This is a genomic window from Renibacterium salmoninarum ATCC 33209, from assembly GCF_000018885.1.
GTDB lineage: Bacteria > Actinomycetota > Actinomycetes > Actinomycetales > Micrococcaceae > Renibacterium > Renibacterium salmoninarum.
Window position 1 is genome coordinate 2,109,435 of record NC_010168.1, and the last position, 57,671, is coordinate 2,167,105.

Annotated in this window: 44 protein-coding genes and 3 pseudogenes (2 of these 47 cut by a window edge); 14 read left to right on the forward strand and 33 right to left on the reverse strand. The window is 56.2% G+C overall.

Features of this window, described 5'->3' with window-relative positions:
* The 3 genes from RSAL33209_RS10540 to RSAL33209_RS10550 form a co-directional block, all read left to right on the forward strand.
* Positions 1–320 carry the end of an HRDC domain-containing protein gene (locus RSAL33209_RS10540; RefSeq protein ID WP_012245772.1) on the forward strand. It extends 1,123 nt beyond the left edge of the window, so the window shows 320 of its 1,443 coding nt (coding positions 1,124–1,443); the start codon falls outside the window, past its left edge; the stop codon is at positions 318–320.
* A 63-nt stretch (positions 321–383) separates the two neighbouring features.
* Positions 384–1,676, forward strand: a complete 1,293-nt coding sequence (locus RSAL33209_RS10545; RefSeq protein ID WP_012245773.1) for a thiolase family protein — start codon at positions 384–386, stop codon at positions 1,674–1,676.
* Positions 1,673–3,835 carry a 3-hydroxyacyl-CoA dehydrogenase NAD-binding domain-containing protein gene (locus RSAL33209_RS10550; RefSeq protein WP_012245774.1) on the forward strand — a complete coding sequence of 721 codons (2,163 nt, stop codon included), beginning with the start codon at positions 1,673–1,675 and terminating at the stop codon, positions 3,833–3,835. The genes RSAL33209_RS10545 and RSAL33209_RS10550 overlap by 4 nt, the downstream gene beginning before the upstream one ends.
* A 48-nt stretch (positions 3,836–3,883) precedes the next feature.
* Here the strand turns inward: RSAL33209_RS10550 and RSAL33209_RS10555 are convergent.
* From RSAL33209_RS10555 to RSAL33209_RS17810, 9 genes and pseudogenes are all read right to left on the reverse strand, one after another.
* Positions 3,884–4,285, reverse strand: a pseudogene (locus RSAL33209_RS10555) (response regulator); the annotation flags it as partial.
* Positions 4,278–5,579 (reverse strand): sensor histidine kinase, encoded by a 1,302-nt coding sequence (locus RSAL33209_RS10560; protein WP_012245776.1) that lies wholly within the window; start codon positions 5,577–5,579, stop codon positions 4,278–4,280. The pseudogene RSAL33209_RS10555 and the gene RSAL33209_RS10560, both read right to left, overlap by 8 nt.
* Before the next feature lie 20 nt (positions 5,580–5,599).
* Positions 5,600–5,944, reverse strand: coding sequence for a hypothetical protein (locus RSAL33209_RS16345; protein WP_049758966.1), 345 nt, complete (start codon positions 5,942–5,944; stop codon positions 5,600–5,602).
* A gap of 42 nt (positions 5,945–5,986) precedes the next feature.
* Positions 5,987–6,966: pseudogene (locus RSAL33209_RS10565) on the reverse strand (aldo/keto reductase).
* A 39-nt stretch (positions 6,967–7,005) separates the two neighbouring features.
* Positions 7,006–7,557 (reverse strand): DUF402 domain-containing protein, encoded by a 552-nt coding sequence (locus tag RSAL33209_RS10570; RefSeq protein ID WP_012245780.1) that lies wholly within the window; start codon positions 7,555–7,557, stop codon positions 7,006–7,008.
* On the reverse strand, positions 7,554–9,527 hold the full coding sequence (dxs, locus tag RSAL33209_RS10575; RefSeq protein ID WP_012245781.1) for a 1-deoxy-D-xylulose-5-phosphate synthase: 1,974 nt from the start codon (positions 9,525–9,527) through the stop codon (positions 7,554–7,556). Before dxs ends, RSAL33209_RS10570 begins: the two co-directional genes overlap by 4 nt.
* Positions 9,528–9,653: 126 nt before the next feature.
* Entirely contained in the window at positions 9,654–12,503 is a 2,850-nt protein-coding gene (locus RSAL33209_RS10580; protein WP_012245782.1) for an aconitate hydratase, read from the reverse strand.
* A gap of 95 nt (positions 12,504–12,598) precedes the next feature.
* Positions 12,599–15,130 (reverse strand): cation-translocating P-type ATPase, encoded by a 2,532-nt coding sequence (locus RSAL33209_RS10585; RefSeq protein ID WP_080503808.1) that lies wholly within the window; start codon positions 15,128–15,130, stop codon positions 12,599–12,601.
* A 197-nt stretch (positions 15,131–15,327) separates the two neighbouring features.
* On the reverse strand, positions 15,328–15,498 hold the full coding sequence (locus tag RSAL33209_RS17810; protein WP_169305781.1) for a KOW domain-containing RNA-binding protein: 171 nt from the start codon (positions 15,496–15,498) through the stop codon (positions 15,328–15,330).
* Positions 15,499–15,664: 166 nt separating this feature from the next.
* On the opposite strand from RSAL33209_RS17810, the gene RSAL33209_RS10590 reads away from it, so the two are divergent.
* Positions 15,665–17,023 (forward strand): HNH endonuclease signature motif containing protein, encoded by a 1,359-nt coding sequence (locus RSAL33209_RS10590; protein WP_012245785.1) that lies wholly within the window; start codon positions 15,665–15,667, stop codon positions 17,021–17,023.
* A gap of 29 nt (positions 17,024–17,052) precedes the next feature.
* Here RSAL33209_RS10590 and RSAL33209_RS10595 read toward each other — a convergent pair whose 3' ends face one another.
* From RSAL33209_RS10595 to RSAL33209_RS10605, 3 genes are all read right to left on the reverse strand, one after another.
* Positions 17,053–18,369, reverse strand: coding sequence for a class I SAM-dependent RNA methyltransferase (locus tag RSAL33209_RS10595; protein ID WP_012245786.1), 1,317 nt, complete (start codon positions 18,367–18,369; stop codon positions 17,053–17,055).
* 2 nt (positions 18,370–18,371) lie between these two features.
* Positions 18,372–20,348 (reverse strand): APC family permease, encoded by a 1,977-nt coding sequence (locus RSAL33209_RS10600; RefSeq protein WP_174258564.1) that lies wholly within the window; start codon positions 20,346–20,348, stop codon positions 18,372–18,374.
* Positions 20,349–20,489: 141 nt separating this feature from the next.
* Positions 20,490–21,563 carry an IS3 family transposase gene (locus tag RSAL33209_RS10605; RefSeq protein ID WP_012245788.1) on the reverse strand — a complete coding sequence of 358 codons (1,074 nt, stop codon included), beginning with the start codon at positions 21,561–21,563 and terminating at the stop codon, positions 20,490–20,492.
* Positions 21,564–21,940: 377 nt separating this feature from the next.
* On the opposite strand from RSAL33209_RS10605, the gene RSAL33209_RS10615 reads away from it, so the two are divergent.
* Entirely contained in the window at positions 21,941–22,615 is a 675-nt protein-coding gene (locus RSAL33209_RS10615; RefSeq protein WP_041685617.1) for a potassium channel family protein, read from the forward strand.
* On the forward strand, positions 22,612–23,301 hold the full coding sequence (locus tag RSAL33209_RS10620; protein WP_041684692.1) for a potassium channel family protein: 690 nt from the start codon (positions 22,612–22,614) through the stop codon (positions 23,299–23,301). Before RSAL33209_RS10615 ends, RSAL33209_RS10620 begins: the two co-directional genes overlap by 4 nt.
* On the opposite strand, the gene RSAL33209_RS10625 is transcribed toward RSAL33209_RS10620, so the two are convergent.
* From RSAL33209_RS10625 to dut, 4 genes are read right to left on the reverse strand one after another with little or no spacing between them, the layout of a single operon-like run.
* On the reverse strand, positions 23,246–24,016 hold the full coding sequence (locus RSAL33209_RS10625; protein ID WP_012245791.1) for a DUF3159 domain-containing protein: 771 nt from the start codon (positions 24,014–24,016) through the stop codon (positions 23,246–23,248). The genes RSAL33209_RS10620 and RSAL33209_RS10625 overlap by 56 nt on opposite strands.
* Positions 24,013–24,384, reverse strand: coding sequence for a single stranded DNA-binding domain-containing protein (locus RSAL33209_RS10630; RefSeq protein ID WP_012245792.1), 372 nt, complete (start codon positions 24,382–24,384; stop codon positions 24,013–24,015). The genes RSAL33209_RS10625 and RSAL33209_RS10630 overlap by 4 nt, the downstream gene beginning before the upstream one ends.
* On the reverse strand, positions 24,377–25,165 hold the full coding sequence (locus tag RSAL33209_RS10635) for a DUF3710 domain-containing protein (protein ID WP_012245793.1): 789 nt from the start codon (positions 25,163–25,165) through the stop codon (positions 24,377–24,379). Before RSAL33209_RS10635 ends, RSAL33209_RS10630 begins: the two co-directional genes overlap by 8 nt.
* A gap of 12 nt (positions 25,166–25,177) precedes the next feature.
* The gene (gene dut, locus RSAL33209_RS10640) at positions 25,178–25,789 is read right to left on the reverse strand and encodes a dUTP diphosphatase (RefSeq protein ID WP_012245794.1); all 612 of its coding nucleotides are present in this window, start codon (positions 25,787–25,789) and stop codon (positions 25,178–25,180) included.
* A gap of 93 nt (positions 25,790–25,882) precedes the next feature.
* Here dut and RSAL33209_RS10645 point away from each other — a divergent pair, with 93 nt between their 5' ends.
* Positions 25,883–26,362: a DUF3093 domain-containing protein gene (locus RSAL33209_RS10645; protein ID WP_012245795.1), complete on the forward strand. Its 480-nt coding sequence runs from the start codon at positions 25,883–25,885 to the stop codon at positions 26,360–26,362.
* 1 nt (position 26,363) lies between these two features.
* Here the strand turns inward: RSAL33209_RS10645 and RSAL33209_RS10650 are convergent, their stop codons facing one another.
* Positions 26,364–26,663: a DUF4193 domain-containing protein gene (locus RSAL33209_RS10650; RefSeq protein ID WP_012245796.1), complete on the reverse strand. Its 300-nt coding sequence runs from the start codon at positions 26,661–26,663 to the stop codon at positions 26,364–26,366.
* Between the two features lie 392 nt (positions 26,664–27,055).
* On the opposite strand from RSAL33209_RS10650, the gene sepH reads away from it, so the two are divergent.
* Positions 27,056–28,330: a septation protein SepH gene (sepH, locus tag RSAL33209_RS10655; protein ID WP_041684694.1), complete on the forward strand. Its 1,275-nt coding sequence runs from the start codon at positions 27,056–27,058 to the stop codon at positions 28,328–28,330.
* A 3-nt stretch (positions 28,331–28,333) separates the two neighbouring features.
* Here sepH and RSAL33209_RS10660 read toward each other — a convergent pair whose 3' ends face one another.
* The 4 genes and pseudogenes from RSAL33209_RS10660 to RSAL33209_RS10675 form a co-directional block, all read right to left on the reverse strand.
* A complete protein-coding gene (locus tag RSAL33209_RS10660) occupies positions 28,334–28,999 on the reverse strand; it encodes a thymidine kinase (protein WP_012245798.1) in 666 nt (221 codons plus the stop codon).
* Positions 28,992–30,170, reverse strand: a complete 1,179-nt coding sequence (locus tag RSAL33209_RS10665) for an alkaline phosphatase family protein (RefSeq protein ID WP_012245799.1) — start codon at positions 30,168–30,170, stop codon at positions 28,992–28,994. Before RSAL33209_RS10665 ends, RSAL33209_RS10660 begins: the two co-directional genes overlap by 8 nt.
* A gap of 28 nt (positions 30,171–30,198) precedes the next feature.
* The gene (locus RSAL33209_RS10670) at positions 30,199–30,915 is read right to left on the reverse strand and encodes a DUF5998 family protein (RefSeq protein ID WP_012245800.1); all 717 of its coding nucleotides are present in this window, start codon (positions 30,913–30,915) and stop codon (positions 30,199–30,201) included.
* Between the two features lie 51 nt (positions 30,916–30,966).
* A pseudogene (locus RSAL33209_RS10675) lies at positions 30,967–33,678 on the reverse strand (bifunctional acetate--CoA ligase family protein/GNAT family N-acetyltransferase).
* A 207-nt stretch (positions 33,679–33,885) separates the two neighbouring features.
* Here RSAL33209_RS10675 and RSAL33209_RS10680 point away from each other — a divergent pair.
* Complete coding sequence (locus tag RSAL33209_RS10680) at positions 33,886–36,441, forward strand: DNA gyrase/topoisomerase IV subunit A (RefSeq protein ID WP_012245803.1); 2,556 nt, start codon at positions 33,886–33,888, stop codon at positions 36,439–36,441.
* Here the strand turns inward: RSAL33209_RS10680 and RSAL33209_RS10685 are convergent.
* The 6 genes from RSAL33209_RS10685 to RSAL33209_RS10710 form a co-directional block, all read right to left on the reverse strand.
* Positions 36,430–37,047, reverse strand: a complete 618-nt coding sequence (locus RSAL33209_RS10685) for a VanW family protein (RefSeq protein ID WP_233494176.1) — start codon at positions 37,045–37,047, stop codon at positions 36,430–36,432. The two genes, RSAL33209_RS10680 and RSAL33209_RS10685, sit on opposite strands and share 12 nt — an antisense overlap.
* A gap of 347 nt (positions 37,048–37,394) precedes the next feature.
* Positions 37,395–37,673 carry a DMT family transporter gene (locus RSAL33209_RS10690; RefSeq protein WP_012245805.1) on the reverse strand — a complete coding sequence of 93 codons (279 nt, stop codon included), beginning with the start codon at positions 37,671–37,673 and terminating at the stop codon, positions 37,395–37,397.
* A gap of 45 nt (positions 37,674–37,718) precedes the next feature.
* Positions 37,719–38,702 (reverse strand): GNAT family N-acetyltransferase, encoded by a 984-nt coding sequence (locus tag RSAL33209_RS10695; protein WP_012245806.1) that lies wholly within the window; start codon positions 38,700–38,702, stop codon positions 37,719–37,721.
* Entirely contained in the window at positions 38,699–42,058 is a 3,360-nt protein-coding gene (gene cydD, locus RSAL33209_RS10700; protein WP_012245807.1) for a thiol reductant ABC exporter subunit CydD, read from the reverse strand. The genes RSAL33209_RS10695 and cydD overlap by 4 nt, the downstream gene beginning before the upstream one ends.
* A gap of 9 nt (positions 42,059–42,067) precedes the next feature.
* Entirely contained in the window at positions 42,068–43,069 is a 1,002-nt protein-coding gene (gene cydB / locus RSAL33209_RS10705) for a cytochrome d ubiquinol oxidase subunit II (protein WP_012245808.1), read from the reverse strand.
* Between the two features lie 78 nt (positions 43,070–43,147).
* Positions 43,148–44,758 carry a cytochrome ubiquinol oxidase subunit I gene (locus tag RSAL33209_RS10710; protein ID WP_012245809.1) on the reverse strand — a complete coding sequence of 537 codons (1,611 nt, stop codon included), beginning with the start codon at positions 44,756–44,758 and terminating at the stop codon, positions 43,148–43,150.
* Between the two features lie 144 nt (positions 44,759–44,902).
* Here RSAL33209_RS10710 and RSAL33209_RS10715 point away from each other — a divergent pair, with 144 nt between their 5' ends.
* Together RSAL33209_RS10715 and RSAL33209_RS10720 are read left to right on the forward strand one after the other, a co-directional pair.
* Entirely contained in the window at positions 44,903–45,274 is a 372-nt protein-coding gene (locus tag RSAL33209_RS10715; RefSeq protein WP_041684697.1) for a BlaI/MecI/CopY family transcriptional regulator, read from the forward strand.
* A gap of 30 nt (positions 45,275–45,304) precedes the next feature.
* On the forward strand, positions 45,305–46,261 hold the full coding sequence (locus RSAL33209_RS10720; RefSeq protein WP_012245811.1) for a M56 family metallopeptidase: 957 nt from the start codon (positions 45,305–45,307) through the stop codon (positions 46,259–46,261).
* A gap of 89 nt (positions 46,262–46,350) precedes the next feature.
* Here RSAL33209_RS10720 and RSAL33209_RS10725 read toward each other — a convergent pair whose 3' ends face one another.
* Positions 46,351–48,462: a DNA gyrase/topoisomerase IV subunit B gene (locus RSAL33209_RS10725; protein ID WP_012245812.1), complete on the reverse strand. Its 2,112-nt coding sequence runs from the start codon at positions 48,460–48,462 to the stop codon at positions 46,351–46,353.
* A 306-nt stretch (positions 48,463–48,768) separates the two neighbouring features.
* On the opposite strand from RSAL33209_RS10725, the gene RSAL33209_RS18790 reads away from it, so the two are divergent.
* Entirely contained in the window at positions 48,769–48,993 is a 225-nt protein-coding gene (locus tag RSAL33209_RS18790; protein ID WP_012245813.1) for a DUF7455 domain-containing protein, read from the forward strand.
* A gap of 313 nt (positions 48,994–49,306) precedes the next feature.
* On the opposite strand, the gene RSAL33209_RS10735 is transcribed toward RSAL33209_RS18790, so the two are convergent.
* The 5 genes from RSAL33209_RS10735 to RSAL33209_RS10755 all read right to left on the reverse strand — a co-directional run bounded on the left by RSAL33209_RS10735 (position 49,307) and on the right by RSAL33209_RS10755 (position 54,713).
* Positions 49,307–50,695, reverse strand: coding sequence for an RNA polymerase sigma factor (locus tag RSAL33209_RS10735; RefSeq protein ID WP_012245814.1), 1,389 nt, complete (start codon positions 50,693–50,695; stop codon positions 49,307–49,309).
* A gap of 344 nt (positions 50,696–51,039) precedes the next feature.
* A complete protein-coding gene (locus RSAL33209_RS10740) occupies positions 51,040–51,966 on the reverse strand; it encodes a DUF4192 family protein (RefSeq protein ID WP_012245815.1) in 927 nt (308 codons plus the stop codon).
* Between the two features lie 7 nt (positions 51,967–51,973).
* Positions 51,974–52,237 carry a DUF4192 family protein gene (locus RSAL33209_RS19290; RefSeq protein ID WP_012245816.1) on the reverse strand — a complete coding sequence of 88 codons (264 nt, stop codon included), beginning with the start codon at positions 52,235–52,237 and terminating at the stop codon, positions 51,974–51,976.
* 133 nt (positions 52,238–52,370) lie between these two features.
* A complete protein-coding gene (locus tag RSAL33209_RS10750; protein ID WP_012245817.1) occupies positions 52,371–53,726 on the reverse strand; it encodes an MFS transporter in 1,356 nt (451 codons plus the stop codon).
* Positions 53,727–53,753: 27 nt separating this feature from the next.
* Positions 53,754–54,713, reverse strand: a complete 960-nt coding sequence (locus RSAL33209_RS10755) for a proteasome assembly chaperone family protein (protein WP_041684699.1) — start codon at positions 54,711–54,713, stop codon at positions 53,754–53,756.
* Positions 54,714–54,889: 176 nt separating this feature from the next.
* On the opposite strand from RSAL33209_RS10755, the gene RSAL33209_RS10760 reads away from it, so the two are divergent.
* Positions 54,890–56,407: a leucyl aminopeptidase gene (locus RSAL33209_RS10760; RefSeq protein ID WP_012245819.1), complete on the forward strand. Its 1,518-nt coding sequence runs from the start codon at positions 54,890–54,892 to the stop codon at positions 56,405–56,407.
* A gap of 258 nt (positions 56,408–56,665) precedes the next feature.
* On the forward strand, positions 56,666–57,671 hold the 5' portion of the coding sequence (gene lpdA, locus RSAL33209_RS10765) for a dihydrolipoyl dehydrogenase (protein ID WP_012245820.1). Its footprint extends 404 nt past the window's final position; 1,006 of the gene's 1,410 nt are visible here — the first part of the coding sequence; its start codon is at positions 56,666–56,668; its stop codon lies beyond the right edge, outside the window.

Below are 57,671 nucleotides of genomic sequence, written 5' to 3' on the forward strand. Positions count from 1 at the left end.
CGCCACCACGCGCTTGGGCGGATAAAGACCCTGCGGCAGCGGCTCGATTCGCCACGGTTCGTCCCCGCCTATTTGAGTTGGCTGAGCAGTTGAACCTGCCGGTGGAGAATTTACTGACGCCTGATTTTGTTCGACGCATTTCATGGCGACCGCCCGCGGAGATTTCCGCAGAATCGCTTGGTTCAGCGCTTGCTGATCTGGGTGCTCGCCCGTGGCAAATTGAGCTGAACACTCCGGGACTTCTCGAGGCGTTCATCCATCCGGATCCGCTGCCGACTAAAGAGACAGCGGCAAAAGAGGCCACAGCGCACAACGACTAGCCGTCCCTGCTTGAAAGGCGATGTTACTAACGAGTAACATCGCCTTAGTGGTGCGGTGTACCAATGGAGCCCCGCCGATCTCCTGAGAGTTTCCGGAAAGAGGAGCAACAGGTGAGCCCAAATACACGGCAAGTCCGTGAGGTAGTTTTTGTTGACGGAGTTCGAACCCCCTTTGGAAAAACTGGCGAAAAGGGCATTTATTCAGATGTCCGTACCGATGACCTGGTGGTCAAATGTATCCGAGAGCTCATGCGACGCAACCCTTCGCTGCCTCCCGAGCGGATCGACGAAGTTACGATCGCGGCAACCACCCAGACTGGTGACCAGGGTTTGACCATCGGGCGCACCGCCGCTCTCTTATCTGGCCTGCCGAAATCCGTACCCGGCTTCGCTATTGACCGGATGTGCGCTGGCGCAATGACCGCTGTTACCACCACCGCATCGGGCATTGGATTTGGCGCCTACGACGTCGTCATTGCTGGCGGCGTCGAGCATATGGGCCACCACCCCATGGGATCTGGCGCAGACCCCAACCCGCGTTTCATGTCCGAGAGCTTAGTTGACCCGGCCGCGTTGAACATGGGAAATACTGCAGAGAATTTGCACGACCGGTTCCCAGCAATTACTAAAGAACGCACCGACCGATACGCCGTCAATTCACAGAACAAGCTGGCTGCGGCCTACGAAAAAGGCCAAATTCAACCCGATCTAGTCCCGGTGGCCGCATCAAAGGTGCAGCCGCACAGCGCTGAGGAGAAAAATCCAGGCCACGTTTGGAACCTCAACACCGTTGACGAGCCACCGCACCCGGGTACCACGATGGAGGATTTGGCGTCGTTGCGGACACCGTTCCGCCCGCATGGGCGGGTTACCGCTGGAAACGCCGCAGGCCTTAACGACGGCGCGACGGCAGCCATCTTGGCCTCAGCAGAAGCCGCTGAAGAATTGGGCCTGACGGTCAAAATTACGATGGTCAGCTATGGTTTTGCCGGCGTTGAGCCCGAAGTCATGGGCATCGAACCGGTCCCAGCAACCGAAAAAGCACTCAAGAATGCTGGCCTGAGCATCGACGATATTGGTCTGTTTGAAATCAACGAAGCGTTCGCGGTTCAGGTACTTTCCTTCCTCGATTACTTCGGTATTGCCGATGAGGACCCGCGCGTGAACCGTTACGGCGGTGCGATTGCGGTAGGTCACCCGTTAGCATCCTCGGGCGTGCGTCTGATGAATCAATTGGCCCGGCAGTTCGAAGAAGATCATTCGGTCCAGTACGGCATCACCACCATGTGCATCGGCCTGGGCATGGGCGCCAAGGTCATCTGGGCCAACCCGCATTTTGAAGGAGCCGCAGCATGAGCAGCATCAAGGACCAGTTCGGTAAACTCACCGACCTCTTCCCTACCGAAGTCGTCACACATTCTTATGCTCAAGATGTGACGTTGCCGGGACTACCGGGCGAAAAGCCAAAGACCTTCATACTGATCACCTTGGACAACGGACTGGACCACAAGCGGCCCACCACACTGGGGCCGAATACTCTGGTTGAGCTTGGCACGGTACTTGAAACCCAGCGCGAGCGGACCGCCCGCGGCGAGATCGCCGGCGTCGGCATCACTGGTAAGCCGTACTTTCTGGTCGCTGGTGCGGATCTGTCCGCCGTCGGCTCGATCGGTGAAAGCGAACAGGGCAAATGGATGGCCCAGTTGGGCCACGAGGTCTACAGCCTCCTCAATAACCTCGGCGTACCCAGCTTTGTCTTCATCAACGGTCTAGCTCTGGGTGGCGGCCTAGAAATCGCCCTGAATGCGAACTACCGCACCGTTTCCACTGGCGCCGGTGCTCTCGCGTTACCCGAAGCGTTCCTCGGCCTAGTGCCGGGCTGGGGCGGTGTTTATCTACTCCCCCGATTGATCGGGCCGGAAAATGCCGTCAAGGTCATGATTGAAAACTCGCTCAACAACAATCGCACCACGTCGGGCGCGCAGGCGTTCCAGCTGGGCATTGCCGATGAACTCTTTGAGCCGGCCGATTTCTTGGAGCAATCCTTGCTCTGGGCGGCCAAGGTCATCGCTGGCGAGACCACTGTGGAGCGAGCCAATGCGGTTTCCGAGCCGCTGATCGCCGACCAGTCTGCGGCTTGGGATGCTGCGGTGGCTAAGGCAAAAGCTGTGGTCAAGGCGAAAACCTCCGATGCGGCACCAGCACCGCTTCGTTTGATCGAGCTGCTCGAAAAGGGCAAAAATTGGTCGAAAGAAGAAGCATTTGCGGCAGAAGACGATGCGCTTGCTGATTTGATGCAGACGGATGAATTCCGCGCCACGGTTTACGCTTTCTTGGACTTGGTGCAAAAACGCGCGAAACGCCCTGCTGGCGCCCCGGACAAATCGTTGGCTAAGCCAGTAACTAAGGTCGGCGTCGTCGGCGCGGGACTGATGGCGGGGCAATTCTCCCTGTTGTTTGCCCGGCAGCTCAAGGTACCCGTTGTCATGACTGATATTGATCAAGAACGGTTCGATAAGGGTGTGGCCTATGTGCACGGTCAAGTCGACAAATTACTGGCTAAAAAGCGAATCTCACCGGACGCGGCAAACCGGACCAAAGCACTTGTGGCCGGCCCTGTCTCGAAGCAAGCCTTTGCCGACGCCGACTTTGTTATCGAGGCGGTTTTCGAAGAACTTCAGGTCAAGAAGAACGTCTTCGCGGAGCTGGAAGAGATCATTTCAGCAGACTGCGTGCTGGCCACTAATACCTCATCGCTTTCGGTAACCGAAATGGCGGCCGATCTGAAGCACCCAGAACGCGTAGTAGGTTTCCACTTCTTCAACCCCGTCGCGGTGATGCCACTGCTGGAGATTGTTCGTGCGCCGAAGACATCCGATGCGGTGCTAGCAACTGCATTTGAGACCGCAAAAGCGCTAAAGAAGAATGCCGTCCTGGTCAAAGACGCAGCTGCGTTTGTGGCCAACCGCATTTTGCTCCGTTTGATGGGCGAGGTCGCTAGGGCCTTCAACCAAGGCACCGACGCCAAAACTGCAGACACCGCTTTGAAGCCAATGGGCTTGCCGATGTCTCCGTTTACGTTGCTTTCCATGGTTGGCGTTCCCGTGGCGTTACACGTTTCCGAATCGCTACACAGCGCCTTCGGCGATCGGTTCTGGGTTTCGCAAAATCAGCAACGACTCATTGACGCCGGTAAAAAGGGTATCTGGGAAATCGGCGAAGACCGCAACCCGTTCGTGCCGCAAGATACCTTAGACCTGCTTGAATTCGGGGACACTCCGATCAGCGGCGAAGCACTTCTAGTCCAAACGCAAGATGCGCTGGCCGAGGAAATCGGGCTCATGCTCGACGAAGGTGTGGTGGCCGCGGCTGAGGACATCGACCTGTGCATGATCTTGGGTGCGGGCTGGCCAATGTATCTGGGTGGCATCACACCGTATCTGGATCGCGTCGGCGCTTCAGAGCGCGTCAACGGCAAGCGATTCCACGCACCGGGCGTAGCTTCACGCGCCTAACCCACTCCGCCCCAACCCCGTCGCACCGTAGCGCTGCGAGACGTCGACGACGGCGTCCTGGTCGAGACTGCGCCCAGCAGCCAGAAGTCGTCGATACCTGGCATAACCTCGTAGTTTGGCGCTCAATGCCTCAGCACCAAAAGGTTTGATCAGATATCCGAGCGCACCGCGACGCATTGCCTTGTGAACGGAATCAACATCGCTCGCAGCACTGAGAACCATCGCGTCAACGTCAAGATTTCGCAGCAAGTCAAGCCCGTTCCAATCGGGTAAGTAAATATCGATAAGAACCAAATCGGGTCGCAAAGAGGATACCGCGCGCAACGCAGCTTCGCCGCTGCCCACCGGATCTAGCGCGGAAAATCCTGCCGTAGCCTCGACGTAGGCTACGTGCAAGCGCGCCACATGAAAGTCGTCATCGACTATCAACACTCGCAAGTCATCAGTCATTTTTTACCGTCTCCGTCAATACCTGTTCCAACCTGGCAAGAAAAACTGCTCCTGGGCCACCCACCCGGCCCGGAGACAATAAACTAACTTCGCCGCCGTCCAGCCGGGCCAATTGCCTCGATAAAGCTAACCCTAGGCCTTCGCCTAGGCCGCTCGGCGCACCGTGCAGAGCCGAGGTGCTGAAGCCCTCATCGAATAACTGATCTACCAAAGCTGCTGGCACGCCATCTCCCGAGTCCGCAACGGTGAGATGCACGCTGCTGCCATCGCTCAGTAGTTCAACTTCCACCCAGCGCTCGGTTGATTCACCATGCACGGCCGCAGTGATGGCATTGTCACCCAAATTTCCAAGCACCGTCGTCGTGTTCTGGGCGTCCTGCAACTGTGAGTGCAAAGACGTTTCCGTGCCTAGCCTTAGCCGCACGCCACGTTCGGCGGCTTGAGTACTTTTCGCGCCCAGGAAGGCCAATAGATAGGTGTCAGAAAGCAACTGCCCATTTTCCAGCGGGAACCGAAGCGGTCCGGTTTCGAGAGTGCTTCGCACATAATCAGCCGCCTCAGCACTGCGTCCAATGTCGATTAGTCCGACGACGGCGTGCAGCCGGTTAGCAAATTCATGCCGCTGGGCGCGCAGAGCTGATGTCAAGGTACTGACTGCATCGAGCTGGCGGCTAAGCGCTTGGACGGAGGTTCGATCCCGCACCATGACGACCCAGCCCAAATCATGTTTTCCGCGGACTACCTTGAGTGCGTTCGCCAGGAGAACAGAGCGACCCAGCACAATCTGAACACTTTCAGCGGGGTCTTGCTGCTCGCCGTCCAGCGTATCCAGATGGGCGTGGTCCAAGAGTGCCACTAGCCCTTCAGGCAGCCCTAGTTGGTCGAATACGGTACCTTCCGGCGCTGTTAGACCCAATAGTTCCGCTGCTTTGTCATTGCAGATCGTCACACGTTTATCCGCGTCTAGTCCGATGACCCCTTCGGCCAAGCCGTGCAAAACCACTTCCTGGTTCTGCACCAGCGCACCAATTTCTTCCAGTTCTAGGCCCAAAGTGTGCCGACGTAAACTACGCATCAAGAAACTTGTGCCGCTGGCACCGAGGGCTAACGCAATCACGCTGACGGCCAAAATTGGTCCCACCGCACCCCAGAGGTCATCCAGAACTTCTGAGGTGGCAAACCCCACGCTTACTTCACCAATGATTGCGCCGCCGCTCCCCCGGATGGGGGCCTTGGCCCGCACCGAGGATCCGAGCGAGCCTAAATCAGTCTCGACTACCTCTTTGCCCGCCAATGCTTCGTCCGGGCTGGTGCTTACTCAGCGGGATTCGGGTGCGCCCAGCGCAAACCGTGCACATCTGCCACAACCACAAAAAGCGCACCGGTTCGCAGCCTAATTTCTTCGGCAAGGTCTTGCACCGGGCCGGCGGCGAGCTCGGTGGAACCAGGCAATACGCCGTCGGTACGCTGCAAAACATCTTGGACCGTGTCGTTTTCAGCGACGGTTTGCGAAACGGCCAACGCCTTAGCGCCAATTTCCGCCACCAGTCGCTGATAACTGAGCCAACCAAAAACTCCCGCGGCCAAGAGCACAACAAAGAGAATGACCAGGATCTGCTGGATCAACAGTCGGGAGGAAAACGTCAAGGGCCGCGGCATCAAGCCAAGTTTAGAGCAGCGCCAGCGGAGAACAGGAACAGCCTAGAACAACGCAACCTTGGGCGTCCACGGAAAAATCTCCTCGAGGGCGAGCAAATCTTCCGCGCTGGGCTGCCAGGAAGCCGCTTCGGCGTTGATACGCACCTGCTCTGGCTTAGTGGCTCCAGCAATCACACTCGCAGCTGAAGGCTGTGCGGCTAACCACGAGAAGGCAACCTGAAGCTCAGTCAGATTCCGCTCCCGCGCGAACTCGCCAAAGGCTTCCAACTGCGACCAATCGGCCTTTTCCAACAGGTTAGTGCGCGAGTGCGTCAATCGACTGCCAGCAGGCGCTTCACCTCGGCTGTATTTCCCGGTCAGCAAGCCATTGGCAAGCGGGAAGTACGGCAGCACGCCAAGACCAAATTCTCTGCCGCTGGTACTACCTCAAGCTCTGTTCGACGGTCTAAGAGATTGTAATGATTTTGTGCGGACACGAACGAAGCGTAACCGCCAATTCTGGCTTCATACGCGGCTTCAGCTACTTGCCAACCGGTGAAATTGGAATGGCCAAAGTAGCGAATCTTTCCCGCAGTCGCAAGCTCGTCCAAGGTCGCCAGCGTTTCTTCGATCGGCGTGATGCCGTCTGGGCTGTGGTACTGATAAAGATCAATCCACTCGGTGTTTAGTCGGCGCAACGAGGTTTCAACGGCCTTGACGATATAGCGGCGCGAACCGCGAGCACCCCAATCAACGCCGTTAGCGCCCTTGAGGTCTAGGCCAAATTTTGTCGCCACCACAGCGTCGTCCCGTTTGCCGCCAGCCAGTGCTCTGCCCAGCATTTCTTCACTCAACCCAGGCGTGCGACCATAAGCGTCAGCAACATCGAATAGCGTGATTCCGGCATCAATAGCGGCATGTACGACGGCGTCAGTGCCCTCTTGACTTTCGGTCACGGTGCCGGGGCGGCCCAAGTTATTGCAGCCTAATCCAACGGTGGAAACCATGAGTCCAGAATTGCCCAGCGGGCGGAAGTCAGTCATGAGATAAGCCTAGTGCGCCAGGCCTTAAAGCTCAGAATGCTAGCTATTCGGCCTTGCTTGCCACTGCAAATTTCGGCCATCGAACGGCCCTCCATGTGCTAGCACCATTCGGTGCACCTCGTCACAGGCGCTTTGCATGCTACGGATTACTTCAGCCGGATAACCGTAACGGATTTGATGCTCCGCAAACTCGTCTTCGTCATCTACCCAAGTGCGGCCGTTATTCACAATGACGTCAAGATCCATATCGATCAACGTCATCTCCCAGCGATTACCGCATTCTAGCCTGGCCCACTTGATATCGGTAACAATATCTACGTACAGCGACGTGCCGTCAGGTTGATCTTTGTCATAAAAGGTAGCAACCCAGTGCGCATCAAAGGGTATGAGAAGCACCGCCGCAGACTCTGCCAAAAATGCGGCACCTGGTTTAGCCACAAAAGCTCCGGCAGTTTGATACACCCAATGCCCATACTCATCAGCGCCAAGGTAAAAACCGGGGACGGTCCAATGCGCAGCACCGTCCCATTTGCGATTTCGCGCAACGACAAATTCACCCGCAGAAATCTCGGGCCGATCCACCCCCGTCACAGCGTGGGAAATTGGCCGGTATGGGTGATTTGCTCATTGGGTAACGGCCGGGCAAACGGGACCTTGGTGCCCAAAACCTGCGCGACGACGTCGTGCGCTACTTTTTGGGCGGTCAAGCCGACTCGATCCAAGACTTGGCCACGGCTGCCATGAGCCAGGAACTCCACCGGTAACCCAACTTCATTCAGTGCCGTGTCCACGCCAGCCGCGCGCATCTCCTGCCTAATCCTGGAGCCAACCCCGCCAGCGCGCACGCCATCTTCAATCACAATGACGATTCGATGCTGGGCCGCAAGCTCAATAATCGATTGTGGCACCGGCAACACCCAACGAGGGTCTACAACTGTTGAGGAAATCCCCTGCGCGCCCAGTAAATTCGCCACCTGAAGCGACATTTCGCTCATTGCTCCGACCGAGACGAGGAGCACGTCATTTTCGGTTGAGCCGGCTGGTCGGCGTGCCAGGATATCAACGCCGTCATCGAGCCGTTCGATGGCTTCCACTTCGGCACCGACATTTCCTTTCGAATATCGGAGCACCGTTGGGGCATCAGATATCGCAACGGCTTCGCGTAGTTCTTCGCGCAGCCGAGTGGCATCGCGCGGTGCAGCCAAGTGCAAGCCGGGAATGATCTGCAACATGGAAAGATCCCACATACCGTGGTGGCTTGGACCGTCGGGACCAGTTACGCCAGCACGGTCCAACACCACGGTCACCCCGGCCTTGTGCAAAGCAACATCCATCAGCAATTGGTCAAAGCCACGATTGAGGAAGGTCGCATACATGGCCACCACTGGGTGCAGGCCACCAAAGGCCATACCAGCAGCCGTGGTCAGCGCATGCTGTTCGGCAATACCCACATCAATCACGCGTTGTGGATGCCGTTCAGCCATCCGGTGCAGACCCACCGGAATCAACATCGCAGCCGTAATGCCCACGATGTCATCGCGCTCGTCGGCAATTTCGGCAATCTCTTCGGCGAAAACAGAGGTCCAAGACTGCGCTGTGGAGGGATCGAGCGGCAAGCCAGTTTCTGGATCAATCACGCCAACGGCGTGGAACTGGTCTGCTTCATCAGCCCGAGCCGGCGCATAACCGCGTCCCTTGTCCGTCATCGCATGCACAATGACTGGGCCGGCATAGTTTTTAGCTGTCTGCATGGCAGATTCGAGCGCTTTTTGATCGTGACCGTCGACCGGTCCGATGTACTTCATGCCTAAATCTTCAAACAGACCTTGCGGAGCCCACCAATCTTTCACGCCCTTCTTTGCTGCGTGTAAAGACTTGTACATGAGCTGGCCCAGAAAGCCGCCGTTTTGCAGTTTGTTCTTGGTCCAATCCAGGTTGCCTTCATAGGCTTTGTGCGTGCGTAACGAATCGATCGCGGGCCGAAGCGATCGGAGATAGTCTGCTAAGCCGCCAACCGTCGGCGCATAGGAACGGCCATTGTCATTGACCACAATCACTACTCGACGGTCTTTATCCGCTGCGATATTGTTTAGCGCTTCCCAGGTCATCCCGCCGGTCAGCGCGCCGTCGCCAATGACCGCAACGACGTATCGATCACCCTCGCCGTTGAGTACGCGCGCCCGCGAAATTCCGTCGGCCCAAGAAAGTGACGACGAAGCGTGCGAACTTTCGACGACGTCGTGCACTGATTCGCCGCGATCGGCATAGCCGGAAAGTCCGCCTTGTTGGCGGAGCGTGGAAAAGTGCTGCCGACCGGTGACCAGCTTATGTACATAGGACTGGTGCCCAGTGTCGAAAATAATGGAATCACGGGGCGAATCGAAAACTCGATGAATGGCTAAAGTCAGTTCAACAACGCACAGGTTAGGGCCAAGATGCCCGCCGGTTTGAGCTACATTGCTAATCAGGAAATCACGAATCTCCTGTGCCAGCTGAACTAACTGCTCATCGCTGAGTCGGGCGAGATCCGCCGGATGCTGGATTGTCTCCAGAAGTCCCATCGTTCCTCATTTCGTCAATAATCTAGCTTCGATTGTACCGCTCCGACGCAAAACGCTGCATCACTTTTCGGGTTTATGAGCGTTTCATAAACCCGAAAAGTGATGCAGCGTTTTGGTGATACGTGACTAGCTCGCGCTGATTTGGCGCAATACGTACTGCAAGATGCCGCCATTACGGTAGTAATCGGCTTCACCTGGCGTATCGATGCGTACGACGGCGTCGAAAGACTTCTCCGTGCCATCAGCCTTAGTCGCGGTGACCTTGAGCGTCTTCGGCGTACGACCCTCATTGAGCTCGGTCAGACCGGTGACCGCAAAGGTCTCGGTGCCATCGAGATCGAGAGTTGCAGCGTTCTCGCCTTCTGGGTACTGCAGCGGAACAACGCCCATACCGATCAGGTTAGAACGGTGGATGCGCTCGTAGCTTTCAGCGACGACAGCCTTGACGCCCAGCAACGCAGTGCCCTTGGCTGCCCAGTCACGAGATGAGCCTGAACCGTATTCTTTGCCGGCCAAAACGACCAACTGAGTGCCAGCGGCAGCGTAGTTCTGCGCGGCATCGTAAATGGTGTTCTGCGGGCCGTTGTCCTGGGTGAAGTCGCGAGTGAAGCCACCTTCGACGCCGGCACCATTGTTCTCGCCAGCAAGCAGCTGGTTGCGTAAACGAATGTTCGCGAAAGTACCGCGAATCATCACTTGGTGGTTACCACGGCGCGAGCCGTAGGAGTTGAAGTCCTTGCGGTCAACACCCTTTTCCAAAAGGTACTTTCCAGCAGGGCTATCCGATTTGAACGAACCAGCCGGTGAGATGTGGTCGGTAGTGACCGAATCGCCCAACTTCGCCAAAACCCGAGCGCCAACAATGTCCTGCACCGGGGTGAGTTCCATCGTCATGCCATCGAAGTACGGGGGCTTCTGCACGTAGGTGGAGTTCGGATCCCAATCGAAGGTGTTGCCCTCCGGAGTGGGAATGCTCTTCCAGCGATCGTCGCCTTCAAAGACTGAGGCGTAGCTGGAGACGAACATCTCCTTGTCGATGGAATCATCCATGACCTTCTGCACTTCAACCGGGTCCGGCCAAATGTCGTGCAAGAAGACGTTGTTGCCGGCCTCATCCTGACCTAGCGGATCAGCATCGAAGTCGAAGTCCATTGATCCGGACAGTGCGTATGCAATGACGAGCGGCGGCGAAGCCAAGTAGTTCATCTTGACGTCCGGGTTGATCCGGCCTTCGAAGTTTCGGTTACCGGAAAGCACCGCGGTGACGGCCAGGTCTTTGTCCTGAATCGCTGCCGAGATTTCGTCTTCCAACGGACCCGAGTTGCCGATGCAAGTGGCACAGCCATAGCCCACGGTGAAGAAGCCCAGCTTCTCCAAGTACGGAATCAGACCCGACTTCTCGTAGTAGTCAGTGACAACCTTGGAGCCGGGCGCAACCGAAGTCTTAACCCAAGGCTTGGAGACCAAACCTTTGTTGACGGCGTTACGGGCGAGCACTGCGGCTGCCAACATCACCGAAGGGTTAGACGTGTTAGTGCAGGAAGTGATCGACGCAATGCTTACCGCACCGTGATCCAATTCAAACTCGCGACCATCGGACATTGAGACCTTGGCCGGGTTCGAGCTACGGCCAAACGCACCGTTTGCCGCTGAGACCAAGACCTTGCGATCGGAATCTGTCGCATGGTTGTCCGCGTGATTGAAAGACGGCGAATCAGAGGCCGGGAAGCTTTCATCAAGCGACTCGTCAACACTGCCGTCTTCGATGTCCTCGTGACCCACTGCAACGTAATTATGCAGATCCTTACGGAACTGCTCCTTCGCGTCGGTGAGCTGGATCCGATCCTGCGGGCGCTTCGGTCCGGAGATCGAAGGAACCACAGTGGATAGGTCTAGTTCAAGGTACTCCGAGAACTTTGGCTCGTGCTCAGGATCATGCCAGAGACCCTGTTCCTTGGCGTATGCCTCAACCAAGGCAACATTGTCATCCGGACGGCCAGTCAGCTTCAAGTAGTCGATGGTGACCTGGTCGATAGGGAAGATCGCCGCCGTCGAGCCGAATTCTGGGCTCATGTTACCGATCGTCGCACGGTTAGCCAACGGCACCGCGGCAACGCCTTCGCCGAAGAACTCGACAAACTTGCCCACGACGCCGTGCTTACGCAGCTGCTCGGTGATGGTCAGTACGACGTCGGTCGCGGTCGCGCCCGCCGGAATAGCGCCGGAGAGCTTGAAGCCCACGACGCGCGGGATCAGCATGGAAACAGGCTGGCCCAGCATGGCCGCCTCGGCCTCAATGCCACCAACACCCCAACCAAGGACGCCAATTCCATTAATCATGGTGGTGTGCGAGTCGGTACCAACTACGGTGTCCGGGTAAGCACGGAGCACGCCGCCAACTTCACGGGTCATCACTGTCCGAGCCAAGTACTCCAGGTTTACCTGGTGCACAATGCCGGTTCCCGGCGGAACGACCTTGAAGTCATCGAATGCGGTTTGGCCCCAACGCAGGAACTGGTAACGCTCGCCGTTGCGCTGGTATTCGATCTCCATATTGCGCTCGACGGCGTTCGCATTGCCAAAGACGTCGATCTGTACCGAGTGGTCGATGACCAGTTCAGCAGGCGCCAAGGGGTTCACTCGAGTGGGATCGCCACCGAGTTCCTTGACTGCCTCACGCATGGTTGCCAAGTCCACCACACACGGCACGCCGGTGAAGTCCTGCATGATCACCCGAGCCGGGGTGAACTGAATTTCGGTATCGGGCTGAGCATTGGGATCCCAATTGCCCAGGGCGTGGACATGGTCCGCAGTGATGTTGGCGCCGTCCTCGGTGCGCAACAGGTTTTCCAACAATACTTTTAAGCTGAACGGAAGATCCTTAGACCCCTCAACGCTGCTCAATCGGAAAATCTCGTATTCGGTCCCGGCGACATTAAGTACGCCTTTGGATCCGAAGCTGTCCAGATTACTCACTACAGGACTCCTCTCACCTCAGCATTTATCTTTGTCTCGCGGGAGTCAGGTCGCTAGTAAGGCTCACCTAAATGAGCCCTACTACGTTTATAGAGTCACTCCCGTTCGGAGACGGCACCGCGGCGTTTGAGTATCCGGTAGAGGATTTCGATCGCCACACAGCCTAGAAATACTACTCCTATAGTAACCGCCAGCACGGATCCGCTTGGCGCCGCGAGTTCGAAGAAACTACGGGAGAACGGCACGATGAATACCAAGATCAGCAGCACTAAGATGCCAATCACTACCATGGCCCGCCAGCGGTCAAATGGCCGGGCAAGCACGGCAAGCACCCATAGCGATAGCAATAAGATCGTCATGGTTGACGCCGTTTGGCTGTCTTTAAGTTGATCTGCAGCATTCAAGGTGAGGTCTGGATAGGCTCGCGCGAAGCTGTATACGCCAACAATGCAGAGCGCGATGACCGCGCCAACCGGTACTGAGAAGGAAAGTACTCTACGTAAAAATCCGGGTTGGTAGCGGCGCTTATTTGGCAACAGGGCCAAGAAGAATGCCGGAATACCAATGGTCAAGGCGCTCGTGATGGACAGCTGGCGTGGGATGAAGGGATATTGCCAGAGCAGCACGCCAATCACCAAGGAAATGATGATTGCTTGAGCAGTTTTGGTCAGGAAGAGGTTGGCCACCCGCTCGACGTTCGCAATAACTCGGCGCCCTTCAGCAACGACGCCGGGCATCCGAGAGAATTGACCGTCCAGAAGCACCAATCGCGATACTGCCTTAGTCGCAGCGGCACCGGAACCCATCGCAATGCCAATATCGGCATTTTTCAGGGCGAGCGCATCGTTGACGCCATCGCCGGTCATGGCCACGACGTGGCCACGCTTTTGCAAAGCCAGCACAATAGATTTCTTCTGTTCTGGAGTCACTCGGCCCAAGACTTGCTCTTTTTCCAGAACAGTGCCTAGCTCGTCGAGATCCTCGGGAAGATTGCGTGCATCGTAGCCTTGGCCAACATTCTGGAAGCCGACTTCGCGCGCGACCGCGGCCACCGTACGCGGGTTGTCACCTGAGATTACCCGTAGATCTACGCCTTGTTCGCGGAAGTAAGCAAGCGTTTCAGCGGCGTCCGGCCGGACTTTTTCTCGGAAAGTGAGAATTGACACAGGTACCAAATCAGCTGGTAACACGTCCGTTTCGACTACGTTTTCTGCGCGAGCTAGGACCAGGGCGCGTAGACCTTGCTCGGCTAGCTCCCCTGCTCGTTCTAGTGCCTCGCGATGCGCTTCTACATCGGCTGAAAGCACCATCTCGGGGGCGCCAAAAACCCAGCCTCCAGTGGGAGCATCACTCGCATCGCCGTCGTTCGTCAAGGAAACCGAGCTCCACTTCCGTGCGCTGTTGAAAGGGACGTTCGCGGCGGCCTTCGACTTCGGCAACTGCGAGTATTTTGCAGCCAAACAAGCTGCCGTGGCGTTCGCATTTTCATCGGCGCCGATCCAGGCAAGTACTTGGTCCCAGCCCACCGTTTCCTTGAGCTCTTGATCGGCGTCGAAAACAATCTCGCCCTCAGTCAAGGTTCCGGTCTTATCGAGGCATACCATATCGACGCGAGCAAGGCCTTCAACTGCGGGGAGTTCCTGGACGAGCACTTGTCGTCTGGCCAATGTCACCGCGGCCAGGCCGAAGGAAATGCTAGTCAAAAGCACCAGGCCTTCTGGAATCATCGCCACGATTGCCGCAACGGCAGAGACCACGGCGTCCTTCCACGCTCCGGACTCCAGTGCGTGTTCCCAGCCGCCCTTAGCCTGCATCTGACCGTTGATCACGATGAGGATGATCGGGATGAGCGCCCAAGTAATGTAGAGGACGATCTTGTTGATCGAGTTCCGAATCTCCGAGTTGACCATGGAGAAGCGTTTCGCTTCGGCAGTGAGTTTCGAGGCAAATGATTCGCGGCCAACCCGACTTACGCGGGCGGTTCCGGAGCCTGCAACGACAGCCGAGCCGGAAAGCACCTCGTCGCCAACCGCTTTGTCGATCGGATCCGATTCACCGGTGAGCAGCGATTCGTCAACTTCCAGACCTTCGACTTTGAGCACGACGGCATCTGCAGGTATCTGGTCCCCTGCTCGGAGCACCAAAACATCGTCGTAGACCACGGATTCAACTTGGATGTCTTGGACCGTCCCGGAACGAAGTGTTCGGGCTTTGGGTGCATTCAAGACAGCTAATTTGTCCAAGGTTCGTTTGGCGCGGTATTCCTGCACGACGCCGATCGCGGCATTTGCGATCACGATGAAGCCGAAGAGCGCGTCCCGCCAGTTGCCCACAATCAGAATGATGATGAGGCAGACGCCCAAGACGATATTGAACAGCGTGAGGAGATTAGATCGAAGGATCTGACCAATAGTTCGGCTGGAGTCGTTCGGAACCGCGTTGTCCAGGCCGAGAGCCGCGCGTTCTGAAACTTGCTTTTCGTCCAGGCCAGAACTAGCAAGTTTCGCGTCGTCCACCGCGGCGAGCTGCGTCTTTGCGCTGATAAGCGCCTCAAGATGCGCTTGCTGCTTGGCGTCAGCATGGCTGGTTTTAGTCGGGCTGGGCTTTATGCGGGTTGCGCTGCTCATAGTGTTCACCACTCTATGGGGTTAGTTGCACCCTTGAAATCACCCTTGAGTATGAATCATTGACGAAAACGAGCACCCATTAGCACCCATTAGCACCCATTATTATTTGCATCACCTCGATCCGTGGATAGTTATCGTCAAGCTTTGGATTCAAGCTGGCATTTCGCAAAAATCGATCCAACCAATTGCCGCCAGGGTTAGCTGACGAAAAGCTCAAGCTCGTCGGCGTCGAAATAGTTTTGCGTGACGTCCGTGATTCGCACGAGGTACTTCCCTCGTTTTTCGTCGAGGTGAACTACGGTACCAACATTCCCAGTCATCGTTTTGCCGGTAATTTTTACGGTCTGACCAATCTTGAAATTGTCCATCAAACAAGCATATAAGCGCGGACTTTTGAGCAATCGCTACCCCCTACCTCGGTTCGTTTGATTCTTGCACGTTCCCAAGTCACTTCATGCCTAGTTTTTACAAATTAGTATATTATTTCTAATTCATTCTCTTATTATCGTCTTTAGCTTCGATTAGTGTTGATATATGGAGGCCGCCTCGACCGTGACAACCCGCCTAGAGCGTGCTCAGTCGCTGTTGACTGAGGCGTTGGCTGAGTTCGCCTGCCATGCTGCGTCGCTGACCTCGCAGGACTTGCTCCTAGCCAGCGATTTCATCGAGAAGATCTCGCGACAAATTGACCATAGTCAGATCATCGCCGCATCAGCATTTGAATCTATTGGGCTGCCAGAAGGTAGCGCTCAGTTTCGGGATGTCGCAGGGTTTTTACAGGCTCGACTAAGGATCACCCGCTCTGAAGCGCGACGACGATTAGAGCTCGGTAACAAAGTCCTCGCAAGCAAGAGTTTGATCGGAGCTGAGATTCCGGCGCGGTATCCCCTATTAGGCGCCCTGTCCAGCCAGGGCGCGGTCTGTAAGTTGGGACTCAAGATTGCGGTAGATGCCCTGGATGAAGCTACCTCGATCGTTTCACGGCACAGAAATTCACCAGAGCTACTTTCTCAGATGGAAGAAAGTCTGGCCCAGGGTCTGACGCAGCATCATCCTGATTTCGTCAAGCAGCTTTGCAAACGCTGGTCAACGCTTGTGGATCAGGACGGCCAAGCACCAAGCCCGTCCGAACTTAGACAACGGCAAGGCCTATTTCGGCGAGGCGAGTATCGCGGTCTTACTCACTTCGAGCTATGGGCGGATCAGCTGCAACCCGAAACTCTTCTAACCGTCATCAATGCCGGAACGAATCCGCGCAAGCAGACCAGCGATTCATCTCATGCTGAGGACCGAAGCCGGCCACAGCAGCAGCTGGACTCGGTTATCAGTGCACTGGGTTCAGCTCTCACCGCTGAGGTTCTCCCCGGAACCGGTGGGCACCGTCCACAAGTACACGTGACTGTTGATTACCGGCAGCTACTCGCAGAAATCCACGAGTCCGAGAATGAATCTGCAGTCCAGCAAAGATCTACCGCCCAATTCACTGGACCGATCGGCGCGCATAACATCCGAACGATTGCTTGCGATGCTGAACTCATTCCAGTAGTTCTTGGCGATACGGGCGAGATCCTCGACGTCGGACGTCGGAAACGTTTTTTCAGCCGATCACAACGCGCTGCTTTGGTTGCTCGTGACCAAGGTTGTGCTTTCCCGAGCTGTTCGATCCCGTCGAGTTGGTGCGAAGCGCACCATATTCGTTGGTGGCAACATGGCGGCGAAACTTCGACCTCTAACGGAGTGCTGCTTTGCTCGCACCACCATCACCTGATCCATCAAGGGAAATGGAGCATTGAGAATCGAACAGGTAGACCAGAATTCAGACCGCCACCATGGATAGATCCGCGCCGTACATTGATTCGGAATTCGTACCATCAGATTCCGGCTGCCGCGTAGCTTAGGGCTTAGGGCTTAGGGCTTAGGGCTTAGGGCTTAGGGCGCAATAATGCCACGGTCTCTAGATGATGCGTGTGCGGATACAAATCGAAAGCTCGAAGCTGTGTCAGTTCCCAGCCCGCGCGGAAGAAATATCCCAGATCCCGAGCAAACGATGCTGGATCGCAGGAAACATAAGCCACTGCTTTCGCGCCACTAGCTGTAATCCGACCAACCACCGCTTTACCGGCACCAGCCCGGGGCGGATCCAACACGACGACGTCGAGCTTTCTGGAACTTTCGCGTGCGGCGGTGGCAAGAACGCGCTCCACTCGGCCGGGCAAAATCTGCACTTCCGCTCGGCCCGCGAAATTCAGTTTCGCGTCCTTACTGGTCACGGGCGAGCCTTCAACGGAAAGTACCCAGCCCGTGCTGCCAACCGCATCGGCAAGCAGAGCCGTAAACAAACCTGCTCCAGCGTACAGATCAGCCGCTGCAGCACCCGGCAATAGATCATCACCAAGATAGTCGCCAACCGCTTCAGAAAGCACTTTCGGGGCATTCCGGTGAATCTGCCAGAACCCGTCCCCGCTGACTCTGAATCGCTTATCCGCAACGGTCTCCTCTAACCAACCGCGTCCGCGCAAGGCAGAAACCCGGCTGGTCTTAGGCTCCCAATGCAAAGTGAAAACGCCTTCGGGAAGCTGTTTAGCGACCCGCGCCGCAGCCTGCTTAGCCCCCGAGAGAAGCAGTAACGGCCCATCCCCCGACGTCGGCGCGGCGATTTCCACGCGCTCTACCCCGGTAAAATCAAGACCCCACAGGTCTAAGCCACGAATTCCTCGGACTGCTAACGGCATCTCCTGCACCGGCAATACTTGGTGGGAGCGGTGCGCATGCATGCCCAACGCACCCTCGTCAGTCACGGTAAATCCAGTTCGCGTACGCCAACCTAAGCCGGCCGGATCCTCACCGGAAACTTCCTCGACCAAAGGAGCCAAATCTATGCCCGCAAGCCGTTGTAATTGCTCTGCTAAAACTGCGGATTTAAGCTCCCGTTGAACCGGACGACTGATATGACCAAATTCTGCACCGCCAATAGGCAGCCGACCGTCAGCATGTGCTTGCAAGGAATCAGCTGCTGCCCAGAAATGCGGTAATCGCGCACCAGGGTACTGGGCAGACTCTTCGAGCACCTCAATGACATCGGCGCGCCAAAAACTCGCGTCTTCCTCAGCTTCAGTTAGCGAAACCCGTACCCGTTCACCAGGCAAAGCATGTCGAACAAAAATTACTCGGCCTTGCTGCCGAGCCACGAAATGACCGCCATGCGCTACTGGGCCGACGTCGAGAATTAGTTCGGTCACACTCAGTCCAGTTCTTGGTAACGCCGAGCGGATTCAGAAGATTTGAGTTGCCACGGCACCGAGGCAACCATCACCCCGGGCTCAAAGTGCAGACGAGTCTTGATCCGCAGCGCCGTCTGGTTATGCACCAGCTGCTCCCACCACTTACCCACGACGTATTCCGGAATGTAAACCACCACAAGATCCCTTGGCGACTCACTGCGGATATTCTTCACATACTCCATGATCGGCGTCACGGTCTCGCGGTAAGGGCTAGCCAGCACAGTCAACGGCACCGGAATCTGCAGTTTGTTCCACTCGTCGATGGTCTCCTGAGTCTCTTCAGGATCGTTATCCACCGTAATCGCATCGAGTTGCGATGGCCTGGACGCACGAGCGAAGGCCAATGCTCGCAACACGGGCTTGCGCACATGTGAAACAAGCAAAACTGCGTGCACTCTAGTTGGCAATGCACGGGGTGCAGAATCCTCGTCCACAGCCAGTTCCCGAGCGACATTCCGGTAGTGCGCTTGGATGCTCCACATGATCAAGAAAAGGAACACCATCGCCAACAAAGCGATCCAAGCGCCCTGCTCGAATTTAGTGATCAGAACAATTACCAAAACGGACAGGGTCATACAGAACCCCAGCGTGTTAATGGTTCGAGACTTAATAATTCGAAGCTTTTCTGCCCGCTCCTTGACGAGCTTGAATGCACGTCCCCAGTGGATCATCATGCCCAGCTGGCTTGCCGTGAACGAAATGAATACTCCGACGATATAAAGCTGAATCAACTTTGTGACGTCCGCGTTGAAGGCGATGATCAGCACAATAGCGCCCACGGCTAGCGCGATGACGCCGTTGCTGTAGGCCAAGCGATCGCCTCGGGTGCGCAGCTGCCGCGGCAAATAGCCATCTTGAGCAAGAATCGACGCGAGTACTGGGAACCCGTTGAATGCAGTGTTGGAGGCAAATACCAAGATGACTCCAGTGGCCGCCACAATGATAAAGAAGATCACCGAGCCTGAACCAAAAATGGTAGAGGAAATCTGGCTGATCGCCGGATTCTGCACATAGTCCGCGGGCGGCGGCTGGCCGTTGATCAAAAATTCTTTCGCCGGGTCCTGCACAATGTGCACCCCGGTGGCATTAGCCAGATACAGAATTCCGGCGAGCATCGCGGCCGCAACTGCACCGAGAAATAGCAAAGTAGTCGCCGCATTTTTGGACTTAGGTTTGCGGAAGTTCGGCACGCCGTTACTAATCGCTTCAACACCGGTAAGCGCGGCAGCACCCGAGGAGAACGCGCGCAGTAGCAAGAACGTACCGGCTAGCCCCACGATGCCCTGTTCGTATTCCGGCACCGGGATGATTTCAAAATGCGCGCTCGGCGCTTGACCTAGGTGGCCAGTAACCGCCTGGACAATCCCGACGACGGTCATGCCCAGAATGCAGACCATGAAGATATATGTGGGCACAGCAAAGACGCTGCCAGCCTCTTTAATGCCGCGCAAATTGACTAGCGCCAATAGCACCACACCGATTACCGCGATCCAGGCTTGGGTGCCGTGCATTCCGGGGATCGCCGTGGCAAGGTAATTGGCCGCAGAAGACATTGACACTGCCACCGTCAGCACGTAGTCAACAAGTAGCGCAGAGGCCACGGTCAACCCAGCAAATTTACCAAGGTTGGTATTGGCAATTTCGTAATCGCCACCACCAGAAGGATAGGCGTGCACGTTCTGCCGGTATGAGGCCACAACCGTAATCAGCACCACCATGACGGCCAAGCCAACCAAAGGCGAGATCGTGACCGCAGCAGCACCGGCCAGCGCCAAGGTAAGTAGGATTTCGTCAGGCGCATAAGCCACAGAGGACAAAGCATCTGAGGCAAAGATGGGCAGCGCAATCCGCTTCGGCAACAATGTATGCGCAAGCCGGTCGTTGCGGAACGGCCGGCCGACGACCACCCGTTTCAAGGCGTTGAAAAATGTCAGCACAATCCCCACTTTGCGGAATGTTGGCGGCGAGTGCAAGAAACTCACGGGCGGATACGAAAATATGAAGCTAAAACAACTGAGCTGTTACCGGGACCAGATCGACAACTGCACAACTGAACCGTTACCGGTTTCTTGCCGCTTTTATGCGAGCCCCTGCACCGGTTGGGCCGGGATGGTTTCTTTAGCGTAATACACTACTTCGTGTTCTGTCGGTGGGATGTCTCCGATGCTGGTGTGTAGGCGGTCGTTGTTGTACCAATCGATCCAGGCCAAGCTGGCCCATCCAACCTCATCGATGGTTTTCAACGGCCCGTTGCGGAAGGGAGAATCTTCTCGGACGGCTTCAGTCTTGAACAGGCCGATGGTGGACTCGGCCAAGGCGTTATCGTAGGCGTCCCCGACAGAGCCGATTGATGCTGCGATGCCCTCCAGAGTCAGGGTTTCCCCGAAATGCAAGGAAGTGTACTGGGACCCGGCGGCGGAATGATGGATCAGCCCTTCTGCGACCGGATGCCTGGTGCGTGTCCGCTGCCATAAGCCCATCCTGAGTGCTGTGCTCACCAGGGCGGTGTCCTTGATCGTGGAGATGTTCCAGCCCACGATGTACTTGGAGAAACAATCAATGATGAACGCGACATAGACGAAACCTGCCCAGGTGCGCACATAGGTGAAGTCCGCAACCCAGCGCTGATTTGGGCCAGCTGCGGTGAAGCACCGATCCAATAAATCCGGGGCACGGTCATGGTTTCGGTCCGGCACCGTGGTGCGCACACCTTTGCCCCGTACCCGGCCTTTCAAACTCAACAAGCTCATGAGCCGGTTCACCTGCCGGTAAGAGACCTCGAATCCTTTCCGACGCAGCCAAGCCGTCATTTTCCTCCTCCCGTACATTCCCTCCGGTGTCCCTACCGTTCCTAGCAACGCATCCATAACCGAAGCCTCTGCCATGTCCCGGACCGAAGCGGTGGAGACCTTCCAACTACGGTAGGTCCGGGCAGTGACCGTTAAGCCCTGGCCACGCAGGACCTTGCAGATCACCTCGACTGCCCAGCCAAGGAAGCGTTGTTCATCGATGAATCCCCTGATCAATGCTTCGCGGGGGTCGAGTTCCCCCGCGAAGAAAACCGACGCAGCCTTCACAATCTCTAACGACTCACGCAGCTCACGATTCTCACGTTTGAGCGCACGTACCTGCTCCGATTCCGTCGTGGACATCCCTACCCTGGCCCCGGCATCAATTTAGGCCTGCCTCACCCAACGACGTAGGGATTCCTTCCCAACCCCGACTTTGCCGCCCACAGCAGCACAAGCAGCCATCAACGATGGATACTCCTGGAGATGATCCAAAACCAGCCGCACCGACCTGTCCCGAACCTCCCGCGAAAACTTCCGATTCATAACCATCAATACTTCCTTCCAAACTCAAAAGGAAGCGGCATAAAACCGGTAACGGTTCACAACTGCACAACTGCAGGCTTTGGATGCAGGCTGCGCACACAAGCATTGATGCGTGGTTAGAATTGGCTCCAGCACCGATATCGCTGAAAACGTCAGTCTTTAGCGGTGTAATTCAGAGAAACCAAGGAGATCCAGTGGCACACTACGTGATCATGGGCTGCGGCCGAGTGGGTGCTACTTTGGCTCACACCCTTGAGTATTCCGGGCATTCAGTAGCAATCATCGATCAAGATGATCGCGCGTTTCGGCGGCTACGCAACGGCTTCAGCGGTCGTAAAGTCACCGGAATCGGCTTTGACCGTGAAACCCTGCGACAGGCCGATATTGAACAAGCCTACGCTTTCGCCGCTGTCTCCAGCGGTGACAACTCAAATGTTTTAGCCACCCGGGTGGCTCGAGAAACATTCCATGTGGAACATGTTGTCGCCAGAATCTATGACCCCGGCCGAGCCGAGATCTACCAGCGCTTGGGTATTCCCACCGTCGCGGCAGTCCGTTGGAGTGCGGACCAGGTACTGCGCAGAATTCTTCCCGAGCAGAGCATCAGCGGTGACTTCCGTGAGCCTTCGGGGCGTTTGATCTTGAGCGAAGTGTCACTGCACGATGGCTGGATTGGCCGTCACCTCGACGACATTGAGCGTGCCAGCGGAGCCCGGGTTGCCTACTTGACCCGATTCGGCGAGGGAATTCTGCCGGGCGACGAGACAAGTTATCAACAAGGCGACACGGTGCACGTCATGCTCGAAGTGGCAAAAATTGCCGATATTGAACGCATTCTGGCCACCGGGCCGGCAAAGGAGTCAGAGTGAAGGTCGTCATCGCCGGTGCCGGTAGCGTTGGTTCTTCGATTGCCCGTGAGCTTCTTGCCCATGGACACGACATATTGCTTATCGATCCGAAACCCGAAGTTATCGGTCGCAGCGGCTTACTCGGTGAGCGTTGGCTCGTAGGCGACGCCTGCGAAATTTCGACCCTACGTGAAGCAAAGCTGGACGAGGCCGACGTCGTAGTCTCAGCAACCGGCGACGACAAGGTAAATCTTGTGGTCTCGCTTTTAGCAAAGACCGAATTTGGCATCGGCCGGACAGTTGGTCGGGTAAATAACCCGAAAAACGACTGGATGTTTGATGACTCTTGGGGCGTCGACGTCGCCGTCAACACCCCCAGGTTAATGACCGCTCTGGTGGAAGAGGCTGTTGAGATTGGCGACCTAGTGCGGCTACTCACGCTGCAAACCGGAGTGTCCTCGCTCGTGGAGTTCACCGTCCCGGAAGACTCTGAGTTAGTCGGGGCCACCGTTGGCTCGATTCAATGGCCAGTGGATGCCACTCTGGTAGCAATTCTCCGCGACGAAGCTCCGATCACACCAAGCGTGGACGATGTGATCGACGGACGCGACGAACTGTTCTTTATCAGTACAATTCCAGCGGAGGATGACCTCAGGGCGCTTCTGGGCTCACGTCGGCCGAATGCTCAGGATCAGCAGCAACCGTAGCCGCAGGTCGAGAGACCATCCAGGCTAGCCAAAGCGCAAGCGCATAAAGCGGCACGCCCATAGCAAGCCTGGTGGCGCCCAAGGCGGGAAGATTCTGCGCGAAGTAGAGCGGCACTTGCACCAATAGTCGAAGCACGAACAGCGCCAGCACGATCCAAGCCGCGAGCTGATAAGCCCGCAACCGATCAGCTTTCGCGCGCCATTCTAGGTTTTCGCCTCGGATAAAACCGAAAATAAGGCCGGTAATAGGCCATCGAGCCACAATGGATATCAATATCACCGCGATGCTGATCGCATTGGTCAAGAACCCTGGCACGTAGTAGTCCAAAGCATTTCCAGTACTACCGGAAAAAAGTGCACAAATAGCTATGCCGGCCAAGCCGGAAAACGCTTGAATGACCACGCCGCGTTGTACCAACCGCACCACGGTAAAAATAACCGCCACCGCGATTGATGAGATGAGTGAAACCGTCAGGTTTCCGCTCACAATAATGCAGACCAGGAAGACTAATCCCGGTAGCAGCGTTTCGGCCAGCCCACGCCAGCCACCAACTGCTTTCATAATGTCTATCTGGCCGTGCTCGTTGCGCGTTATGCCAGAATTTGCTGCATACTGGCCGGCCAGCTCGGCAAATGAGGGCTGCTTGGCAACGCTTTCTTTGCTTGAGTCTGGTTCTTCACTCGGGTTTGGCTGGCTCACGCTGTTTTCGCTCACGCCGGGTACTCCTGGAATTCGGGTTTTCCAATGATTTCGTATCGCGGATTGAAAACCGTGGGCAATCCTTCATGCCGAGCGACCATGCCTTCAAACCTCAGTTCAGTACCCGCTTCGATTCCAGGCACATTCCGCCTGCCCAGCCAAATAAGCCGAACACGGTGACTACCACGAGGCGCTTCAACAGCCCGGTCACGAGAAAGCTGCGGAGCATACTTGTCCACGTCGGTCACAACGGCGGTGAACTGTGGTGACATCGAACCGGGCTGAATCGTGATCGATTCAATATAGCCCCGGCACAGTGCCCGGCCACGTTCGGGCAGCTGGCTAATCGCGGTTAGCTCAGTTTTCGCGGTGAAGTTACCCAATCTGGGTGATCTCCGGACCACGGTCAATAGGCCCAAATTTGCCCGCTTCACCGGCGGCCGGCTCATCGGCAGCAACCTGACCTTGCGTGTCCGGCACTGCATCCTTCGGCAAACTCAGCGGAAGCAAATCACGAGGGGGCATCGGTACCTCGCCTCGAACAACCACCACGGCACGGAATAGCGCTTCAAGTTCATTCGCTGCTTCAGATTCCAGTGCAGCGTCACCACCGAGCACCCCACGCAAGAACCAGCGCGGACCATCGACGCCAATGAATCGAGCCACGCGGAAGCCCTTGCTGCCATCGGCCGCTTCGGCGGGCAATTTAGCCAAAATCTCCGGGCCGAAAGTGCTATGCAGCTCTTCGACGCTGCCACCTTGTGAAGCGACAGAAAGCCCAATCTGTTCGCGAATATCCGGCCAAAGCCCCTCGGAGCGGGGCGCCGCAAAGGCCTGGAGTTGGAGGCTGGAGCCCTCTAGATCCAAAGTCACGGCAATGACCCGCTGACTGCTTTCCTCGACCTCTAAGCGCAGCTGTAGGCCGTCGTGCGGGGTAATCAACAAGGCGCCAAGGTCAACGTAACCGTCATGGCTTTCAATCTCGTCAATATCGAATGGACCATGCTCTTCACGCTCGTAAGCGGAGTCCAGCGGATCGGCCGCGGCTAGCTCGGTTGATTCCAACTCAGCGTCGGTTGAATCCAACTCAGATTCAGTCGCCACAGTCTCTGCCGTTTCTTCGGCTGATTTGTTGGAATTGGATTGTTTACGCCCGAAAACCATGATGTTCCTCTGCTATGCCTGAATAGGGGTAGAAGTGAATCCGCCGGTGGAGCCGAACCCACCCGTGCCACGTACTGAGTCCGGCAATTCGTCAACCTGCACAAAATCGGCGTACTCAACGCGCTGAATGACCATTTGGGCAATTCTATCGCCGCGCGAAAGTGTGATTGATTGATGTTGATCAGTGTTTAGCAAGGTCACGGCAATTTCGCCTCGATAACCGGCATCAACGGTGCCCGGTGAGTTCACAATAGTCAGGCCGTGTTTTGTAGCTAACCCCGAGCGTGGATGAATCAAAGCCACATAACCCTCGGGTAAGGCAATTGCGACGCCGGTAGGAGCCAACACCCGCTCGCCAGGAGCAATCACCAGATCAATACGGGTTCGCAGATCCGCTCCCGCATCCCCCGGGTGGGCGTAACTAGGGGCTTCAAGCTCGGCGTCGAGCATTTTCAGCTGCACCGGTAGGGACCTTGCCACCAAACTGGGGCCAGTCGAGATTGCCTCGGACACGAATCTTCCTCCACCACATTGCACGGCTATTGTCATCGGGGCCGGAGCCTCCGCGCAATACTCTATCGGCACTTCCTGGAAGCTCTTTGCGCGCTGCCAAGAAGCTTCCAATCAAAATCACTGAACTCTTGTTGAACATTGTGCAAACAGATCAGGAACCATCAAAATTTCGCAGCTCACAGCGAAAGATGACAAGCTGAAGCCATGCGGCACAATGATTCTAATGCACTACGCCCCACCGATATCGTCTACGCTGAACGGCTCTGGCCCGCATTCTGGATGTGGCTTGTCGTGATAGGTATCTCGGCAGCCGGCATTTTAATCCTGGCACCAATCAGCATAGTCGCAGGATTCTCGGCCGCAGTGGTATTGCTTGTTCTCCAGGCAGCGTTTTTGATCATGAGCACGCCCAGAATCGAAGTTGATGCAAGCACGCTAACCGTCGGCCGAGCAAGCATCGAGCGGAAATTCATTGGTTCAGCTGCCGCGTTTCGCGATGATGACGCCTTTGCGCAACGCGGCCCACAGCTGAATGGCCTCGCCTACCTGTGCCTTCGCGGCTGGATTAGCCCCGTAGTGCGGATCGAAGTCCAGGATGCCTCTGATCCCACACCGTACTGGTTAACCTCGACGAGGCGGCCCGAGCAGCTTGTCGCTGCCCTGACCGCCTCGAGTGTCGAATAAATCAGCCTTCGCAATCTTTGCAGAACAGCAAGCCGTTCTTTTCGCGCGCAATCTGCGAACGATGCCGTACCAAGAAACACGACGAACAAGTAAATTCGTCGGCTTGGGCAGGCAAAACCCGTACAAGCAGTTCCTCGCCGGACAAATCTGCACCAGGAAGCTCGTAACTGTCGGCCGCTTCGGCCTCGTCCTCATCGACAACCGCCGACTGTTTGTCGGTACGGCGGGACTTCAATTCTTCAATTGAGTCCTCACTGAGTTCGTCGTCGGTCTTCCGCGGCGCATCGTAATCAGTCGCCATAGTTCTATACTCACGCTCCGGTCTTTTTTCAATGTCTCACCAGGCCCTCTCAAGAGCCTCCGACGATCAAACGTCGTAAGGCCCTATTTTGCGCCCGGTAACGGGGTGATTTTTCCCGAAAATCTTCCCAAACGCCAGTCCAAGCGTCATAATCCCCTATGATTTCCCTCACAACGAAGGAAAATCCCTGGAAAATCACAGTAATTTCACTGTTTGACGCGAGCGATCGAACCTTTTGGTTCGTCCGTTCTGCGAATGGCATACGCCACCATACAACATCCGCCACGCCTATGCTGGTCGTAGGATTTGGGCGCGTTCAATGGCAAAGTTTCTAATGAATAGCTGGGAGGACCGAGTTTCCAGTGGGCTCAGTGAATCGGGTGAGAAAAAGTATGCAGGATCTTCGTTTAGTAGGTGTTCACGATGACAGCGAACACTTACTGCTCAGCGGGGCTGGCGGTGAGATCTACCGGTTGCCTATCGATGAAGCGTTGCGAGTGGCCTCCTCTCGCACGCCGTTGCGGCAAAATGTTCTGGCTGCGTCTACGTCCAAGCCACTTGCCCCTGGCGAACGCCTCTCTCCCAAAGACATCCAACAGCGGATCCGTGGTGGCGCTAGCGCCACCGAAGTAGCCGAGGCCGCAGGCGTGCCTATCGAGCATGTGGAACGCTATGAGGGCCCAGTTTTAGCTGAGCGCGAACACGTGGCCCTTCTGGCGCGTCGCGTCGAAGTCTCAGACGCAATCCCCAGCCACGACGGCTACCGCTCGGCGTTTGGCGACGATCCAGCCAGCCTTGATGAAATGGTCTCCTACCGGCTCACGGCTATGGGCATCGACGCCAGCACAGTCGAATGGGATGCCTGGCGCAGACCAGACGGCCAGTGGGCCGTTACCGCCGCCTTCACCCCCGGTGAGGCACAACAATCCAGCGTCGGCGAATCTGCGCCCGCACAATGGGTCTACAACTCGTTACGCAAGAGCATTCAGAATGCTAATCGCTGGGCACAATTGCTCAGCGAGATTGAACCGCTTGATTCGCCGTTGCCGTCCCGCAGGCTAACCGCCGTCGCCGACCGGCCCTTTGACTTCGAAACCGATCGTCCTGAGGATCTCGAAGAAACGGCGACCCTTGAATCCGCGCCAAGCACGCCAGAAGATAAATCTTCCGACGAGTCCGACGGTCTGCTAGACCTATTGCGCGCACGACGCGGTCAACGTATCGGCACCGACGAAGACGACGACGATGCGCTGGCATTGTTGCTCACCGAAGGCATACCCGCGGCACATCCGCGCAATGAAGACAATAACGATGATGATGCTGGCGACGCCGCTGAAGCGGATGATTCTGCTGAGCTTGCCGAGCAACCCGCCTTTTTCCCCGCGTTATCGTTGGCTCCTAACCCGGTTGAACGCCCCGCGCAAAGTGATGACTTTAGCGGAACGGTCCGTCCGGACCCACTTGAACTTTCCGAAGGTGTCAGCACGCTCACCCGGGAAATCAAGATCTCCGCGCAGCCACAGGCGAAGTCTGCCGAGCCGCCGGCGAAGCCCATTGATCAAGAAGAAGACGCTGCCCCGGTGGCCGACCGCCGCCCTGGCATCAAACCGAAGCGATCCAGCGTACCGAGCTGGGACGAGATCGTCTTTGGCACTAAGACTGAGTGAGTTTCATTTCTCCGTGCCCCAGGGCAGCAACTGGTCTTGTTCGGAAATCTGCTGCGCTCCAGCCGCAGTAACTTGCCGCGTATAGTGCTTTCGGCAGAGCGTCTCATACCCGACGCTAGGCACCGAGCTTGAGGTTTCGGTAACCACATCGCCCACCACTACCTGGGCACCTTCTACGACCATCACTCCGTCGAGCGTACGGGCATTGTGGGTGGCCCGGCTCCCGCACCAGCAGAGGGCTTCCACCTGAAGCACCTGCACTCGGTCAGCCAACTCAATAAGTCGTTGTGAGCCAGGAAAGAGCTTCGTGCGAAAATCCGCGGTAATGCCGAAGCTAAAAACATCGACGTCCATCTCGTCGACTATTCGCGCTAGCTGCTCAACTTGAGCTGGCGTGTAGAACTGGGCTTCATCACAAATCAGATAGTCAACAGATTCATTCATCATCTTGTGCGCCACAACAACGTGCCAGAAATCGGTATCTGGAAGCACCTCAATCGCTTCGGTTTGCAAGCCCAACCGACTCGAGATGACGGACTCCCCCGCTCGATCGTTGCAGCTAAAGAGCAATCCAGTCCTACCACGAGCGCTGTGATTGTGATCAAGTTGCAGCGCAAGCGTGGACTTGCCGCAATCCATCGTGCCGGAATAAAAAACCAGTTCAGCCACGTCTACTTGTTCTCGCTTTGTTCCGAGGTCCTTGGACCGGTATTTGCAGGAGTGGTACAGCCCGCTCGGCCTTTGTTAGGGAGCCATGCTGACCCACAATGGCCATTGCATGCGCGGAGACCCTGCGAAGGTCGTAGAAAGCGACAGGCTCCCGCGCCGCAATCAATAAATCACCAATCCGGCCAAGAACTTCAGGCCGAACTTCACCGAAGTATCCTTTTGCTACCGCCTCTGCTCGGCTGAGCACCCACGCCTTAGCTCCCCAGGCTGAACGCCAAGCTGCAGCAAGCGCCTCAGGATCCGCATCGGCCTCGAGATAAAGCTGCACTAAACGCGGCTCACCGGCAGTGTGCCGCACACCTGCAACCAGCTCGGGAGTTGCCGAGTAGTCCACTCGCTGCGATTCAGGAACGTCCACCATGCCGTGATCCGCCGTCAGTAATAACAAAGTTCCGGGTGGTAGCTGTTCGGAAAGCCGTTTGACGGCAGCGTCCAATTCTTCAAGCTCATGCTCCCATTGCGCGGAATCTACCCCGCGCCGGTGCCCGGCCTTATCTAGCTCAGACCAATAGAAATACATCAATAACTCGGGCTCTGCCGCCATCAGCTCCGCGGCAGCAGCGGTGCGGGCGTGTGCAGACCCCGCGGCGACGAATCGGCTGCCGCGAAGCGCCGCGCGGGTCATCGCTGAATCGGCAAATTTTGGCAAGCTGACAGTAGCCGTAGGAAAGATACCTTCGAGCTGTTCAAAGACCGTAGGGTACGGCTGCCAGCTGAGCGGATCGACGCCGGCGTCCCAATTGCCTAAAAGATTGACCACTTCGTCTTGGCTCGGATCTAAGACATCATAGCCAACCATGCCATGTAGCCCAGGGGCGACGCCGGTGCCCAAGCTGGATAACGAGCTTGCCGTGGTTGATGGAAAGGCAGAATTAATCGTTCGGCTTACTCCGCCGGCCAGATTCCCAGTAAGCACACTTCGTAAAAATGGGGCGTGCGCAATCTTGCGCTTCAACAAAGCTGAACCCAGCCCATCGACCAAAACGACGCAGACTCGGCGCGCAGCCGGCAGTCCGAGCAAATTTTCAAACCTGCTGGCACCCATCGCGGCGGCCGAACTTGTCAGCACGCTAGCCAATGAGGCTGCGCCGTACCCCGGAGACTCCGGCAAACTCACTGTTTGCGCATTCCCATTCTGATCAGCGGTGATGGTTACGCCCCAGTCGAGTGCCAAGGTTAGCTAAGCCGCCTTTGGCCGGACCACCTTTCGCCGGGCCGGTTCTAGCTACGGTAACTTCTGGAATGGCAAGAATCTGGGTATTCACCGCGCGCAACGCTCGAGCAAAAATTTTGGCATCTTGCACAGCCTGCAAACCATCTGCTTCAGCGCTAATGCGTAGCGCGAGGTCCTCCTGCGCTATGTTGCCGGTGTAGCCGTGATCGGCTTCGCATTGCGGATCGCCGCAAGCCGCGGGACCAATATCGATCCTTTGTCCACCGGACCACCCAATCGAAACGGTCAATTCTAGGACCGGATCTGAGGGACGGTAATCCTGAGGTTGGTTGTAGAGATAACTCAAAACAACAGATCGGATTTGGCTAACCGGCACGGATTCTGTGGATACTTGCGCAACAACTTGTTCACCAGCTTCATCAAGTTGCTGATCGTCCACGTGCACAATGATCAGCATGTCGTCGGTGAGCGCCAGCACTGTAATGTGTCGATGAACTTCGGTCCGATCAAAATGTGTTTCCAAATGCGCCAAATGCGAAAGACAATCGCGACCGTCTAGCGCATCCCGCACCACGTCCGCCACTAACAACGGATAAAAACCCGCACGCTGTAAGGCTTGGTCCAGGGTCTGACCTTGTGCCGAGGGCGAGGCAGCAGAGCGAAATGCATTCATATCGGTCATTTTCTCAGAAAGCGGGCCATCAAGCTAACCGCCAAGTTGATTCGGGCCAGATTATGCGTTCATCGCCCGACGCGCACTGTCAGTGCGCTGCGCTGCGTTGCCCAACTTCACCGAAACCGACAGAACTGTCACAGTTTCGCTACCGGCCAGTACCGGATTGAATTCAATTGAGGCAACTTCTGGATGTTGGTCCTTGAGTGCAGCCAATCTCGCCACAAGTTCTTCCAAGGCTGATATTTGCACGGGTGGCAAACCCTGATAGCCAAAAAGCCGAGCCGAGGCCTTGGGTGAGCGAACCAATTCCGCGACATCGGTATTGGATCACGGCGTCACTCGATGCGCCCAGTCATCAAGCAAATTCACCGCGTCTCCTGCCAGACCAAAAGAAATCACCGGCCCAAGCAATGGATCCTCGATCGCTCGCAAGGTACAAGACTGGCCCACCGGGGCCATTGACTGAACTTCCAAGTCGAATTCACCAAAAGGCTGTAACGCCCGGCGCATTTGCGCAATATTTGCTCGCAGCGACTCTGCGTCCGCGATATTCAGTCGGACTCCGCCTAAGTCCAAGCGATGCCGCAGCGCTGAATCCATCGTTTTGACCGCAACGGGCCAGCCGAGCCGTTGCGCTGCGGAAACTGCTGCGTCATCTGAGGTGAAAGGAGCTGAATCGAGAACCTGAATGCCATAAAAACTCAGTAACTGGTTGGCGTCAGTGGAGTCAAGTGTCACCAATTCAGCACCAGAAACTTGGGCGAGCTTACTCTCAATAAATTCTTCGGCAGCATGGTGATCGACGCCGGAAGGCTCATCGAAGGCACCCTTTTCCCGCCGAAGCCATGCCGAATAACGCACGACGGCGGCGAGCGCGGAAATGGCGTCCCCCGGGCTTGAGTACGAGGGCACGCCAGCTGGCGCGTCAACCGCGCCAGCACCGGCCAAGCCATCGACTAGTACCTCAGGATCTAGAATTCCACTAAAGGCAACAAGCACGGGCTTCCCGCTCCGTTGCGCACATTCGGCAAGCAATCTGGCAATCTCCTCCGGACCAAGACCTCGGGCCGGCATGAGCGTCACGATGACCGAGTCAACCTGGCTATTGCCCAATGCCAACAACAATTTCGCACGCAATCGTTGCAATGCCGCTTCCCCGCCGTCGTCCAAACCTAAGTCGGTGATGGTCTCAACAACATTGAGTTCACGTTGAATGGCGGAATCTGCGACCACTCTAGCCAAGGCCAGAGAGTTGCTCAGTACCGCTAAACCTGGACCGGCTGGCAGCGATTGGTTCACCACAATCTGGGCGACGTCGGCAAGCTCATCAATCGTGGTGACCCGAATAACCCCGGACTGGCGCAGCATCGCATCCAGGGCACCTGCCGGCGCTTGCGTGGTGCGTACTGCATGCCCAGCAGGCAGTTGCAGCCCCAAAGCATCCGACTTTGCGACAATAACCGGTTTTGTTCGAGATAACCGACGTGCCAGCCGGGAGAATTTTCGTGGGTTACCAATTGACTCTAAATACATTCCGCATACTGCGGTGTCCGCGTCGTCTTCCCAATATTGCATCAGGTCATTACCCGAGACATCTGCTCGGTTGCCTGCCGAAAAAATGCTCGACATGCCGAGCCCCCGCTTGGCACACGAAGCATAAAGCGCTGCGCCGAGCGCCGCAGATTGGCTAAAAAGACCCAGGCTCCCCCGCTTAGGCAACTGCGGAGCAAGCGAAGCGTTGAGCGAGACACGTGGCCGCGTGTTGACGAGCCCTAACGACGCCGGGCCAATGAGTCGCATGCCACCAGAGCGTGCTTCCCGCACTAACTCACGTTGCACGCTCAAGCCCAAGTCGCCCTCATCAGCAAAGCCGCCAGTGGCGATCAGCACACCTTTGACACCGGCGGCAGCACACTCGCGAACAACACCAGGCACTTGTTCGTACGACACTGCAATAATCGCTAAGTCGATGGTTGTCTCAATGGCCGAAATTGACGGATAGCTTTGCGGGTCGTGCGGATTGACTCGATACACCGTGCCAGTGAAATGGTCTGAGTCGATGTGTTCCAGCAATTGAGCACCCAAGCCCAGAATTGATTCGCCCCTTGACTGCTGGTTTGCTGGGCTTCGACCCACGCCAATCACGGCAACCGATTCGGGTGATAGTAAGCCCTCAATGCTCCTGGCTTCGGCACGATGCTCTCTGGATTCCATCACCGCACGAGACTTTTCGGTCGGATCGATATCAAAGCTCAGACTTACGACGCCGTCGTCGAAATGTCTACTGACCTCATAGCCTGCCTCAGCAAAAACCGTGAGCATTTTGCGATTCTCGGGTAATACCTCGGCGGTAAAACGGGTCACCCCGTTTTCTCGGGCAGCGGCTGCCAAATGTTCGAGCAGAATCGAGCCAAGTCCGCGGCCTTGATGAACATCAGAGATGTTGAAAGCAACCTCGGCAACCGTCGGATCATCAAGTCGGTCATATCGACCAATGCCAATGATTGCACCGGCCACGGTAATCACAAAGGCGACCCGGTTGTGGTAATCGACCTCGGTAAAACGACGCAGTTCCTTATCGCTCAAGACCGATTTATAGGTGAAGAAGCGCATATAAATCGAGTTCGCCGATTGACCGCCGTGGAAGGATTGGACAGCTTCGACGTCCTGAGCGGAAATGGGATGCAAGTGCGCGGTGGCACCGTCACGGAGCACCACGTCTGCTTCCCAATGGTGCGGATATGCCGGTTCCGCAGGCGAATCGCTCATGGTTTCACCTTACTGCGTCAGAGATTTCAGCACATGAAACCCCTTTCCGCTGGGTGATCCTGTTCAAGCTCTCGGCGGAAAGCACTACGGAAGCAAAACCGTGGTAATCCGGGGATTTTGCGCGGGAACACCATACGATGGGTATGAGGACCATCCAGTCCTTTCAGCACATCAGACTTGGTCCAGCCCTAAGGAACATTCAGCAGCATGGCAAGGCGCACGTCACCGAAAGCCCCGGAGACCGGGGACTTCACCGAAAACATCATCGACATCGATGTATCCCAGGAAATGGAAGGCTCCTTCCTCGAGTACGCCTATTCGGTGATCTACTCTCGGGCGCTGCCTGATGCCCGCGACGGCCTCAAACCGGTACAACGCCGCATTTTGTACATGATGAGCGAAATGGGTTTGCACCCTGATCGCGGGCACGTCAAAAGTGCGCGCGTCGTGGGTGAAGTGATGGGCAAGCTGCACCCGCACGGCGATACCGCAATCTACGATGCCATGGTGCGCATGGCACAGGACTTTTCCCTGCGCTTGCCACTGATTGATGGCCACGGCAACTTTGGCTCGCTCGACGCCGGACCAGCTGCGCCGCGTTACACCGAAGCTAGGCTTGCCGCAGCCGCCTTGACGCTCACCGATCACCTCGATGAGGATGTGGTCGATTTTGTGCCGAACTACGATAATCAGCTCACCCAGCCAGAAGTCCTTCCGGCGGCCTTCCCCAATCTGTTGGTCAACGGCGCCACCGGCATCGCTGTTGGTATGGCCACCAACATGGCACCGCACAACCTGGTCGAAGTCATTTCGGCCGCGCGGCATCTGATTGCGCATCCTGAGGTAACTTTGGACGATGTCATGCGCTTCGTCCCCGGCCCAGACTTGCCTACCGGCGGTCGGATTGTCGGTCTTGACGGCATCCGGGAAGCCTACGAAACCGGTCGTGGTTCCTTCAAAACTCGAGCCAAGATCGACGTCGAACAGTTGACTGCGCGCCGAACCGGCCTAGTTGTCACTGAGCTGCCTTATACGGTGAGCCCGGAAAAGGTCATTGAGAAGATCAAAGACGGGGTCAACGCGAAGAAGCTGCAAGGCATCTCAGACATAGTGGATCTTACTGACCGTAACCATGGCTTACGGTTGGTCATCGAGTTGAAGAACGGTTTCAACCCGCAAGCGATCATTCAACAGCTCTACAAGCTCACCCCGATGGAAGACTCTTTCGGCATCAACAATGTCACCCTCGTTGACGGCCAGCCAAAGACGTTGGGTTTACTCGAGCTGCTCCGCGTATACGTTGCACATCGGATTGATGTTGTTCGACGGCGCACGGCGTTCCGTTTGGGCAAGAAAAAAGACCGTCTGCATTTGGTCGAAGGCATGCTGATCGCGATTCTGGATATCGATGAAGTCATCCAGATCATCCGGACGTCTGAAGAGACCGCCGCGGCACGTGACCGGCTCATTGCAATTTACGACCTCAGCGAAATACAGGCGAACTATATTCTGGAACTTCGCCTGCGGCAGCTGACTAAGTACTCGCGGATCGAGCTCGAAAAAGAGCAAGATGAGCTGCGCAAAGAGATTGAAGAACTGGAACGGATTTTGAATTCAGAACCGGTTTTACGCGAATTGGTTTCCAGCGAGTTAGCCGAGATTGCGGAAAAGTACGGCACACCGCGTCGCACGGTGCTGCTGGAATCCGAGGCCGTTTCGCCAACCGTAGCCAAAGCACTTGCCGCGGCAACGACCCCGGGTAAAGCTACGCCGCTAGCGCTCGAAATTGCCGACGATCCTTGTTGGGTGTTGCTGAGCAGTTCTGGCCAGATTGCCAGAACTAGCACTCGCGAAGCGCTTTCCGACTCTGGCGCCCGGACTAAACATGACGTCTTCAAGTCGGTTATTGCCACTAGTGCCCGCGGCGAAGTCGGTGCTGTGACTTCCGCAGGACGGATGTTGCGGCTGCAAGTTCTCGACATGCCGGTCCTTCCACCCACGGCAGGACTGCCGAATTTGGCCGGTGGCGTGCCGGCGAAAGAGTTTATTACCTTGCTCAAGGGCGAAAGCCTGATCAGTTTCGTGCCAATCGACGCCGTCGTTGCGCTGGGGACCAAACAGGGCATCGTGAAGCGAGTGACACCCGAGTACCCGCTCAATCGCGAGGACTGGGAAATCATCTCGCTCAAGGACAAAGACTCGGTGGTTGCTGCCGCCGCTGCGCAAGACGACGATGAGCTAGTTTTCATCACAGAGCAAGCGCAGCTGCTGCGATTCAGTGCCACAGCGGTTCGTCCACAAGGTCGAACCGCCGGTGGTATGGCCGGCATCAAGCTGGCCAGCAATGACGTGGTTTTGAGTTTCGCGGTAGTTGCAGCTGGCGATCCCGCGGCCGTAGTGGTGAGCATTTCTGGCAGCACCGATGCCCTACCAGGGACCGCCCCAGGCTCAGCGAAGGTTAGCGACTTCTCCGAGTACCCGCCCAAGGGCCGGGCCACCGGCGGTGTGCGTGCGCACCGTTTCCTGAAGGGCGAAGACATTTTGCTGTTGGCCTGGACCGGGCACGGACCCGCGAAGGCGGCTTCCTCCGCTGGCGTTGCCCGGGCGTTGCCGCTTGAGCATGGTCGCCGGGACGGGTCCGGAATACCACTGACGCAATCAATTGACGAGATTGGCCCTTCGCTTGATGGCTACGTTTCCGAGCCCGAAGAAAACTCCGTTGGATTGGTCCTTGAAGCTCCACTTGAGAGCTCAGCTGACTGAGTTAGCTACCGATTCGCTTGGTTTTTGGCTCAAGATGGCTGACTTGATCAAGTCCCGGTCGTAGCAGACCAGGCCATTGTTTTCGAGAAGTTCTTCGTGTAGCACTTGGTTTCCGGTGCGCTTGTCTGTTACCGTTCGGATAATCCTGTTGTGCCGGAAAATTTGCTCGCCCGCCTGGTAAAAGTAAGCGTCCTCTTCATGTACGTGATATTTCAACGGCAACGGCTGTTCGGCACGAAGCTCGCCGCGTAAATGCTCTTCGGTGAGATAAACAATAATCTGGAATGACTGGTCTAAGTTATTACGAAAGCGGTAGTCAAGATAGTTGTAAACGATTGAAGTACCCGTACCGTAAGGGATTTGCCGGTTAAAGTCTGGAAACAGGTCATAGGCGCTGTGGTGGTGATACTCAACGATTTCCAACGGGCTGTGCAAAATCATCCAATGTAGAAGGTTTGTAAACTGGCACATTCCGCCGCCAACTCCAGAGGCTGCCCTGCCATGGCTGATCACCACGCCCTCTCGATATCCGAGCCTGGTATTAACTGGGCCCACCAGCCGCCAAAACGAAAAGGTCTCTCCTGGCTTGATGATGACTCGGTTCACTTTGGGCGCCGAGAGCCCCCAAGCTAATAGCTTTGTTCTCCTGCAATTCCAGATCGACGTTTCCAAGCTTGCGACGAATCAGCGAGTTGTGTTTGTAAACCAGCACCGGTAAGGGCAGCTCCGACGATTCGGAGGCGAATTGGACACGGGAAAACCTATTCTGGAGCTTCCGGAACGCTAGCAACTTCGCGACAGAAATTCGGTAGGTCAGTGGGTGAAGTTCACTGAAAAGTCGTCGTGCCACAAGATCACATCTTTCGCTAAGGAGTTGGTGATCTAAAGATAAGTCCATTCGATGATGTAAATAGTCACTTCGAGGGATTTGGCTTATAACGCTTTGAGAACTTTTAGTGACCGCCGTCGAGGTTTAGCGCCACTACCCCGGCCACAATCAAGGTGATGCCGATAATTTTCGTCACGGACAAGGGCTCTTTGAAAAGCCAAAAACCGATTACCGCTATCACCGCAGTGCCAACTCCGGACCAAATGGCATAGGCGGTACTTACTGGCACCTCTTTGAGCGCAAGGCTCAGTGCGTAGAAAGAGATTGCGTAACCAACGACGACGCCGACCGAGGGCCATAATTTCGAGAAGCCATCCGAAACCTTCAACAACGACGTTGCCACAATCTCGCAATCGCAATCGCGATTGCGAGGAAGAGATAGGGCATCTCAGAGAACCCTGTCGAAAGCCATTGATCGTCGAACCGCGCTGTAGCCCATTCGCTCGTAAAGCGTATTTGCGCCGGTTGGGTTTTCAGTATCTACGTCCAAAGAGGCCACATCCATTCCCGCCGCCCTGAATCTGCGCATGGCTTCAGCCAACAAAGCCGCAGCGATCCGGCATCCTCGGTAAGCTCTTCGAACTCCGATCAGCTCGGTATAGCCTTCTTTGCGGCCAAAACTGCTGAAGATATCTTGGTCATAACTGGCCAGCTGATAACCCGCCACTTCCCCGGTTGAAGCGTCCAAAACCACCAAACTCCAATCCGCACGGAAAAGTGGGTGTTCTACGGTATCTCGCCAAGTTTCCAGATCACGCGTTTCCGAACCCCAATGGTCAGCGAAGACTTCGTTATGCGCCAATCGAACAGCTTCCGAATGCTCCGAGGAGAAAGTAGTGACCACCAGGTTTTCGTCAAGATCGATGACCGGAATCTCTTCGGATAACGGCCGATGCATTTCGGAAAAATAGCGAACGATATTGAACCCGTTTGCGGTGAACAACTCTTGGGCAACCGGGTTGTTATCCTCAGCGTAAGTGCGGGCAATTTCTGGGCTCTGCTGACGGGCGGAAAATCGATGCGCTACCCGCTCAAGCTGCCACTTAAGTAACGCCGAGCCAATACCCCGACGTTGCCACTCCGGATCAACCCCGCCAGAGACATAGGCTTTAGCACCCTCAGGGTTCTTACGAACTTGAGCAAACGCCCGAGGAATCCCTCCGTGGTCAACACCAATTACGGTATCGAGCAATGGATCATTTTTGCTCGAGTTCAAGGAGTTTTCTAAATCTTCCAGCTGGTCGTGCCAAGGAGCTTTTTCTGCGGAGAAAATACGTAAGATCAGTTCGTACCATTGCGCCAAGTCGGCTTTTTCAATGGGGCGGAATTCCAATTCCGAGCCCACAGCAGTGTCCAATCCAGGCAAGTTCATACCCCAACCCTATCGTTGACACCGTCAGCTCCGCTCGCAGATTTGACGCCGAGTTTCAGCTGAATATCAGTAGCCTGAACGTCCTGCGGTCGGTGAGTAATGAGAACAACGGTTTTCGCCCGCAAACTACTACGCAAGTCCGACATTAGCGCCGCAGCAGAGCCGGCATCCAAATGCGCTGTCGGTTCATCAAGTAACACGACGTCTGCCCGGGTAAGCAATGCCCGAGCCACGGCGATCCTTTGCCTCTGACCACCAGATACCAACCCGCCGGCGTCGCCCAATCGAGTTTCCAGACCAGCGGGCAAGTGGCTAAGCCACTGTGCAAGTCCAACTTCATGTAGTACCTGGTGCAGTTCGAGTTCGGAAGGCGGATCAGATTTTTTCCGCGCGAGCGCCAGGTTTCCGCGAAGTGTCGAGTTGAAAAGATGCGCTTCTTGCGGACACCAGGCGATACTCCCATGCACTGCCACACGGCCAGAGACGGGTGCGGTGAAGCCCATTAGAGTAGCCAGAAATGTAGATTTTCCAGCGCCGGATGGACCCGTCACGGTGAGCCAGTCCCCTTGGGCAAGCTCGAGGTCGATGCCATCGGCAACGCTGAGGCCCTGCCATCCGATGCTGAGTTGCCGGGCTTGAATGGTGTTGTTCGATGTTGCCACTGGTACGTGCGGAAGCTCCGGCACTTGTAGTTCCCTAGCAACCGAACGCCACAGTCGGCGCAGTAGTGGCAGACCGGGCGCAGATTGCACCAAAGGTGAAAAGACGTCCAACAAGCCAAGCTGAAGCAAGACCAGCGCAACTAAAACTTCAATTCGAAGCTGCCCGCTAGTGACCAACGGTGAGCCTAACGCGATCATGCCGACGGAACCCGCGCACGCAAGAGTGGTGAGCAGTGCCAAACCTAGACCTTCGGCCCAAGCACCGCGTTGCGCCAGAGCCGTCGATTTTCGGTCTAAGGCAAACAGCCTGCTAAGCAAAGGCTGTTCGATGCCATTGCTGCGAAGTTCAGCGGCCGAGCCCAGCAACACGGTCAACTCGCTTATCAGCTTGCTCCGTTGCGCCTGTTCTTGGTTCCGAGATCTGCTATCCGCCCACAACGCAACGGCTGGGCAGAGCAACACTGCGCCTAGCAGGATCACCACCTGAAAACCGAGCGCCTGCGGAAACAATAACGAGGTGCTGACAATCACGGCAACAGCAGCCAAGACCGCGGTTATCGGAGGCAAGAGTACCCTGGGCGCCAAATTTCGCAGTGCGTCCACATCACCGATCAATCGAGGTAATACAGAGTCCCCCCGGCTGAGCTCCCGGTTAGCGGGCAACGACTTGCTTAGCGCGTCCCAAAGCCTGCCGCGCAACCGATCAGCGGCAGCGAACATCGACTGATGGGTGTTGAGCCGCTCGACGTATCGGGCGACGGCGCGCAGCAAGCCAAAGAACCTCACTCCCACAATTGCGGTGAGTAAGTAGAGCACCGGTGGTTGTTGGCTCGCGCGAACAATTAGCCAGCCGGAAAGTGCCGTGAGTGCGAGCGCGGCCAAAGACGCTATGACACCGAAGAAAATCGACCCTAAAAATGCTGGTAGCCAAGGTTGTAAAATGCGCAAGAACTGGACGATCCCTGGCACTAAAGTAGTTTTGAATCGTTGCTCACTAGTTACCGTTGACTGCTGATCGATAATGCTGCTGTCAACGCCGCTGCTGTCATTTCGACGGCCGTCTTCATCGCCCGGCGCGAGCGGTTCCTGGGCCGGCGGTAAGACCTCTGCGCGGGAATCCAGCCCCGGATCAGCATTGCTTGTCGGGGCCACCAACTCAAGCTGTTGGTCGGCAAGGGCCAGAACTCTGGCGTCGTGGCTGACTATCAGCACCGTCGCCCTGCCACGAAGCGATATCAGGGCATCTTCGATAAGTCGGGCCGAGGCCGCGTCCACGTGCGCGGTTGGCTCGTCCACCAGTACCTTATCCGCTCCGCAGTCAACTCGAACTAGCACCCGTGCCAAGGCCAAACGTCGGAGCTGACCAGGGCTGAGCCATGCTGGATGCTGATTTTCTCGGCCAGCCAGCCCCACTGATGCTAAAACCTCAGCGGCCGACTGTGGGTCGATGGCCCCCCAGAGCAGAAGTTCCTGCATGACGCTGCGCTCAGTGCTACCTGGATCCTGTGGCAACCAGGCCACATGCTTGGCATCAATCCCGCGCACGCTCCCGGCTAGATCTGCTTCAGCCGAAGTCACCGTGCCGATCAGGGCGCCTAGCAAAGTGGACTTACCACAGCCACTGGCACCTGAGATTGCCAGAATCTTTCCCCGTGGAACGGAAAAACTTACCCCCGACAGGGCTGGTACTGCTCGATCGAGGTATCGGACGCTTAACTCCGAGACATTCAGTTCTGCCCCCTTGCCGCCGGTCGTTGCGAGGCGATCACCGATCGGAGCGGCTAATTCTTCTTTGCTGCGCCGCATCGCCTCGCGTCCGTCGTCACTCGCGTGGAAGGCCGTGCCCAGCTCACGCAACGGCAGGTAGCACTCTGCCACCAAGATCAGCACCAGGAGCCCCGTCCCGAGATCAAGCTGGCCATAGACAAGCCACACTCCGATGAAAACTGCGACCAACGCAACCGATAACGTCGCAATCAGTTCCAAAGCGAGCGCCGAAAGAAAGGCCACACGCAACGTCGCCATCGTCGTGCGTCGATAATCGTTGCCCAGCCGATCTAAAGCTGCGCGTTGTTCGCGGGCTCGACCTAAACCAATAAGTACCGGCAGTCCGCGCGCTAACTCGGTCAGTTGGCTGGAGAGCCTGAGTAAAGCACCGGTTGCCTGGCTCACCTTGTCTTGCGTGAACCACCCGATCAGGGCCATGAAAACCGGCACCAACGGAACGGTAAGAACCACGATTAGCGCACTGACCCAGTCGGCGGCCAAAATTCTGACACCGATAATGGCCGGAACCGTGGCGGCGCTGACCAGGGCTGGCAAATACTGATGGTAATAGCCATCAAGCGCGTCCAATCCGCTGCTTGCCAGCACCGTCGCACCTCCACGCTGATTTGCTTGCTCAGAGCCTGCTCTAGCAATCCAATGCTGAGTCAGCTCAACGCGAAACTGTTCTTTGGCACCTAATGCGGTTCGTTTCGCGCTGACCTGCACCGCCCAAACCATCACTGAGCGGACGACGGCGGCTGCCGCAGCAAGGCTCAATGAAGCCAGCACCGGGGTGCCGTTGATCGCAGCGACAATTGAACTGGCCAGGCCATCGGCGAACACCACCATTGCAGCAGCTTTGATGGCGTTGAGCAGCCCGAGCAAATAGATGCCCGGCATACTGGAACGGGGAATTTCGGGTTTCACGGCAGGCTCCTAGTGTGCCGGAAGGCTCTTGGTACTGATTCGTTTCCGAAAAACCCAGTAAGTCCAGCCCTGGTAAGCAAGCACTAGCGGAACACCAAAACAAGCGATGATGCTGATCAATCCGAGGGTGTATTCGGAAGCCGATGCGTTCTGCACGGTCAGGTTAAACTCTGCGGAGAGCGTCGACGGCAAAACGTTCGGGAACAGACTGAAAAATATTGTCGCGAATACGCTGAGAAGAAAAACTCCACAGCCCAAGAATGCCCAACCTTCTCGATGTTTCTTGGCAGCAAAAATTGCGCTGTCTACCGCAACGACCGCCAGTCCAATCAACAACCAGCCAAGCGGCTTCGCATTGATGATCTGCACTGCTATCGCCCAAACGAGCATAGGTAATAAGGCTAGTGGTGCGGCTCGGCGAAAAAGCATACGAGCTCGGACTCGCACGGTACCATCGGTTTTCAAGGCCAAAAATGCGGCCGCGTGGACAAGGCAAAACAGCAGCACAGCAGCCCCGCCCAACATTGCGTATCCGTTGAACCAGGCAAAAGCACCACCGACTCGGTCTCCGTTAGCGTTCAGCGGCAGCCCGGTGCTGGTCAATGCCAAGGTTGCACCGATGCCGAATGCCGACGTTGCTGAACCGAGCAGAATGGCCCAATCCCAGGTGTTCTGCCACCGTGGAGAAGCCACTTTGCCACGGTATTCAAAAGCGACGGCACGGAAAATCAGACCAAGCAATACGAAGATCAGCGGCAGATAGAGCGCCGAGAGCAAGGAAGCGTACCAAAGCGGAAAGGCGGCAAAGGTCGCCCCAACAGCGGTAATAAGCCAGACCTCGTTGCCGTCCCAGACCGGGCCCACTGTGTTGAGCAGCACGCGGCGTTCCTCATTATTGCGGGCAAAGAGTTTCATCAGCATGCCAACGCCTAAATCGAATCCCTCTAAGAAGAGGTAACCAGTCCACAGCACCGCGATGACCACAAACCACAAAGTTGGTAGGAATTCCATTAGCTCGTCTCCTTTAGATCGGCAACCGGCATCTCGAGCTGCAATCCTGGCCCGGCCTGCTCAGCGGTAATAGACCGCTCAGTAAGCAAAGGCGAGTACATCGTCGTCGTCCTTGTTCTTGGTCCCGTCGGTTTCATCGTCGTTCTCGCTATCAGGTGGCGTTGCTAGCTCGGGCATTGCAGAGAGCACGCCGCCCCGGACGTATTTGAAGAGCAGAAACACTTCGACAATCAGCAGGACCGCATAGACCGCGACGAAAGCCACCAAAGAAAAGATCAGCTCGCCCACGCTCACCCCGGGAGAAACGGCAGCAGCGGTGAACATGAACACCGGATCGATGCCGGTCATTTGCGGATTAGGCGCTACAACGAAGGGCTGGCGGCCCAACTCGGTAAAGATCCATCCCGCAGAGTTGGCGCCAAAGGGGGCGAGGATGCCGAATACTGCTAGCCGCATGAGCCATTTGGATTCTGGTACCGTGCCTCGGCGGGCAATAAAGAACGCCACAAATGCTGCCAATGCCGCGATGCCACCGAAACCGATCATCATCCGGAATCCCCAGTAGGTCACTGCCATCACCGGTACGTATTGAATCGGCTGCCCGGCTCGATCGCCGTAGATCGGGTTATCTGGCAGGTTTGTGCCATATTTCGCCTGGTACTCAGGCAGCAAAGAGTTCACGCCTTTGACTTCGGTACTGAAATCACCGTGCGCCAGGAAGGACAACAGCCCGGGGATTTCGATGACGGCGGCAACGTCATTACAGTTTTTCGCGCCGACGTCGCCAATGGATAGCACGGAGAAGCTAGTGCCGTTCTGGCAAGCAGCCTCTGCCGCGGCCATCTTCATGGGCTGCTGCTCGAACATCAATCTGCCCTGTAAATCGCCGCTGATCGCAGTTCCAGCAAAGGCGATCATGGCCACCACCGCACCAATCCGCAGCGAACGGATCCACACTTTATGGTCAGTCTTGTCCCGACCGGGGTGCTGTACCTTGCCGTTGACGACGGCGCTCTCACCGACGACAACTCGCTTCTTGGCGTCAACGGTATCGATGCCAAGCTTGCGCCGCTTCCACAGGTGGTACCACGAGATGCCGAGCAAGAAGCCACCCGCTACGGCAAGCGCACCAAAGATTGTGTGTGGAAAAGCAACCAATGCAGTGTTGTTAGTGAAGACCGCCCAAGCATCGGTCATTCGGGGCCGGCCATCGACTACTGTGACGCCCACCGGATGTTGCATCCAAGAATTAGCAACCAAGATGAAGTAAGCGCTCACCACCGAGCCCAACACAGCAATCCAAAGGCAGACTAGATGGATTTTCGCGGGTAGTTTCTTCCAGCCAAAGATCCACAAGCCAAGAAACGTTGATTCGACGAAGAAGGCCAGTAATGCTTCCATTGCCAGCGGCGCGCCAAACACATCACCAACGAATCGGCTGTACTCACTCCACGCCAGGCCAAACTGGAACTCTTGTACCAGCCCAGTCGCGACGCCCAGAATGAAATTGATCAGGAATAGCTTCCCCCAGAACTTAGTCATTCGGAGATACTCGGGCTTTTTGTTCCGCAACCAGAAGGTTTGCAGTACGGCTATCAAAAGGCCCAGGCCGATAGTGAGCGGAACCATCAGGAAGTGGTAAACGGTAGTGATGCCGAATTGCCACCGAGCGATATCGAGAGCTTCCATTTCAACCTCTTCTACGTCTTGTTTAGAAAAACAGTGTAGAACATTTTCTACTGCTCGTAGAAATTAGCGCAAAAACGCGCTACATTGGTATCTGCAGTATTGGCGATCATGCTAGAAAATATTTCGTAAGAGTTGAGGATAAAAATGGCGACGTTGGGCGAATTGGAGCGATCCGTGATGGATCTGCTGTGGCAACAGCCAGCACCGCTCACTGCCAACGAGCTGCGGGATCTGCTCTGCCACTTGGAAGCATCGCAAGGTAAGGAACTCGTGGTGACCACGGTGTTGACGGTGCTCTCCCGGTTAGAGAAAAAGGGTTTAGTCGAGCGCGAACGCGATATTCGTCCGCACCGCTACCGCGCTGTTACTTCGCGCGAAGAGCACACCGCAGAACTTATGCATGAAGTACTGGGCTCAGCACCAGATCGCGAAGCGGTGCTGGCACGATTCATCGGTTCAGTATCCGCTGATGAAGCTTCCACACTACGCAAACTGCTGGGCTACAACGAGCGCTAGCTGATACGGAGCAGAGACTGAGGTCGACTCTTGGGTCTTGACCCGCTCACAACAACCGCTTGGGTGCTTGCGGCGCTCGCGGTCATTTTGGCTTGGCCAGCTCCTTTGGTGCTTTCTCGCGCGCATTGGCCGCGACGCTCCCCTGCCATGGCAATGATTCTCTGGCAGGCAGTTGGCCTTGCTGGCGGATTGTCTATGATCGGCGCCATGCTGACCTGGGGATTGGCGCCGCTAGGAAGCAATATTCTGGCCGCCTTTGGCCGGTTGATAGACATCGTCTTTTTCAATGCGCCGATCGGCGGGCTGCGGTTCTGGCATGCTTTCGCCCTTTCTGCTGCTGGGCTGTTGGGTGCACATCTGCTCTTCACCTTGCTGCTCACCTACGTACGGATCCAACGGCAACGCAGCCGGCACCGGGAGCTGCTATTACTACTTTCCTCGCCATCAGCGGAGCGCCCCGGCACCGTTGTGATCAACCACGCTGCACCAGTCGCGTATTGCCTGCCAGGTGGTGCTCGATCGGTCACGGTGCTCTCAGATGGTTTGCTGAAGCTCTTCAAACCAGAAGAACTTCAAGCCGTGTTGACTCATGAACAAACGCATCTCTTGCAACGGCACCATCTGCTCCTATGGGCCTTCGCCGCCTGGAAATCTGCACTACCGTGGCTGCCGACCTCACGACTTGCGCAAAGCGCGGTCAACGAACTGATCGAGATGCTTGCCGACGACGCCGCCCTCTGCGAGGTGCCAGAGCCCACCTTAGTGCGCTCCATTGCTTTAGTAGCCTCTGGCTCGGCACACAGCCCGTCTCCGGCGCCCTCGTCGGATAATCCAGACTCGGATGGCACCACGGCGTCCAGAATTCAACGGCTGATTCACCCGGAACCACCATTAGCTGCGCCGTTACGGGCGCTCATATTGGTCGGCTCGCTGTTACTACTAGCAGCACCAACCGCGCTGCTAGTTATCCCAGCACTCCTCAGCTAAATATTCCAGAACGCTGCACAACTTTTCGGCCTTAAACATTCGTTTTAAGGCCGAAAAGTTGTGCAGCGTTTGAAGTTTCTGGCTGTGGATTAGGCGTCGAGGCGTTCCCGATCGAGCATTGCCGAGCCGGCGATAATAAATTCTTTGCGCGGTGCGACGTCGGAGCCCATGAGCAGCTCAAAAGTCTTCTCGGCCGCCTCAGCATGTGTTGCGGTAACTCTGCGCAAGGTTCGATGCCGTGGATCCATCGTGGTTTCGGCCAGCTGATCGGCATCCATTTCGCCCAGACCCTTGTAACGCTGGATCGGCTCTTTGTAGCGCTTGCCCTCTTTTTCTAACCGCTTGAGCAAGTCATTGAGCTCATTTTCGGTATAGGTGTAAATCAACTCATTCGCCTTTTGACCATGATTGATTACCTCAACTCGATGCAGCGGCGGCACTGCGGCGTAAACGCGGCCAGCATCAATCATCGGGCGCATGTAGCGGAAGAACAACGTCAGCAAAAGAGTGCGAATATGTGCCCCGTCGACGTCGGCATCCGTCATGACAATGATCTTGCCGTAGCGTGCGCCCTCAATGTCGAAGGAACGGCCAGACCCGGCGCCAACCACTTGGATGAGCGCCGCGCATTCGGCGTTGGAGAGCATATCCCCCACCGAAGCCTTCTGCACGTTCAGGATCTTGCCACGTATCGGCAGCAAAGCTTGGAAGTCGGAGGAACGAGCCAGTCGTGCGGTGCCCAGCGCGCTGTCGCCCTCCACGATGAACAATTCCGTGCGCTCAGTTTCTTCGGACCGGCAATCCGCCAATTTAGCGGGTAGCGAAGAGGTTTCCAAGGCATTCTTGCGCCGCTGAGTTTCTTTGTGTACCCGCGCCGAAATCCGCGACTTCATTTCGGAAACAACTTTTTCCAATAACAACGCCGATTGGGCCTTGTCATTGCGATTCGACGAATTCAGCTTCGCGGTAATTTCTTGCTCAACCACTTTGGCCACAATCGCACGCACTGCAGGCGTGCCAAGAACCTCTTTGGTCTGGCCTTCAAACTGGGGCTCGGCCAGTCGCACGGTGAGCACCGCCGTCAACCCGGCCTGAACATCATCCTTTTCGATCTTGTCGTTTCCGGCCTTGAGCTTGCGGGCATTCGCTTCAATGACTTTGCGGAAAGTCCTCAACAGCGCTTGCTCAAAACCTTCTTGATGCCTGCCGCCCTTTGGCGTGGAAATGATGTTGACGAAGCTGCGCATCGTGGTCTCGTAACCGATGCCCCAGCGTAAGGCAATATCCACTTCACAATCGCGCTCGACCTCAGTTGGCATCATGTGGCCATTATCATCAAGCACCGGGACGGTCTCTTTGAAGCTCGCGGTGCCGTGTAATCGCCAAATATCCGTTACTGGTGCATCGACAGCTAGGAAATCTACAAACTCTGAGATACCGCCGTCGTGATGAAACACCTCTTTGTGCGGACCTAACTCGCCCGCAGTATTAGCTAAGCCTCGTTCGTCCCGAATGGTGATCCGCAGCCCCGGGACTAAGAAAGATGTTTGCCGCGCCCTAGCGGCAAGCTCCTCGTAGGAGAACTTCGCATCCGGGGTGAAAATCTGTTGATCCGCCCAATATCGAATTCGAGTTCCGGTAACGCCACGTTTCGTAGTACCAATAACACCGAGTACCGACTTTTGTACGAAAGGCTCAAAGGTCGAATTGGGGCTCAGCGAACGCCCGGTTTCTTTGAAGACTCCCGGCTCACCGCGACGGAATGACATTTGGTATGTTTTGCCACCGCGATCAACTTGAGCATCCAGGCGAGCCGATAGCGCGTTGACGACGGAAGCGCCGACGCCGTGCAAGCCGCCGGAAGCAGCATAAGAGGACCCACCAAATTTTCCACCAGCATGCAGTTTGGTCAGCACAACTTCGACGCCGGTCAAGCCAGTTTTCGGCTCAATGTCGACCGGAATACCACGCCCATCGTCGTGCACTTCGACGGAATTGTCCTTGTGTAAAATCACCAGAATCTTCTGGCCGAAACCGCCCAGCGCCTCATCGACGGCGTTGTCGAGAATCTCCCAAAGACAATGCATCAAGCCACGGGAATCGGTGGAGCCGATATACATACCCGGCCGTTTGCGCACCGCGTCCAGCCCTTCGAGAACTGAAAGGTGGCGGGCGTTGTAATCGGATTTTGTGGCGGCCACGTGGAGGCGCTCCTTCGAAGGTCATACAGTGCCAGTTTCCTGGACATATTGAGCTTTTTCAGACTATCGCTTTCCAAGCTGCTCGCAGCGCAGGCTGGCCGTACGACGCCTCAGATAACGGCCAAGCCGTGTCCTGAGGATTCGGCGAAAAGTGGACGTTTATGAAATTGCAATACGCGGACAGCGAAAGAAGACCCAGCCTGAGATGGTTTGGAACCGCATAATGGTTGTATAGATGTACAAGCATTAGAGCTGGAGCACCTGTAGAGGCGAAAGCGTCACGGGGCCAGAAATGAAGGAGGGGTCATGACAACGGCAATTATAAGTCGTGAACTGAATGCTTTGGATCGCTGCGATCGTTGTGGCGCACAAGCTTATGTCAGGGTAGTCCTTGAGTCCTCTGGCGGAGAACTTCTATTCTGCGCGCACCATGCACGCGCAGTTGAAGCGACGCTAAAACCGATTTCGGGACAGTGGCACGATGAGACCTCCCGGTTGTTTGAAAAAGCACCGGTTCTTATCGAGGACTGAGCAACTATGTACTGAACAATCGTGTTAAGAAAGGCACCTAGCGCAATCGCTAGGTGCCTTTCTTGTTCAGTCTGTGTTCGAGTTAGCAGCTAATAAGTTGGTTGCATCGTGGCGACAATATCCCACGGAGTTGGTATTCTCGGAGGGACATACCCATTTCTTCCCAGTGAAAATGCTAGCTAGGTGGGAAATCGTGGAAAAGCACCAGGCTCCTTGGGAATGAACTTGGGAATGAAAAGGAGCGGGCCCACAGGGCGCCGCTCCTTTTCATGAAGATATGCGAGACTTTCGCAACGGCTATCGCCGAAGATTTTTAGTCCAGGTAGTCGCGCAATACCTGAGAACGCGAGGGGTGACGCAACTTAGACATCGTCTTGGATTCGATCTGCCTAATCCGCTCGCGCGTGACTCCGTAGACTTTACCGATTTCGTCTAAAGTCTTCGGCTGGCCATCAGTAAGTCCGAAACGCATTGCGACGACGCCCGCTTCACGCTCCGAGAGCGTGTCAAGCACCGAATGTAATTGCTCCTGCAACAAGGTGAAGCTAACTGCGTCAGCCGGTACAACGGCTTCAGAGTCCTCGATCAAGTCGCCAAACTCTGAATCGCCGTCTTCACCCAGGGGCGTGTGCAATGAAATCGGTTCGCGACCGTACTTCTGTACCTCGACGACCTTTTCAGGAGTCATGTCGAGTTCAAGCGCCAATTCTTCCGGCGTAGGTTCCCGACCCAGGTCTTGCAGCATCTGGCGTTGTACCCGAGCAAGCTTGTTGATCACTTCAACCATGTGCACCGGAATACGAATGGTGCGAGCTTGGTCAGCCATTGCCCGCGTAATTGCCTGGCGGATCCACCAAGTCGCGTAGGTGGAGAACTTGAAGCCCTTGGTGTAGTCGAATTTCTCAACCGCACGGATCAGGCCCATGTTGCCCTCTTGGATCAAGTCCAAGAACAACATTCCACGACCGGTGTAACGCTTCGCAAGCGAAACAACGAGTCGCAAGTTCGCTTCGAGCAAGTGGTTTTTTGCCCGCTTACCATCGTGGATAACCCACTGATATTCGCGGTTTAGCTTCTCGGTGATCTTGCCATCATCAGCTGCAAGCTTTTCTTCCGCGTACAGACCGGCTTCGATCCGCAGAGCCAAGTCGACTTCCTGCTCAGCGTTAAGCAGCGCGACTTTACCGATCTGCTTCAGATAATCTTTGACCGGGTCCGCCGTTGCGCCCGCGGACATAACCTGCTGCACCGGCGCATCGTCGTCGTCAGCATCTGAATAAACAAAACCTGATCCGGCAGTTTCTTCGGCTTCTTCCGGAGCGTCTGCAGTTTCGGTCTCCGCCGAATCCGCTACGCCTTCAGTGCTTTCGTCATCAGCACTCTCCGCGGAGTCATCCGCTTTAGGCTTGCGTCCACGCGTCGGCTTTACTGCGGCGTCATCTTCCGAGAGCGCAGCTTTCTTCGCGGCTGCAGTAGCAGCTCGCTTCTGTGCCGGTGTGAGTTTTTCTTCGATTGTGACAGCGTCAGGGATTTCGGTTACCTTCTTCGCGGAGGGCTTCTTAGCAGCCAGGGTTTTAACAGCCGCAGTCTGAGCGACAGGGGCGTCCTTCACCGCGGCGCGGGTGCGAGCCGTGGATGTTTCAGCCGAAGCGGAATCCTCGGGGGCAGCGGTTGCGCTGATCTTCCGTGCAGTTGGAGACACTGATTACCTTTCCTTGCAGCTTGTAGTGTTACCTGCGCGCAACACCACTATGACCCTGTCAAGTCCGTGATCGTCATCACTCACGATCGCGGACAGCAGAGTCAGTATGTAGAACTGCTGAGAGCGGCTTCTCGTTCCCAAATTGCTAAAGGTAATTCGAGCTCGAAGCTACGTGAATAACTCACGGACCCCACCGGGTCGTCCTGATATTGTCTCACGGATCTTCGAGCTCTTAGAATCGACGCGGCCGAACGCTGCACGCCGTTCCCGAAATTAACTGAATACCAGCCGTGAAAATGCCCAGTAGCCATTTCTTTACACAAGACAATCGTTAGCTGCTAAATCTATGCGACGTTGGGCCCGTGCTGTTGCCAAGCAGTTTTTGGATCCTTTGCCCAATGACAGAGCACCCCTTCAGCTAGTAGTTCATCAAAGAGTTCGGCCAGTCGGTACCGCGGTACTACGGCCAACGCAGAGTCCACATAGCATCCAGCCTTGCTACCTCGACCTTTACACCATTCCAGCCAGGCAAGAATGCTCAGCACGGCTGCACTTGCCGTCCTGACACTGTCGCCGTCTTGGGCTGACGGTTCCGATAAATGAGCTGCCGATAATGACCTCTGCTGCGGTGAAGTCGCAAGGTTCAGCACACACACGGCAGCAATCTGACGAAGAATTTCCTCAAAGCGAGTCAGCCGGTCCCAAGGTGGCGCAATCTCCGGACTACCAAGAAGTAGCTCAGTAGATTTTGGCAAGTTGGCTTGTTCGCGGTCGGTTAAAGCCGACACCATCACAGCATCTCGCAAGTAAATATTCGCAAGCGTGGCGCCCAAATATCCCAAGGACTCCGCGGTTTCGATTCGAGATCCGAATTGCGTCGACCTCGCGACGTCCCAGGCGCGTAGCGCCGACTCAAAAGTCGGCTCGTCAAAACGAAGCAAACCAACTTGAGCAACTTCGCGCCGTAGGACCTTTCGTGCCCTAGACCTTTTCGTGGCGCTTACCGAGGGCAAAGTCATCGCGGACGGCAGATCCGCATCGTAACTACTCCCCCGAAAAATCAGTTCTGCACTCATGGTGCTTTCACGGACATTTTGCAAATTTTGTCCGCTCAAAGAACAGCATTCCTCGTCCCGGCAGAGATAATCACGCCAATTGCTTTCACCGACCCACCACGCATCACGCAGCGGCATTCCCACTTCAGAAAGCGTCACGCCCAGCATCAACAACAACTGATCGAACCCAGGATCCACCGAATCGTTCCAGTCCATCCCGGTATTATAGGACAGCCAGCGAACCATCCGCGCGGCCGTCGAGCCTGAGGTGGCTGGCAATCTGCTCGGAAAATTCACGATAGTCGGACATATCTCCGCCCCGAGCCAGCAAATCTAAGCGCAAGCTAGCTCCAACCCGATTGCCAGAGATTGCAAGCACCACCAACGACATCTCCGGCCAGTAACCAAGAGCGTGCGGCACATAAGCCAAAATATCTTGCGGCTGGCTAGCTGAAATTAGATTGCTTGAAGCTGATGAAGAGTTCATAGATTCAGCTTGTGGCTGTCACATGCTGCGAAACAGCTCAGCTCATGTGGGGAAACTGCACAAAACTGCAGCTGTGCAGGAAAACTAAGAAGTTAGGGGAAACCAGCGCACCGGACTCTCCATCAGAAGAATCTTAACCATCAGATTCTTTCCGGGTCTTCTTCTGCAATTGGTACCGTCGACGCCTTGCCCGGTAACCGCTCAGCGCCTCCCGCAACGGCGGCACAGACACGCCGTCGGAAGCCATCCGCCGTCGCACTTCACGCCTACTCAGCAATACTGCGCCAACGCCAAAAGCAATCACTAAAAATTGCACGCTAAGCGCGATTCGGAACGAATCAAGCGCGTAAAGCATCCCGTGCGAGTAGCCCAGGTTATTAAGCAAGTCCAAAACCAGTCCCACGATATACATCGTGATCAGGGCTGCAATAAAGCCACCCACATTCACGATTCCAGTATCTGTTCCCATCCGGTGCGCCGGGTTAAAGGTCCGGGCAAAGTCAAAGCCAATCATTGCCGCGGGCCCACCCACACCGAGCACCGCAATGAGCACGATCAGCAGCCAAAGCGGTGCGGGACCCGGATAGAGCAACACCAAAGCCCACACTAAAGCAGTCAAAATGGCGATGACTAACACCAGCGTCGATCGGCGTAGCGGATGCCGGCCCACCCATCCGCCTAGCCACGGGCTGCTCACCAATCCCACCGGAATGAAAAGAGTGAGCAGCAATGAAGCTTGCGACGGCGGGAGCCCCCGACCAGAGACCAAAAACGGATAACCCCAAGTCAGCAGAAATACCGTGCCGGAAAACTGCAAGGTGAAATGGCTCCACATTCCGAGCCGAGTACCGGGCTGCCGCCAAGCAGCAGCAACGGAGCCAGCAATATCCCGCAGCCTGCCCGGCGGATGCGCCCTGGGCAAATCAGCGGGATAATCTAGAACGAATATTCCGGTCAACACCAAAGCCAATAGCGACAATGCCGCAGCGCTAACAAAAGCAGGGCTCCAACCAAACTGGCGCAATACCGCAGCAAATTGAATTGCACTCAACAGCTGACCCAATTGGCCGATCATCGCGGTGAGCTGAGTCAACAACGGAATTCTTCGTGCGCTGAACCAGGCCGGAAGCAATCTCAATACCGCAATGAAGGTCATTGCATCGCCTGCGCCGAGCAACACCCGACCCACCAAGCCAGCGGGCACCGAAGTCGCTGCTGCCAGCTGAAGCTGACCCAAAAGCATCAATAACGCGCCCGCTGAGACCATCAACTTCGGCCCGAATCGGTCGACCAAGGCGCCAACCGGAATCTGCAAAGCGGCATAAACCAGCAATTGCAGGACCGAAAAAGCGGATAACGCTGCAGCAGTAGCGTTGAACCGTTCAGTCGCGTCTAAGCCCGCAACACCGAAACTGGTTCGTTGGCAGATCGCCACGACATAAGCGAAGACGCCGACGCCCCAGCTGAGCCAGGCGCGTCGGGTATCCACGGCAAAAGCTTACTGCCCAGCAGCAACCTAGCCCGTCGTGTCGTCTCGCTCTGCTGTGTCGTCTCGCTCTGCGAGGTAAGCCTCAATAGCAGCGCCCAGCTCATCAGCGTCCGGCAACTCATCGCCGTCGCCCGCAAGCAGCGAACGCACAGGAGTGTCTTGTTGGCGCTCGTCGTATTGCAGCTCCAACCGGCGGACAACGCCCTGTACCTCGCTCGAAGTCTGCACCTGGTCCGCAATTTGCCGTTCTACGTCGCGACCAGATTCTCGCAACCGATCGGTGGGCAGCATAAGCGATGCGGCAGCGCCTAAGTACTCCAACGCAGCAACGGCAGCTCGCGGATACTCAGCATCAGCAAGATAATGCGGTACGTGCACCGCATAACCGGCAATGTTTCGTCCCGATTGACTCAGCCGCAGTTCAAGTAAATGGCCAATTGCCGAAGGAATCTGCACCGTGGCCTTCCACGAGGACATGCCTTCAATCAAATCTGGCCGGTTGCCGTGCACGGTCACGCCAATAGGTCTTGTGTGCGGCACCGGCATCGGAATCGAATGCACCCAAGCCACCAAATTGACGTCAAGACGCTCTACCAGCGCTACGACGGCGGCGCTGAAACGCTCCCACTGTAAGTCAGGCTCGTTGCCTGCCAGGAACAGAAAGGGCTGCCCTAAACCGTCGACCATCCGGTACAAAACCATCTCTGGCTGCCGATAGTCGGTGAGGTGGTCTTCAACAAAACTAATCTGCGGGCGGCGTGATCGGTAGTCAATCAGCTGATCGATGTCAAAGATCGCAACCGGTTCAGCATCCAGCTTATCTAATAGCTCAGCGTTGATCTGACTGACCACTTGGCCGGCATCCGAAAAGCCAGTAAAGCCCATCAAAAGGTTGAGACCGCGCAAGCCCTCGTCTTGGAGCATCGCACCATTGGTGGCGTACAGAGTATCCGGATCTCTCAACGGCACGTATTTAATTTCTTTCATCCTGATCCTCCCGCAACGGTCTGTCATTCTACCGATTTCTTCTTACAACGTCGTTGAGGCCCAGAAACATTCCGCCGCATGGAACGGTTCTCAATTAGCGAAAGAAAAGACTACGATCAACTAAAGTGGCAGCGAATGCTACTAACCCAATCCACCCCCAGCAGTGAGGATCTTTCATGGCTCAGAACAGCGTCGTTTCGCTTGCATCAGTCAATTCGCCAGCCGGTACTTTGGAGGGCGATGCGCTGGTCATCGGAGTGGTCAAAGGTTCAGATGGTCCGGTTCTTTTTGAAAGTCCGCTCGACGCCGCTGAAACCGCTGCCCTCAATGATTCGCTCACGACCCTGGGCGTCAGCGGAAATATCGATAGCCTGCATCGCTTACCTGCGCCAGCTGAAGTCAAAGCAAAAATTTTGGTGCTTGCCGGGCTGGGAGCAGTTCAAGACGGCGCTCCGAACGCCGAAGCACTACGCAAGACGGCCGGTTCTGCGGTTCGCCAACTAGCTGGTTTGGATACTGTTGTCATCGCCCTACCCGCCGCAGATGCAGCTCAGTTGGCCGCAGTAGCCGAGGGCGCAGCGCTAGGCGCATACCGTTATGCAGCGCGCCGCAGCGGTGACGATTCAGCCAAGCAGTCCGTGCAGAACGTGATCATTTCAAGCGCAATCAATACCCGGGCGGCCAAGACGATTCTGAATCGCGCCGCCGTCGTGGGTAAAGCCGTCAACGCCACCCGCACGCTAGTCAACGAGCCGCCGAGCCGCCTCTACCCTGAAACTTTCGCTGAGGCAGCGAAAGAACTAGCCAAGGGCTTGCCGGTTAAAGTAACGGTTTGGGATGAGAAGAAACTTGAAAAAGACGGCTTCGGCGGCATCCTCGGCGTAGGCCAAGGATCCTCACGCCCGCCGCGGCTGGTGAAGGTTGAATACTCCCCCGCACGCGCCAAGAAGCACATTGCCCTGGTCGGCAAAGGCATCACCTTTGATAGCGGTGGAATCTCACTCAAGCCAGCTGCCTCCATGATGACGATGAAATGCGATATGGCTGGTGCCGCGTCAATCCTGACCGCTGCGCTCGCCGCCGCGGAACTGGGCTTGCCAGTCAAGGTCACCGCGTGGCTCTGCATCGCGGAAAATATGCCCTCGGCCACGGCAACTCGCCCCTCGGACGTCATCACCATCTTCGGTGGCAAGACGGTTGAAGTTCTCAATACCGACGCCGAAGGCCGCCTGGTAATGGCCGACGGCCTTGCTATCGCGTCCACCGAGCACCCCGATGTGCTTTTGGACGTGGCAACGCTCACCGGTGCGCAGGTTATTGCGCTGGGCAATCGCACCAGCGCGGTCATGGGTGATGAGCAACTCAGCAACTCGGTGAAAGAAGCTGCTGATAAGTCCGGAGAACTCTTCTGGACCATGCCTATCCCCGACGAGCTTCGGCCAAGCCTGGACTCCCCTGTCGCTGATCTGGCGAATATCGGTGAAAAGGCGGGCGGCATGATGACCGCGGCAGCCTTCTTGGCAGAGTTTGTTGGCTCCGCAAAATCCGGTGCCAAGATTCCGTGGGCGCACTTGGACATTGCTGGTCCAGCGTTCAATGAATCTGCGCCTTACGGCTACACACCGAAGCACGCAACCGGCGTGGCCGTTCGTACTTTGTTGAGCTTTGCCGAAGGCGTTGCAGCCGGAAAATAGTACGTCAACGCGGGTGTGATCTGCCGGTATTGCGATCCGCAGATCACACCCGTGAGTGAATCGCGACACAAAGGGCCACTGACACACTGTCACAGGTGGAGAGAGCGTGCGCTGGACGCTAAGGTAAATGCTGAAAGTATTTCCCTTAGCGTGCCGGGCTTAACCAGTGGACTCGGCGGGCGCTCAGGGAAGTTCAGCAAACGACTGCGCTATCGACCATCACATTGTTAAGCAGTCATTACGCGAGGGAGCGTTCACGTGAGCGATCAGCCGGCACAGCCGACTCAGCAAGAATTCGACATCCTGATTCTCGGTGCCGGCAGTGGCGGATACGCGGCTGCTTTGCGCGCCGTCCAGCTCGGATTCACCGTTGGCTTGGTTGAGAAGGGCAAATTGGGCGGCACTTGCCTGCACAATGGCTGCATTCCGACCAAAGCGCTCTTGCACTCCGCCGAATTGGCTGACCACGCACGAGATTCCGCCAAATACGGCGTCAATGTAGAACTGCAGAGCATTGATATCGCCGCAGTGAACGCCTACAAAGATGGCATCATCGCCGGAAAATACAAGGGCTTGCAAGGACTCATCAAGTCCAAGAAGGGCCTCACCGTCATCGAAGGCGAAGGCAAGCTCTCTTCGCAGAACACCGTGACGGTGACCGACGCTGAAGGTAAAGCCACTGCGTATACCGGTAAGAACATCGTTCTTACCTCAGGCTCATACTCACGCAGCCTGCCCGGACTAGAAATCGGTGGCCGCGTCATCACTTCCGATGGCGCACTGAACCTCGACCGCATCCCGAAGAGCGCGATCATCCTGGGTGGCGGCGTGATCGGTAGCGAATTCGCCTCGGTCTGGAAGTCTTTCGGTGTTGACGTCACAATCATCGAGGGCTTGCCTTCGCTGGTGCCGAACGAAGACGCAACCATCATCAAGACGCTTGAGCGGGCTTTCAAGAAGCGCGGCATTAACTTCTCCACCGGCATCTTCTTCCAAGGCGTTGAACAAACCGACGACGGCGTCAAGGTCACCCTGGTTGACGGCAAGACTTTCGAAGCCGAACTATTGCTCGTCGCTGTAGGCCGCGGTCCGAACACCGCCGGACTGGGCTACGAAGAAGCTGGAATCCCGATGGATCGCGGTTTCGTGTTGGCCAACGAGCGTCTACATACCGGCGTCGGCAATATCTACGCGATCGGTGACATTGTTCCTGGCTTGCAGCTGGCGCACCGCGGCTTCCAACAGGGCATTTTCGTCGCTGAGG

Coding starts and splice junctions, on each gene's coding strand:
- RSAL33209_RS10545 (WP_012245773.1), top strand. CDS start 384: ATGGAGCCCCGCCGATCTCCTGAGAGTTTCCGGAAAGAGGAGCAACAG.
- RSAL33209_RS10550 (WP_012245774.1), top strand. CDS start 1,673: ATGAGCAGCATCAAGGACCAGTTCGGTAAACTCACCGACCTCTTCCCT.
- RSAL33209_RS16345 (WP_049758966.1), bottom strand. CDS start 5,944: ATGCCGCGGCCCTTGACGTTTTCCTCCCGACTGTTGATCCAGCAGATC.
- dxs (WP_012245781.1), bottom strand. CDS start 9,527: ATGGGACTTCTGGAGACAATCCAGCATCCGGCGGATCTCGCCCGACTC.
- RSAL33209_RS10585 (WP_080503808.1), bottom strand. CDS start 15,130: ATGAGCAGCGCAACCCGCATAAAGCCCAGCCCGACTAAAACCAGCCAT.
- RSAL33209_RS17810 (WP_169305781.1), bottom strand. CDS start 15,498: ATGGACAATTTCAAGATTGGTCAGACCGTAAAAATTACCGGCAAAACG.
- RSAL33209_RS10590 (WP_012245785.1), top strand. CDS start 15,665: ATGGAGGCCGCCTCGACCGTGACAACCCGCCTAGAGCGTGCTCAGTCG.
- RSAL33209_RS10605 (WP_012245788.1), bottom strand. CDS start 21,563: ATGTCCACGACGGAATCGGAGCAGGTACGTGCGCTCAAACGTGAGAAT.
- RSAL33209_RS10635 (WP_012245793.1), bottom strand. CDS start 25,165: ATGGTTTTCGGGCGTAAACAATCCAATTCCAACAAATCAGCCGAAGAA.
- RSAL33209_RS10645 (WP_012245795.1), top strand. CDS start 25,883: ATGCGGCACAATGATTCTAATGCACTACGCCCCACCGATATCGTCTAC.
- RSAL33209_RS10650 (WP_012245796.1), bottom strand. CDS start 26,663: ATGGCGACTGATTACGATGCGCCGCGGAAGACCGACGACGAACTCAGT.
- sepH (WP_041684694.1), top strand. CDS start 27,056: ATGCAGGATCTTCGTTTAGTAGGTGTTCACGATGACAGCGAACACTTA.
- RSAL33209_RS10670 (WP_012245800.1), bottom strand. CDS start 30,915: ATGACCGATATGAATGCATTTCGCTCTGCTGCCTCGCCCTCGGCACAA.
- RSAL33209_RS10680 (WP_012245803.1), top strand. CDS start 33,886: ATGGCAAGGCGCACGTCACCGAAAGCCCCGGAGACCGGGGACTTCACC.
- RSAL33209_RS10695 (WP_012245806.1), bottom strand. CDS start 38,702: ATGAACTTGCCTGGATTGGACACTGCTGTGGGCTCGGAATTGGAATTC.
- cydB (WP_012245808.1), bottom strand. CDS start 43,069: ATGGAATTCCTACCAACTTTGTGGTTTGTGGTCATCGCGGTGCTGTGG.
- RSAL33209_RS10710 (WP_012245809.1), bottom strand. CDS start 44,758: ATGGAAGCTCTCGATATCGCTCGGTGGCAATTCGGCATCACTACCGTT.
- RSAL33209_RS10715 (WP_041684697.1), top strand. CDS start 44,903: ATGGCGACGTTGGGCGAATTGGAGCGATCCGTGATGGATCTGCTGTGG.
- RSAL33209_RS18790 (WP_012245813.1), top strand. CDS start 48,769: ATGACAACGGCAATTATAAGTCGTGAACTGAATGCTTTGGATCGCTGC.
- RSAL33209_RS10740 (WP_012245815.1), bottom strand. CDS start 51,966: ATGGACTGGAACGATTCGGTGGATCCTGGGTTCGATCAGTTGTTGTTG.
- RSAL33209_RS19290 (WP_012245816.1), bottom strand. CDS start 52,237: ATGAACTCTTCATCAGCTTCAAGCAATCTAATTTCAGCTAGCCAGCCG.
- RSAL33209_RS10755 (WP_041684699.1), bottom strand. CDS start 54,713: ATGAAAGAAATTAAATACGTGCCGTTGAGAGATCCGGATACTCTGTAC.
- RSAL33209_RS10760 (WP_012245819.1), top strand. CDS start 54,890: ATGGCTCAGAACAGCGTCGTTTCGCTTGCATCAGTCAATTCGCCAGCC.